Source organism: Streptomyces sp. NPDC051740 (assembly GCF_044453165.1).
Taxonomy (GTDB): domain Bacteria; phylum Actinomycetota; class Actinomycetes; order Streptomycetales; family Streptomycetaceae; genus Streptomyces; species Streptomyces atrovirens.
The window spans coordinates 4,437-62,107 of the sequence record NZ_JBITCL010000003.1; the positions used below are offsets into that span (position 1 = coordinate 4,437).

The window sequence follows — 57,671 nt, forward strand, 5'->3', positions numbered from 1 at the left end:
CCACTGCATTCCTCCCTTCGCCCCCCATCTTGTTCTCATGTCTAACCCCCCCCCCCCCCCCCCCGCCGCGCCCGCCGCGCGCCGCCCCCCCCCCCCCCGCCCCCCCCCCCCCCCCCCCCCCCCCCCCCCCCCCGCGCCCGCCTCGTGGTTCAGGGGGCCGCCCGGCTCATGCCGTGTGGATCTCCAGGGCGGCACGCACGGCGGACTCCACGGCTCCCTCGATCCACGCCGGCTTGACGGACGTGTGATCCCCGGCGAAGTGCAACGGCCCTTCGCGTACGGGGATGACGGGCAGCAGCTCCGTGTGCTGCCCGGGCAGGAGCACGGACGCCTCCCCGTAGGCGTAGGGGTCGCGCAGCCAGCTCTGCGTGCGGCCCGCTCCGGTGTAGAAGACCTCGATGCGCCGGCCGTAGACCTGCTGGAGGCCGCACAGGGCGTGCGGGTACCGTGCCTCGTCGTCCAGGGAGTCCCAGCGCAGCGCGTCGTCCGCCCAGCTGTAGGACGCCAGGACCACGCCCCCCGCGCTGCCCGGAACCGGATGGGAGGGGTGGAACATGAACCGGTTGGCGTTGTCCGACACCGATCCGCCTCCCACGACGTCGACCGCCTCCGGCTGGTCGCGCATCAGCGCTCGGTTGGCGGCGTAGTGGGTGCGCTGGCCCGCTGAGATGTGCCCGTCGGGCACCGAGGGATGGGCGCCGAGCAGGCTGCCGTCCGCGGTGGCGCGACCGGTGCGGTAGGCGTCGTACAGGCCCGGCTCGACGGCGTTCAGCTCTCGCTTCCAGTCGGCCTCGCCGAACTCCCACCAGCGGCGGCTGAACTCCAGCAGCACCTTGGTCGCGCTGTCGTAGTGCAGCTCGCAGACGGCGCGGCGCTTGCCGTACGACATGGGCGGCTCGATCTGCACGTGGCGCAGTCCGGAGAACGGCACCGTCACCACGGCGACGTCCGCGGTGAACTGCTCGCGTACGACGGGCCCGTCACGGCCCTCGGACACGGTGTCCACCCACACGTGCGGTCCCTTGCCCCGGACGTGCTCGGTGTCCGACGAGGCGCGGTCGGGGTGGTGGTACTCGATGCGCGTGACACGGCGGTCGAACCGCACCTCCTTGCGCACGCGTTCCAGCAGGGCGTCCGGCAGTACGGCCGTGCCGCCCTCCAGTTCGAAGAAGGGCGTGTCGGGGCTGATGAGGGAGGAGCCGATGAAGCTGTGGATGAAGGACAGCGGGAGGCGGGAGGTGAGGTTCTCCAGGGTGCCGATCAGGTCGATGGTCCGCTCGTCGAGGCCGGCGTGCTCGGTCAGGAAGCGGAACATCGACCAGTCGCCGAACCGCTGCACCACGCGGGCCCAGCCCTTCAACTGCTCGGGGAGCGGTTTGCCGACCCGTTTGCCGTCGCGGCCGACGTGACTGAACTCGTCGCGCACCGGGTCCAGTACGGAGCGCAGGATGGCGGCGGCGGGGGTGTCCCAGTGGGCCCGGGGGACGCCGAAGGACCGGTTTACGCGCCGGGGCGCGCGGGCGTAGTCGGCGCGCCGCACGCGGATGCCGTTGACGTGGATCCAGGTGCGGTGGGCGGGGCGTCCCTCGGTGTCGACGTCGACGTAGTGGAAGCGCCGCTTCTTCAGGTCGAACTGGTCGATCAGCTCCATCACCAGGGGATGGCTGCCGGGGATGCGCATCGCGCCCGCCTCGGCGTACTGACGGGGATCGGCGAAGGGCTGTCCGGCGTGTTCGTGGCCGCCGTTGCGGAAGGTCTTGACGCGTCCGCCCGCGCGGTTGCCGTTGGCCTCCAGCACCGTCACCCGGTGGCCGGCCTTCTTCAGCAGCCAGGCGGCCACCAGTCCGGCCGGACCGGCGCCGATGATCAGGACGTCCCTGGGGCGGGTCCGCCGGCGTGCCGGCAGTCCCTCCTGGAGGACGCGCCGGTAACGCGGGACGAGGGGGTGGTCGTCGGAGTCCAGGACGAGCAGTGCGCGGGCGACGGCGAGGCACCGGTCGAAGTCGGGGCCACGGCTGTCGTCCGGGGCGGCCGGTGCGGGCAGGGCCGCGGCGGCACCGCCGGTCAGGGCCGTCGCCACTGTGGCCGTGCCGGCCGCCACCGTGAAGCTCCTCCGGGAGAAGCCGTCGTCCGAGCGCACCACCGCGTGATCTTCAGTCATGGCGGTCTTTGTACTGGCGGTTGTGACCGGATGCCCGTCTTTCGTACCGGAGTTGACCCGAAGGAGCGAAGCGGCGACGAACCCTGACGTCACGGCGGGCCGGCCGGTGCGGACGGCTCGGGGAACCCGAAGGAATGAATGCCGGGCGACCCCGTGATGCCGTCGCGATCTTTCCCGCACACTGCCAGGTGCGTATCCACATCCGTGCTCTCCGGCGGGCTCGCGCGGCGCGTCACGTACGCGGCGTCGTCCCGGGCCCGCAGGAGTGCGGGGCGACCAAGGGGGGAAGGGTGGCGCAGCCGCGCACTCGGTTCGGCGACAGGGCCCGCTACTGGTTCGACAGCACGCTGACCCGCGGTGCCTCCGCCCTCGTAGGCTGGATGGCGCTGTTGTGTCTGGCCGTCGTCGTCCCGGCCAGCGCGGTGCTGGTGTGGACCGACCCCGACGCGCCGGCGTCCCTGACGGACCGGTTCGCGCAGGTGTGGCGCCTGACCGGGGAGACACTGCGGCTGGGCGGTTCGACGGGTACGCCGCTGCGGGTGACGTTGTCGCTGCTGCTCGCACTGGTCGCCCTGCTGTACGTCTCGACCCTCGTCGGTCTGATCACGACGGCGCTGACGGAGCGGCTCACCGCGTTGCGCCGGGGCCGTTCCACGGTGCTCGAACAGGGGCACGCCGTGGTCCTGGGGTGGTCGGAGCAGGTCTTCACGGTGGTGGGCGAGCTGGTGACCGCCAACGCCAACCAGCGGCGGGCGGCGGTGGCGGTGCTGGCCGACCGGGACAAGACCGCCATGGAGGAGGCCCTGAGCACGAAGGTGGGGCCCGGCGGCCGTACGCGGCTGATCTGCCGCAGCGGTCCCACCACCGACCCGGCCGTGATCGCTCTGACCAGCCCGGAGACGGCCGGTGTCGTGCTGGTGATGCCGCACGACGAGCCGGACGCCGACGCCGAGGTGGTCAAGACACTGCTGGCGCTCAGGGCGGCCCTGCCCGGAGAGGCCGCCCTTCCGCCCGTCGTCGCCGCCGTCCGGGACGACCGCTACCGCCTGGCCGCCGGTCTCGCCGCCGGGCCGGGCGGCGTCATCCTGGAGAGCGACACCGTCACCGCCCGGCTGATCGTCCAGGCCGCACGCCGTCCCGGGCTCTCCCTGGTCCACCAGGAACTCCTCGACTTCGCCGGCGACGAGTTCTACCTGATCGCCGAACCGGCCCTGGCCGGGCGGCCGTTCGGCGACGCGCTGCTGTCCTACCCGACGTCGAGCGTCGTCGGGATGGTGCGCTCGGGCACTCCCCTGCTCAACCCGCCGGAGCAGACGCTTCTCGCCGCGGACGACCTGCTCGTCGTCATCTCCCGTGACGACGACACGGTCCGGCTCGGCGACTGTGCGGAGCTGGTCGAGAAGGGGACGATGGTGTCCGGGCCGCCGGCACCCGCGCGAGCGGAGCGGGTTCTCCTGCTGGGCTGGAACCGCCGGGCGCCGCTCATGATCGACCAGTTGCGCCGCCGTGCCAGGCCCGGATCCGCCGTCGACGTGGTGGCGGACGCTGACGAGGCGACGGTCCGGCAGGTGGACGAGGCCGACGCGCACGGCGGCACCGGCCTGGCCCTGACACTGCACCACGGGGACGTCACCCGCCCCGAGACCCTGCGGCGTCTGGACGTCCACTCCTACGACAGCGTGATCGTGCTCGGCCGGGACCCCGCTCCCGGACAGCCGCCGGACGAACCGGACAACCGCACGCTCGTCACCCTCCTGCTGCTGCGCCGACTGGAGGAGGCCACCGGGCGCGAACTGCCGGTCGTCACCGAGCTGATCGACGACCGCAACCGGGCGCTGGCCCCCATCAGTCCCGGCGCCGACGTGATCATCAGTGGCAAGCTCATCGGCCTGCTCATGGCACAGATCTCCCAGAACCGTCACCTGGCGGCGGTGTTCGAGGAACTGTTCTCCGCCGACGGCACCGGGGTCCGCCTGCGGCCGGCCACCGACTACGTACTGCCCGGGTGTGAGACGTCCTTCGCCACGGTCGTCGCCGCGGCACGTCATCGCGGCGAGTGCGCCATCGGTTACCGGAGCCACGACGGCCCGTCGACGGGTTCCGGACACGACGTGCGGGTCAACCCGCCCAAAGCCGAACGGCGCCGGTGGACGGCCGCGGACGAGGTGGTCGTCATCGGCAAGGACTGACGGACGGTTCCGCTCGGCTGGTTCAGGGCGGGACAGGCCCGCGGGCCAGGAGCACCGGGCCGCCGGAGGGCGCGTGCAGGCCCTCCCCCTGAGCGACACCACCGGCTCCCCGCGAGCCGGTGATGCCGTGGCCGTGTGCGCCCCGGAACGCCTCCACCCGTCACTCGCCGGGGACCGGGGGCATGCGCGTCCCGACCCGCGCGGCCATGTCGCGCAGCCAGATGTGGGCGGCGTCGTGGGTGTGCACCGGGTGCCACCAGAGGGCTTCCCGCAGGGGCACGGCCTCGTACGGCGGTTCCATCAGCCGCACCGCGGCGACCGGTGTCAGCAGCCTGGCCAGGCGCGCCTGGATGAGGGCGATGCGCCGGGTGCCGACGATCATCAGGGGCAGCAGCTGGAAGCTGTCGACGGAGACCTCCACGCGCGGCTCGATGCCGAGCATGCCGAGCTGGCGCACCGCGGGGGCGTCGTACGTGCGCTGGTACGTCACCCACGGCAGCCGGGCCAGGTCCCGCCGGGTGAGCCGGTCGTCGACGTCCGGGTGGTCGGCGGCGACGAGGAGGACCCAGTGGTCGTCGTAGAGGTGGGTGGCGGGGAAGCCGCTGATGATGCCGTGCGGCATCAGGAGGCCGTCGGTGGCGCTGAGCAGGGTGGCGGTGTCGTCGACCACGGTCGGGGGCGTCTGGGTGAAGCGCAGCCGGATGCCGGGGGCCTCCTCGTGGACGACGCGGGCGAGTTCGGCGCCGAAGACGGCCACGGCGTAGTCGGAGGCCACGAGTTTGAACTCGCGGTTCTCCTTCGCCGGATCGAAGTCGGCCTGGCTGGAGAAGAGGCGTTCCAGCACGTCGTAGGCGGTGGAGGTGCGGTCGAGGAGGACCTGGCCGAGGGCGGTGAGCTCGTAGTGGCCGCCGACGCGGTCGAGGAGGGCGTCGTCGAAGTGGCGGCGCAGGCGGGCCAGGGCGGCGCTCATGGCGGGCTGGCTGAGGCCGATGCGCTGTCCGGCCCGGGTGACGTTGCGCTCCTCCAGGAGGGCGCGCAGGGCGACGACGAGGTTGAGGTCGAGGCGGGCCAGGTTCACGGTCTTCCCCTTGCGGTGCGGCGGCGAAACCAGGAGCAATAAACGCCATGGATGCCGGTTATCCACAGAATCGATTTCCCTGATCGCGGGTGGCGGGTCCAGATTAGTGGCACCGCAATCAGGAGGACATGTTCGTGAAACCTGAAGCCGCGTCCCCGCTCTTCGCGGGACCGTTCGCCCTCGCCACTCTCTCGGCCCAGGACGGGCCGGCCTTCCCCGCCCTCGTGACCCCCGACGCCCGGGCCCTCGATCTCCGGACCGCCTTCGGCGACGAGCGGCTGACCGTCCTGGGGCTGCTCGGCCGCTGGGAGACGGCACTGCCCCGGCTGCGCGCGCTGGCGGCCGACACCGGCCTCGACCGCACCCCCGTCTCGGACCTCCGCGTACACGCGCCGGTCGAGCCGCGTCAGGTGCTGCAGTCGGGGGCGAACTACCGGCAGCACGTCATCGACCTGCACGTCGCGCACCGGGCGCCCGGTGACGACCGGCCGGAGAACGAGCGGCGCGCGGAGGCGGCGGAGATCATGGACCGCCGGGCGGCGGAGGACCTGCCGTACGTCTTCATCGGCCTGCCCAGTGCGATCACCGGCCCGTACGACGACGTCGTCCTCCCCGCGTGGGCCGAGCAGCCGGACTGGGAGCTGGAGCTGGCGGTCGTGATCGGCCGGCCCGCCCACCGGGTCTCCGTGGAGGAGGCGCTGGACTGCGTGGCGGGGTACACGATCGCCAACGACCTCACCGACCGCGCCACCGTCTTCCGCCGGGACATGCCGCAGATCGGCACCGACTGGCTGCGCAGCAAGAACGCGCCCGGCTTCACCCCGCTCGGCCCGTGGATCGTGCCCGCCGAGTCGATCGCGGACCCCGGCGACCTGCGGGTCACGCTGAAGCTGAACGGCGAGACCATGCAGGACGAGTCCACCAGGGACATGATCTTCGGCGTGGCGCGCATGGTGGCGTACGCCTCGCAGACGGCGCGGCTGCTCCCCGGGGATCTGGTGCTGACCGGGAGCCCGGCCGGCAACGGCATGCACTGGGGGCGGCTGCTGCGCGACGGCGATGTCATGGAGGGCTCGGTCACCGGTCTCGGGGTCCAGCGCACCCGTTGTGTCGCGGAGGGCGCCGCGTGAACCGCCACGACCCCGAGGGCGCGATCGCCGAGGCCGCCGAGGCGTGTTCGAACTGGGGCCGTTGGGGCGAGGACGACCGGCTCGGCACCCTCAACTTCCTGGACGAGGGCAAGCGCCGCGAGGGCGCGGCGCTGGTACGGCGGGGCGTCAGCTTCTCGCTCTCCCAGCGGTTCGACATGAACGGCCCGCAGAAGGGCTGGCGGCGGCGCACCAACCCGGTGCACACCATGCTGGACACCGGCACCGACGCCGCCCTCGGGAACCAGGGCTTCCCGCACGGCATCGGCGGCGCCGACGACGTCATCGCGATGCCGCTCCAGTGCTCCACCCAGTGGGACGGGCTCGGCCACATCTTCGACCACGGCAGGGCGTGGAACGGGCGGGCGGCCGAGAAGGTCGTCACCTCCGACGGCGACCTGGTCACCGGCATCGAGCACATGGCTCCGCACGTGGCCGGACGCGGCGTACTGCTGGACGTGGGCCGGGTCGTCGGCGAGGACGGCGAACTGCCCGACGGCTTCGCGATCACCGAGGAGCACCTGGCGGCGACCGCCGCCGCCCACGGCGTGGAGGTCGGCCGCGGTGACATCGTGCTGGTGCGCACCGGTCAGCTCGCCCGCGTACGCCGGGAAGGCTGGGGCGAGTACGCCGGCGGCCCCGCACCCGGGCTGTCGTTCACCACGGCCGGCTGGCTGCACCGTACGGAGATCGCCGCGATCGCCACCGACACCTGGGGCTTCGAGGTCCGGCCGAACGAGTTCGAGCACGCCTTCCAGCCGCTGCACCAGGTGGCCATCCCGAACATCGGCCTGCTGATCGGCGAGATGTGGGACCTGGAGGCGCTCGCCGAGGACTGCGCCGAGGACGGCAGGTACGACTTCTGGCTCACCGCCGCACCCCTGCCCATCACCGGCGCGGTCGGCTCCCCCGTCAACCCGATCGCCGTCAAGTAACCAGCGGAACAAGGGAGTTCCTCAATGAGCACAGCCCGTAGAGTCCTGGTGATCGGCGGCGGCGCGGCCGGCAACGCCGTCACCGTCCGGCTGCGCCGGGCCGGCGTCGACGTGGACCTGATCGAGGCCAAGGACGACTGGAACGCCACCGCCGGCTCCGGCATCACCCTCCAGGGCAACGCCCTGCGGGTGCTGCGCGAACTCGGCGTGTGGGAGCGGGTGGAGGCGTCCGGATTCGGCTTCGGCTCGGTCGGCATCACCGCCCCCGACGGCACCGTCCTGCACGTGCAGGACGACCTGCGCACCGGCGGTGACGACCTGCCCGCCACCGTCGGCATGCAGCGCCCCCAGCTCCAGCAGATCCTGATCGACGCCGTCCGAACGAGCGGAGCCACCGTGCGGCTCGGCACGACCGCTGAAATCCTCGCCCAGGACACGGACGGGGTCTCGATACGGTTCTCCGACGGCACTGAGGGCCGGTACGACCTCGTCATCGCCGCCGATGGCCTCGGTTCCAAGACCCGCGCGGCGATCGGCATCAGTGACAAGCCCGAGCCGACCGGCATGGCCATCTGGCGCGTCGCCGCTCCGCGCCCGGCCGGCGTGGTCCGCACGGACCTGGCCTACGGCGGCCCGGCCTACATCGCCGGCTACTGCCCGACCAGCGAGACCACCCTGTACGCGTACGTCGTCGAGGCCAACCGCGACCGCGCGTCGATCCCGCCGGAGTCGTACGCCGACGAGATGCGCCGGCTGGCCTCCTCCTACGGCGGCTTCTGGCCGGAGATCACCGAGCACATCACCGACCCGGCGAAGGTCAACTACACCTGGTTCGACCGGATGCTGGTCGAGGGCTCCTGGCACCGCGGCCGGGTCGTCCTCGTCGGTGACGCCGCCCACTGCTGCCCGCCGACCCTCGCCCAGGGCGCCGCCCTGTCCCTGGAGGACGCCCTCGTCCTCGCCGAACTGCTCACCGGCGGCCGGGAGTGGGACGACGCGCTCTTCCAGGCGTACCACGAGCGTCGCGCCCCGCGGGTCCGGGCGGTGGTCGAGGCGTCCGTGCGGATCGGGCAGTGGCAGCTCGACGGCGTCCGTGACGCCGACGTGCCCGGCCTGATGGGCCGCACCATGACGATGCTGCGGGAGGCGCCGTGACGGGGCCCACCGTGGACGTGCACGCGCATGTCCTGCTGCCCGAGGTCGAGGCGCTGGTGGAGGGCCTGCCGGGCCTCGCGGAGGCGAGGGCGCTGGACGCCCGGCGCAACGGTCCCGCCGCCCTGGCCGTCAACGGCCCGATGGTGCGGGAGCGCATCGCGCGGCTGACGGACGTCACGGTGCGGCTGGCCGCCATGGACGCGCAGGGCGTGGACGTGCAGCTGGTCAGTCCCTCGCCCTCGCACTACCACTACTGGGCGGACGAGGAGACGGCCGGGAAGGTGTACCGGACCGCCAACGAGGCGACGGCGGCGCACTGTTCGGCCGCCCCGGACCGGCTGCGCGGGCTCGGCCTGGTACCGCTCCAGCACCCGGACCTGGCGGTCCGTGCCCTGGACCACGCCCTGGAGCAGGGCCTGGCCGGGGTGGAGATCTCCAGCCACGCCCCCGGCCGGGAACTGTCCGACCCCGCGTACGAGCCGTTCTGGACACGGGCCGAGGAGACCGGCGCGATCCTCTTCCTGCACCCCTTCGGCTGCACCCTGGACGAGCGGCTGGACCGGTGGTACCTGTCCAACACCGTCGGCCAGCCGGTGGAGAACGCCGTCGCGCTGTCCCATCTGATCTTCTCCGGGGTCCTCGACCGGCATCCGGGGCTGAAGGTGATCGCCGCGCACGGCGGCGGTTACCTGCCCACCCACATCGGCCGCAGCGACCACGCCTGGTCGGCCCGCTCCGACGCGGGCGCGGGCTGCGCCCACCTGCCCAGCAGCTACCTGAAGCGCCTGTACTTCGACTCCCTCGTCCACGACCCGCACGTGCTGCGGGAGCTGGTCCGGGCCGCCGGGGCGGACCGCGTCCTGCTCGGCTCCGACTTCCCCTTCGACATGGGCACCGAGGACCCGGTCGCCGCCCTGCGCGCCGCCCGTCTGCCCGAGGCCGACTTCGACGCCGTCCGCGGCGCGAACGCCGTCGCACTCCTGAGGAAGGACTGACACCATGCGTCTGCTCACCCACCTGCGCCACGTCGACCTGGCCGTGCCGGACTACGACAAGCAGCTCGACTTCTACTCTGGCGTCTGGGGCCTGACCAAGGTCGCCGAGGACTCCGGCATCTCCTTCCTGGCCGCCGAGGGCTCACCGGAGCAGTACGTCGTCCGGCTGCGCAAGGCCGACGAGAAGCGCCTCGACCTCGTCTCCTACGGCGCCGCGAGCGCGGCCGACGTCGACACCCTCGCCGAGCGACTGCTGGCCGGCGGCGTCCAGCTGATCTCGCGGCCGGGGAAGGTCGACACCCCCGGCGGCGGTTACGGCTTCCGCTTCTTCGACGTCGACGGCCGCACCATCGAGGTCTCCGCGGACGTCGAGGTCAGGCAGCACCGCAGGATCGAGGAGAAGGAGTCCATCCCGGTCAAGCTCTCCCACGTCGTGCTCAACTCCCCCGACCTGGACCGCACTCGCGAGTGGTACGAGCGTCACCTCGGCTTCGCCCTGTCGGACACGCTCAGCTCGCCGCACATGGGCGAGGTCATGCACTTCATGCGGATCAGCAACCAGCACCACTCCATGGCGCTCGCGAAGGGCCCGCACACCTCCCTGCACCACATCTCCTTCGAGATGCGCGGCATCGACGAGTACATGCGCGGCTCCGGCCGCGTCATCCGCGCCGGGTACAAGAAGATCTGGGGTCCGGGCCGGCACATGGCCGGGGACAACACCTTCACCTACTTCCTCGACCCGCACGGCAACACCGTCGAGTACACCACCGAGCTGGAACTCCTCGACGAGGACACCTGGCACCCCCACGTCTACGACTTCTCCCAGCCGGAGGTCACCGACCAGTGGGGCACCGCCAACCCCATGAACGAACTCGTCGCCAAGGAGTCCTTCAACGACCCCGACCGCGGCGTCTTCGTCGCCCCGCCGGTCTGATCCCGCCCCCGCTCCCGGGAGCGCGGAGGGCCTGTCACCTGCCCTGACTCAGCCCCGCCGCGCCCCCGGGCCCCGCTCTCCAGGAGCCTCACCATGCGTTTCGCCGCCTACGAACACCATCACCGCCGCCGCGTGGCCGTCGTGGAGGACGACGGCACCCTGCTGCCGCTGCCCGGCGTCACGTCGCTCACCGACCTGCTGCGGGAGTCGGGCGGGCTGCCCGGCCTGCTCGCCGCGGGCGCGGCGGCGCTCGACGTGCCTCCCGGCCCGAACGTGTCGCAGGTCCGCCTGCTGCCTCCGCTCCAGCCCGCATCGGTACGGGACTTCGTCACCTTCGAGGAACACGTCGAAGGCGTACGCCGCTCCGTCGACGGCTCGGCCGGCGTGCCCGAGCAGTGGTACGCGGCACCGACGTTCTACTTCACCAACCCGCACGCGGTCTTCGGCGCGCACGACGGCGTCCCCGTCCCCCCGGGAACGGCGGCGCTCGACTTCGAGCTGGAGGTCGCCGCGGTCATCGGCCGTGAGGGCCGCGACCTCACCCCCGAGCAGGCCCGCGACCACATCGTCGGCTACACCGTCTTCAACGACTGGTCCGCCCGTGATCTGCAGTCCGCCGAGATGAAGGTCGGCCTCGGCCCCTGCAAGGGCAAGGACACCGCCACCACCCTCGGCCCGTACCTGGTCACCGCCGACGAGCTGGAGCCGTACCGGGACGCCGACGGCTTCCTGCGCCTGGCGCTGACCGCCGAGGTCAACGGCGAGAAGGTCGGCGAGGACCTGCTGTCCCACATGAGCTGGACCTTCGAGGAGATGACCGCCTACGCCTCCCGCGGCACCCGGGTCGTCCCCGGTGACGTGCTGGGCTCCGGCACCTGCGGCAACGGCGGCTGCCTCGCCGAGCTGTGGGGCCGGCGGGGCGAGCAGACCCCGCCGCCCCTGAGGCCCGGCGACACCGTCACCCTCACGGTGGAGGGCATCGGCACCCTCGCCAACACCGTCGTCCCCGGCGCGGAGCCCGTCCCCCTGCCGGCCGGCCGGCGCCGGACCCGGGAGCGGCCGTGACCGACCCGCACGCCAAGAGGCTGCTCGGCAAGGTCGTCGTCGTGACCGGGGCGGCTCGCGGGCAGGGAGCCGCGGAGGCGGAGGCACTCACCCGCGAGGGTGCCCGCGTCATCGCCACCGACATCACCGACGCGCCCGGCTGCCGTCGGCTCGACGTCACCAGTGAGCAGGACTGGGCCGAACTCGCGGCCGAACTGCGGGAGTCGTACGGGCAGGTGCACGGCCTGGTCAACAACGCGGGCATCACCTGGCGCGCCCGCGTCGGCGAGGTGCGCCCCGAGGACATGGCACGCGTCCACGCGGTCAACGTCACCGGTCCGCTGCTGGGCATCCAGCACCTCGCACCGCTCATGCCGGCGGGCTCCTCCGTCGTCAACGTCGGCTCGTCCGCGGCCCTCACGGCGCACTACCCGGTCGCGTACACGACCAGCAAGTGGGCGCTGCGGGGCCTGTCGCACACCGCCGCGCTGGAACTCGGGCCGCGCGGCATCCGCGTCAACACCATCCATCCCGGCTACATCGAAACCGAGATGACCGCCTCCGCCGCCCCGGCGTTCCGTGCGGCCAACATCCGCGAGACCCCGCTCGGCCGCACCGGGACGGTCGACGAGGTCGCTCCGCTGGTGGTCTTCCTGCTGTCGGACGAGTCCTCGTTCATCACGGGCGCCGAGATCCCCGTCGACGGCGGGCTCACCGCGCACGGCGGCGTCAAGTCGGTCTCCGACGCGTTGCGCGAGGGGGCCTCGTGAAGCGGCTGGAGGGCAGGGTCGCCCTGATCTCCGGCACCGCTCGCGGTCAGGGCCGGGCCGCCGCGCTGCGGTTCGCGGCCGAGGGCGCGCTCGTGGTGGGCGGCGACCTGCTGCACGAGGAAGCCGTCGAGACCCAGCGGCTGATCGCCCGCGAGGGCGGCACCGCCCTCACCCCCGGCCCCCTCGACGTCACCGACGAGGAGTCCGTGCGCTCCTGGGCGGCGGAGGCCGTCGACGCCTTCGGTGGCGTCGACATCGTGTACGCCAACGCCGGTGCCGTGCGTTTCGGGCCGGTCGACAGCCAGCCGTACGAGGACTTCGCCCTCACGGTGCGCGCCGAGCTGGACTCGGTGTGGCTGACCGTGCGGGCGGCCTGGCCGCACCTGATCGCCGGTGGCGGCTGCGTCCTCACGGTCGGCTCCACCGCGGGGCTGACCGGTTCGCTCACCAACCGGCGCACGGCGCACTCGGCGTCGAAGGGCGGCGTGATCGCCCTGACCCGCCAACTGGCCGCCGAGGGAGCGCCGTACGGTGTCCGCGCCAACTGCGTCAGCCCCGGGATGATCGACACCGAAGGCTCCCGTGCCGACCTCCTCGCGGAGGACCATCCGATGCGCTCCATCGCCCGGCACATCCCCCTCGGCCGCACCGGCACACCCGACGACGTGGTGAACGCGGCCGTCTTCCTCGCCTCTGACGAGGCGTCGTACGTCACGGGCGCCAACCTGGTCGTCGACGGCGGCTGGTCGGCCGTCCTGCCGGGCGCCACCCCCTGAAAGGAACCCAGTGGTGAACAAGGTCCGCGGCAGCGCCGCAGAGGCCGTCGCCGACATCCCGTCCGGTGCCTCACTGGCCGTCGGCGGCTTCGGCCTCAGCGGCGTGCCCGAGGTACTGATCCGCGCCCTGTACGCGCAGGGCGCGTCCGGTCTGGAGGTCGTCTCCAACAACTGCGGCGTGGACGGCCGCGGCCTGGGCGTGCTGCTCGCCGCCGGCCGTATCGCCCGGGTCACCGGCTCCTACGTGGGCGAGAACAAGGAGTTCGCCCGGCAGTACCTCAGCGGGGAGCTGGAGGTGGAACTGACTCCGCAGGGCACACTGGCCGAACGGCTGCGGGCCGGCGGCGCGGGCATCCCCGCCTTCTACACGCCGGCCGGTGTCGGCACCCAGGTGGCGAAGGGCGGACTGCCCTGGCGGTACGCCCCGGACGGTACGGTCGCCGTCGCCTCCCCGCCCAAGGAGACCCGTGACTTCGCGGGCCGCCCGCACGTCCTGGAGCACGGCATCACCACCGACTACGCCCTCGTACGGGCCTGGCGCGGCGACCACCACGGCAACCTGGTCTTCCGCCGCGCCGCCGCCAACTTCAACCCGCTCGCCGCCATGGCGGGCCGCGTCACCGTCGCCGAGGTCGAGGAACTCGTCGAACCGGGCGAACTGGCCCCCGACGCGGTCCACCTGCCCGGCGTCTACGTGCAGCGGATCGTGGCGCTGAGCGCCGACGAGGCCGCCGACAAGCACATCGAACGCCTGACGATTTCCGCGTCTTCGACACGAGGGACCGTACGCCCATGAGCTGGACCCGCGACCAGATGGCCGCCCGTGCCGCCGCCGAGCTCGCCGACGGCTCCTACGTCAACCTCGGCATCGGCCTGCCCACCCTCGTCCCCGGCCACCTCCCGCCCGGCGTGCACGTCGTCCTGCACTCGGAGAACGGCATCCTCGGCACCGGCCCCTACCCCACCGAGGACGAGGCCGACCCCGACCTGATCAACGCCGGCAAGGAGACCGTCACCGTGCTGCCCGGCGCGAGCTTCTTCGACTCCGCGCTCTCCTTCGGCATGATCCGCGGCGGCCACATCGACACCGCCGTGCTCGGCGCCATGCAGGTCTCCGCGACCGGCGACCTGGCCAACTGGATGATCCCCGGGAAGATGGTCAAGGGCATGGGCGGTGCCATGGACCTGGTGCACGGCGCCCGCCGCGTCATCGTCCTGATGGAACACACCGCCAAGGACGGCACCCCGAAGATCCTCGAGGACTGCACCCTCCCCCTCACCGGCGAACGATGCGTCCACCGGATCATCACCGACCTCGGCGTCCTCGACGTCACCGCCGACGGCCTCACCCTCGTCGAGACCGCCCCGGGCACCAGCGTCGAGGACATCACCGCCCGCACCGCCGCACCCCTGCGCACGGACGGCGTCGCGGCGTGCCCGAGGGGCGTCCGGTCCCGGTACTCGGCGGGAGGGGACGGCCCGCGTGCGGACCGGCCGGCCGCCCATTAGCGTGGGGAGCGTCGGCGGCAGCCAGCAGCGCGTACCCGGGGAAGGTGACGCCCATGCCGGACACGGAAACAGCCATGCAGAGGGCCGTCCCGGAGCAGGCCCTGGCACACGAGCTTCGCTCCTCGCTGCACGGTGAGGTGATCGACCGTGGCCATCCGGGCTACGACGAGGCCAGAGCCGTGTGGAACGGGCTGATAGACCGGCACCCCGCAGTCGTCGCCCGGTGCTCGGGCACGGCGGACGTGGTCGAGGCGGTACGCGCGGCACGGAATTTCCGGCCCGTCGTCAGCGTCCGCGGAGGCGGGCACCAGGTGGCGGGCAGCGCGGTCTGCGACGACGGGCTGGTGATCGACCTCTCGCACATGAAGGGCGTACACGTCGACCCCGCCACGCGCACGGCTCGGGCCCAGGCGGGAGTCACCTGGGGCGAGTTCGACCGCGAGACCCAACTGCACCGTCTGGCCGCGCCGGGCGGGGAGATCTCGGCGACCGGGATCGCCGGCCTCACCCTCGGCGGCGGCTTCGGCTTCGTGATGCGGACGTTCGGTCTGAGCTGTGACAGCCTCCGCTCCCTGACGGTCGTCACCGCGGACGGCACGGTACGCACCGCGAGCCGGGAGGAGGAGCCCGAGCTGTTCTGGGCGGCGCGCGGCGGCGGCCGGGGCATCGGTGTCGTCACCTCCTTCGAGTTCGACCTCCACCCGCTCGGTCCCGAGGTGGCCGCCGTGCTGGTCCTCCACCCGTACGAGCGTGCCGAGGAAGTGCTGCGGGCCTGGCGGGACGCCGCGGCCGTCGCGCCGGACACGGTGACGCCGGAGCTGCTGCTGTGGAGCGTCCCCGCGGACCCCGCGGTCCCGGCCGAACTGCACCGGGCGAACTGCGTGATGGTCGGGGCCGTCCACGGGGGTCCGCCGGAGGACGGCGCCGCGGCGGCGCTGGCCCCACAACGTGAACTGGGCCCACCGCTGGTCGACTTGAGCGGAACCTTGCCCTATGTCGCGTTGCAGGGCGCCAACACCTGGCGGTTCCCCGACGGGGAGCGGTACTTCATGAAGTCGCACTTCATGGACGACCTCGGCGACGATGCCATCCGGACCCTGCTGGACTGGTACTCCAGGCGGCCGACTCCGGAGAGCCTGATCGTCGTCCGCACCCTGGGCGGCGCCGTGGCGCGCGTCGGTCCCGACGACAGCGCGTTCGCACACCGGTCCGCACGCTTCAACGTCAGCATCGACGCCGGCTGGCGGGACCCGGCGCTGGACGACACCGCGATCGGCTGGGCACGCTCGGCGTGGGACGCGATGAAGCCCTTCTCCAGCGGCGGGACGTACGTCAACTTCGCGGGACTCGGAGAGGACGCCGGGGAGCTGGGAGGCGCGGTGTTCGGCTCGCACGAGGAGCGGCTCGAGCACACCCGCGCCGTGTACGACCCGGAGGGCCTCTTCCGGTCGGCCGCGCACCGTCCGTGACCGTGACGTGGACCGGCCGCAGGGATGTGGCGCCGCCGTCCGGCCGCCCTCTCAGCCGGACGGCGGCGGGTGGGACTCACCGCCGAGGCTCTCGACCGTACGGGTCGTGGAGTCGTAGCTGCGCGCGCCGGTGAAAGTCGCCTCCCGGGGTTCGCGCGGCGCGGTGGGCAGAAGGTGGTCGGGCCACCACTCCTACGCGCCGCCGTCCGCCGCGCCCGTGACGAACTCGCCGCCGCCGAGAGCCGCGTCGGCGGCCCGCAGATGACTCGCGACCGGGCCGAAGGAGACCAGGCCGCTGCCGCCGCCGGCCGACTCGCCGTCGGCGGCGGCGAGTTCGTCACGGGCGCGGCGCAGGACCTCCTGGTGTCCCACGGCCGCGGCGGTGCGGGCCAGTACGCACCAGAGCGCCTCCTGGAGGAGGTCGTGGGGTGGCCGGGGAACCGTTGCGAGTGCCTGCCGGGCCCGCTCGGTGGCGCCGGAGGCGGCCTGCAGCAGGGGGACGAGCCACGGCCGGTAGGGGCCGGCGTCGAGGCCGGTGAAGTCGTCGGGGTCGGGCAGGGTGCCGTCCCGCATCGACGGGACGAGCGCGACGAGGACGGCCGCTCCCCGGGTGAGTCCGGGCATGCCGTAGCCCGCGGTCTCCGCGAGGAGCTTCGCGTACCGGGGGCGGGCCGCCGGCCATCCGTCGGTCTCGCAGGTGCGCAGGGCCCGGTACCAGGAGGTGAACACCGCGGCGAGGGGCCGTTCGTCGCGGTGCGCCAGCCGGTCGGTCTCCTCGGCCTCCGCGTCCGCCGCCGCGAGGTCGCCGAGACCGGCGAGGGCCTGGACACGGAGGAGACGGCCCAGAACCTCGTGGCCGGGCAGTTGGTGGTCGACGGCCAGCCGGGTCAGTTCGGCGCCGAGGGCGTCCCGGCGGGCGGCCGATCCGCAGGTGGCGAAGGACTGCATGAAGGCGCCGTTGAGGGCGAACGCGAGCACCGCGGGGTCACCGAGGCGGCGGGCGAGGCGGACGGCCTCCTCGGCGGCGCGTTCGGCGCGCAGCCGCCACGGTTCGGCGGCGGACGTGGCGGCCGCCCGGGGAAGCGGCGCGTCCGCGGCGGCGTCACCGCGCGACTCGACGGCGACGACCGACAGCAGCCGGGCCCGCAGCGCGGACGGTCCGTCGGGGCCGAGCCGGGCGGCGGCGCGGGCGGCGGTCCGGACGAGTTCGCCGGCGCCGGCGGGGTCGTCGGCCCGGGTCCAGACCGCCGGGACGTCGTAGGAGCCGATGATCCTCGCGGCCAGCTCCGGGTCCCCGGTCGTCTCGGCCGCGGCGACCAGCTCGCGCCGGTGCTCGCGCGCCTCCTGCAAACCGTCGGCGCCGGTCACCGCGAGGTCTCGCAGCAGGCCGGCGGTGGCGTGCAGCCGGGCCCTGGACCGGGCGGGCACCGAGCGGTCCCACGCGGCGGCCGTGCGGTCCCAGACGCCGTCCGCCGCCCCGGTCGGCTCGGTCGCGGAGCCGGAGGTGCCGCTGAGTATGCGGGCTTCGGCGCGTGCCAGAGCGGCTCCGGTGTCCGGTCCGTACGCGCTGGTGAGGGCCTGGCGGGCGTGCCGCAGGGTCTCCAGGGCCTCGCCGCGACGGCCGGACCGGTCCAGAGCGGTCGCCAGCAGTGCCCACCCGTCCTCCCGCCCCGGGTGCGCGGTGACGTGGGCCCGCAGATCGACGACGGCGTTCCGGGCGGCGCCGGTGGCCAGGAGGGCGTCGGCGCGCCGTTCGACCGCGTCGAGGCGGAGCGCCTCCAGCCGGGCCTGTTCGGCGGCGGCCCACGCGGCGGCGGGGAAGTCGGCCAGGACCGGCCCGCGCCACTGGGCGAGCGCCCGGTCCCACAGGGCGACCGCCGCGCGCGGTGGCGCCTCGGCGGCCCGCGCGGCCGCGTCCTCGAACCTCCAGGCATCCACCGCCTCGCGTCCTGCGCGCAGAACGTATCCGGGACCGTCGGTGACCAGCAGCCGCGACGGCTGCCGGGAGGGACGCCCGGGTTCCAGGGCGCGGCGCAGCGCCGCGACGAAGGTGCGGAGTGCGCCGATCGCGCCGGCCGGGGTTTCCTCCTCCCACAGGTCGGCCACGAGCCGGCCGACCGGGACCACCCGGTTGCGGGCGATCAGCAACCGTCCGAGCACCTCCCGGTGACGGGGCGCGCCGAGCGGCAGGGGCGCGCCGTCGGGGTCCCAGGCGGCGACCGGCCCCAGCAGTCCGAACTCCACACCCACGGCACGGTCCCTTCGAGGGCGGCGCCGTCCCCGGGGGGTGCCGCGTGTCCACTCATCGATCGCTGATCCGGGGCCCGCAGCCTGGGTGACGTCCCCGGACGACCCGGACCGCCGGGCCCGGGACGTCCACTCTGCCACGAGCCACAGGAGTCGCTGTGACACACCCGAGCATCCCCGGATTCACCGAGCACCGCGTACCGGTCGGCGACGGCCTCGCGCTGAACGCCGCCGTCGGCGGCAGCGGTGCCCCGGTCGTGCTGCTGCACGGTTTTCCGCAGACCCACCTGATGTGGCGGCACGTCGCCGCCGATCTCGCCGCCGACCACACCGTCATCTGCCCGGACCTGCGCGGCTACGGCGCCAGCGACAAGCCCGCGGAAAGCGGCCCGGACGTCTACTCCAAGCGCACCATGGCCCGGGACGTGGTCCGTCTCGCCGCCCGTCTGGGACACGACCGCTTCGCTCTGGCCGGCCACGACCGCGGCGCCCTCGTCGCCTTCCGCGCCGCGATGGACCACCCGGGCACCGTGTCCCGGGCGCTCTTCCTCGACGTCCTGCCGACCCTCGACATGTGGCACGCCCTGCACGGCGTGTCCGGCGCGGTCGGCTTCCACCTGTATCTGATGGCCCAGGCCCCGGGACTGCCGGAACAGCTGATCGAGGCGTCCGCCGACGCCTTCTTCGGCCACTTCCTCGACGCCTGGACCGACTCCCCGGACGCGGTCCCCGCCGGTGTCCGCGCCCACTACCTCGCGGCGTCCGCGGCGGCCGTGCCCTCCATCGTCGCCGACTACCGCGCCTCGGCCGGCGTGGACGTGGACCACGACACCGCCGACCGGGAGGCGGCCAACCGGCTGGCCATGCCGGTCACCGTCCTCCAGCAGGACTGGGGCGCGGCACTCGGCTACCACGCCCAGGGGCTGTGGAGCGCCTGGGCCGGGGACCTGCGGCACCGCACGGTCTCCTGCGGCCACTTCATGGCCGAGGAGGACCCCACCATGGTCGCCGACGAGATCCGGGCCCTCCACGACCGCTGACGACCACCGCCCCGTTCTCTTCCCCGGGCGACGTACCCGGCTTGCGTCATCGCGCCATGACCTGGCCGACGGCAGCGCGCGTAACCGGAGACCATGCCGAGGAACCGGGTGGCGGCCGGTCCGGGACCGTCCAGCACGAGCACGCCGGCTTCACGCTCGGCCCGGTGCCGGCACGTACGTGGGCTTCGGGACGGGCCCCAGGCGCCTCGGGCACGACGAAGTCCAGGACCTCGCACCGGAACCACGCCGGCACCTCGGGGTCGCGGCAACCGAGCACGAGCTCACCGATACGACATGCCCTGACGAAACCTGCTCTCGGCCTGGGCCCCGCCGGGCAGGCCGCACGCGAACCTCATGGGATCCCGCAGTGAGAACAATCCTGCGACCGTACGGACGGGGCGAGCGCGGGCGAGGTGTTCTCAGGGGCGGCCCTGTCCGGGCAGCCGGGCAGGGCCGCCGGCCGTGCGGCGGGGAAGCCGGCCTCGAGACACGACAACGCCCCGACGGTGGCCTTCAGATGTGCGGCTCGGGGGAAAGCCCGTCCAGCGCAGCTCGGTGGGCAGATGCCGCATGTCGTTGGAGAGGAGGACGGAGGCGGGCCGGCCGGGCGCGTAGCGGATGACCGTGAGTGCCGCGTTGCGGTGGTTGAGGCCGGGCCACCGCCGCTTCGGCGCGTGCATGGCGTCCCGGACGAGCCAGGCGACCAGGAAGTCGTGGGTGACGTCCAGTTCGTGCCGGTCCTCTTCACCGTCCGCCGCCCCGGTGAACAGGTCCAGCGCCCGGCGGGCCGGCTCGGGTCCGCGCTTCCACTCCTCGTCGCCGGCACCGGTGAGGAAGCGGAGAGGGAAGTCCGCGGACTCGGACGGAAGTTCGACCCTTTCCGGTAGGTAGGGCACGTAGTCACCGGCGGCTTCCGAGACGTGCGGAGGAACGCTCTCCAGCTGGTCGCCGATCAGGCGTGCGGTCTGTTCTGCCCGCGGCAGGGGCCGTGGTGAACAGCGGTGAAGGGGATGTCCCGGAGGTGCCGGCCGAGCAGGGTGGCTTGCCATGGGCCGGCCTCCGTCAAACCGCTCTCGTCCGGTGACGCCTCGCCGTGCCGGACAAGATGGAGGTAACGGGCGGCGGTGCCGGTCATCTCAAGCTCCTCTGGGCCTGCCGGCGCTCTTGCGCATCAACGGACGCTGTGCCTGCGGGCGCTGGTTCCCTTCACGCTTCGAAGAGACAGGCCCCTCCCCGGGACCACGCCGCCGTCGGCGGACCACCCGGTCGTGCGCCCCCGGCCTCGGCGCCGGTTCAACCGAGTTCGGCGACCAGGTCGCCGGCCGTCACGCGGACCAGGGTCTCCGAGGCGTCTCCGGGACCGGGGAACAGCCGGTAGAGGGTGCCCGATGCCCGCGCCGGCCCGACGCCACCATGGACCGCCGCCAGGAACACCCGCTTGCCGGAGGCGAGTTCGGCCATCGCCGTGTCGGGGTCGGGGTGCCGGCGACGCTCCTCGCTGTCCTCCGTCGAAGACACCCTGGTGGCGAACGCGGCCACGTCCTCGTCCGGACGCCGCCGGTACCGCAGCAGTACGGGCTCCGGTTCCCGGGACATCACGGCCACCTCGGCGGAGCGCGCCGCCGCCCGCCAGACCGCGAGGTCCCACAGGGTGGTCCGGCTGCCGGAGCCGAACTGCTCCCACAGGTCTCGGGCCACCGTGGCCAGCGCGCCACCGCCGTGCGAGCCGATGCTCTGGAAGCCGCCCGTCGACGGCAGATGGGTGTCCGTCCACAGCGCCCTGCGACGGCCCAGGTCCACGATCATCGGCAGGCACACCTGCGAGTCGCCCGCCAGGTCGAAGCGCTGACGGACCGTGCGCGGATCGTAGGACGCGTCCCGCGGGCCGTGTGCGGGCAGCGCCATGAAGCCCGCGAAGGCGTCCGGCAACTCCTCGAACGGCACGTTGTTGTAGCTGAAGACCAGCGGGACGGCATAGACGTCCCCCCGCTCCGCCAGCCGCTCCAGGTCCAGGTCCACGTACTCGGTGGCGCCCTGCGGCGCGGGGGCGGACGTGAGGTCGCCGGAGTGGACCGCGGCGTCCGCGCCGTACACCAGGTCGGTGTAGTCGCACAGTCCGGTGAACCGCCACTCGGCGTCGAAGAACGCGACGGAGAGGTCCAGGTCCGTACGATTGCCCCGGGGTTCGGTCCAGTGCAGGAACAGCCGCAGCACCGCGCCCTCGGGCAGGGTCTGTGTGCTGCCCCGGGGGACCGCCACCAGGGCCTTCGCTGTGGACCGCTCGGTGAACGGCACGGTGAGGTCGGCCAGGCCGGCATCCAGCACCGACAGCTCGTACGGCTCTCCGGCGGCGAACCGGCGCAGCACCTCCGCCCGCAGCAGCGCGACCGCCTCCGTCACCAGCCCGGAGGGCAGCGGAGTCCGCCGCTCCGGAACGGTCAGGGCCCGGGTGACCTCCCCGCGCGGGAAGAACACGCGGCGGCGGCCGGTGCGGTCCTCGGTACGCGTCCGCAGCGCTCCGAGCGCCGACAGCAGCGGTCCCGGGCCCACCTTCGGCAGCCCGCGCAGGAGGGCTTTCTCGAGTTCGGGTTCGAGGGTGTCGGTGGTGTGCAGGCGGAGCAGCAGGTCCAGGCGGCGGACCAGTTCGCCGGGGCGCTCCCCGGCGAGGGCCGCGGCCCTGCCCGCGTCGCCCTCGGCCACCGCCTGTTCCAGTCGCCCGGCCCAGGTGGCCGGGCGGATCCGGGTGCCGTCCACGCGGACGGCGTCCGGGTGCGCGGCGGCCGTCTCCAGCAGGGCGGCGCCGAACGTGGTACCGGGATCCACCGGGGTGCCGCGCAGGACCGCGAAGGCGAGGGCGGCGCGCGGATGCCGGGCGTGCCGCTCGAAGGGGTGCAGGATCTCCGCGGCCCGCTTCCACTCCGTGGGGTGCCGCAGCACGTCCTCCACGAGGTAAGGCGTCGGCAGGTCGTCGAGGACCGAGAGCAGTTCGCGGCGCAGCGGACGCGGCGGGCTCGTGAACCGCGACGGCGTCACCAGTGAGGCGTCACCGCCGGAGAGCACGGCGAGCAGCCGCAGCACGTCGGTGGCGGTGGTGAGCCGCTCGGCCAGCAGTCTTCGCGGTGGCAGGCCGTCCGGCGCCTCGCGCACCAGCGCGCCCAGCACCATTGCCCTGGTCTCCCGGACCGGGATGTCCTGGGGCAGCAGGCCCTGGCCGGCCGGGGTGAGGGGCAGCAGTGTCAGCAGGTCGTCGCGGTCCTGCGGGGAGAGTGGGGTCCGGCGGGCCAGCAGGGCGTCGACCACGGCGGTGGCGTCGGCGGCCCGGTCCGTGCCCAGGCGCAGCAGCCGCAGTGGGCCGGGCACCGGTGCCTTGGCGGCGCCGACGGCGCGGACCGGCCGCAGGAAGGGGTCGTCGGCGTCGATACGGCGGTGGCACACCGGGCAGCCCGCGTAGTCGGACCCGTCCCAGCACAGTCGGCACACCAGGTGCGCGCAGGGCGAGACGGGGAACACCGTGCGCGCCTCGCCGCACAGCACGCAAGGCTGTTCCGGCTGTTGCAGCAGGTAGGCGAAGACCCGGTCCACGTACAGCGCCTCGGTGTTCCGCGGCACGGTGCGCGGGAACCGGCGGAAGAGCGGGACGTGGGTGCGGTCGGAGCCGAGCAGGCCGTCGGTCAGCCCGACCAGGCGGGTGTGCGCGACCGCCAGCTCCTCGGAGGTCAGCGAGTCGAGCGCCGCGTGCAGTCGGGAGGAGAGAAGGTGGCCGCGGCCGAGCAGTTCGGCCTCCAGCCGGCGCAGTGCCGGTCCTGTTCCGCCGCCGGACGCGAACGCCCCGTCCACGTACACGGTCTGGATACGGCGCAGCAGTACGGACTCGGCAGCGAGCAACGGGGGAACCCTCCACGACGACCGGGACAGGGGAACGGGGGCGGAGAGTGGGCGCGCTGGGTCTTTTCGAGAAGGTGAGAAGGATGCGCGTCAGGGAGCCGCCCCCGTCGCACCCGATCCCATCACACGCGTGCGCGACCGCCAAACGAATAAACGGTCCCCCCTCGGTGTGAGCGCCGGGCAACCGTGCGCCGCTTCCCGTACCGGTCCTGCGGCGGTGTCGGTGGGAGCGCCCGCGGCGCCGGCCGACGAGGACGACGGTGCCCGGCAGCAGGGCTCCGGCGCCTGCCGTGACGAGGAGTGCCGTGTGGGCCGTGCCCGCGGCGGGGAGCGTGCCGTCGGACGGTGCCGTCGTGGTCGGAGCGGCTCGTGTACCGAAGGCGGAGGTGGCGCTGTCGTCGGAGGGGTCCGGGTCGTGCCGGGGGACGCCGGCCCGGCCGGGGGCGAAGGCTTCGTCGTAGGCGCAGTCGGAGAACTCGTGGTCGAAGAGCGGACCGCCCTCCGACGCACGGGGGTCCCGAAGGTCGTCCACAGGCGTGCCTGCTTCCGTGGGCGCGCCTGCGGGGGTCGTCGGCCTCTTTCCGCGGAGGTGGGCTCGGGCGTACCCGGCCCACGCCCCGGCCGGCTGGCGCGACCCGATCGCGCAAGGGCCATGGCGGACCGTCAGGCTCGGTTCCGTGACGGCTTCGGTTCGGAGGGAAGGGTCTCCTCGCGGCGGCGGAGCAGCAGCGGGGTCGCCAGCAGGAACACGCCGGCCAGTCCGATGGCCGTGCGCGGACCGAGCAGACTGCCCAGCACGCCCCACAGGGCCGTCAGAAGTGCGGTCGTGCCCTTGGTCGTCACCGCCCAGGCGGTCAGTGTGCGGGTGAGCCGGTCGGTCGCGACGCGCTGGAGGCGGTAGGTGGCGTGGACGGGGTTGAAGACCCCGCAGCAGAGGATGAGCCCGAACTCGACGCCGATCACCAGCAGCAGTCCGCCGGTGCCCGGCCCCAGGAAGGCCAGGCCGATGGGCCAGACGGCACGCAGCGCCCCGGTCGCGACCAGGACCTGGTGCTGCCCGAACCGGGTGACGAGCGGCCGGGCCAGCCGTGCTCCGAGCAGCCCGCCGATCGAGGGCGCGGCGAAGGCGAGGCCGTACTGCCACGGTGCGAACCCCAACTGTCCGAGCATCTGGACGGCCAGCAGCGGTTGGACGGCCATCACCAGGCCGTTGAACAGGGTGGTGTTGAAGAACAGCGGACGCAGGGCCGTGTCGGAGAGGATGTACCGCCAGCCGTCGAGCAGGTCCCCGGCGCGCATGCGTGTGGCCTCCCGGCGCCCGGGGCGCGGCTCGTGCCCGCCCGTCGCGCGGATGCCCAGAGCCGAGAGCAGATGGCTGACCGCGTCGGCCACCACCGTCGCCACCGGACCGAGCAGCCCGATCGCCGCACCGCCCAGCGGCGGTCCGGCGATCGTGACCGTCCAGGCCGTGGACTCGAACCGGGCGTTGGCGACGAGCAGGTCCTCGGCCGGCAGCAGGTTCTTCAGGTACGCGCCGGAGGCAGCGCGGAAGGTGATGTCGGCCGCCGCGACGACGACCGAGACCAACAGGAGCTGAAGGAAGGTGAGCGCGCCGAGCGCGAACGCGGCGGGGACCGTCAGCAGCGCCGCGAACCGCATCAGGTCCATCGCGATCAGCACCTGCCGCTTGCGGCGGAACTCCATCCACGGGCCGAGCGGCACGGCCACGGCCGCGCCCACCGCGGCCCCCACGGAGGACAGCGCGGCGACCTCGGCCGGTCCGGCGTGCAGCACCTGGACGGCGATCAGCGGGAACGCGCCGAAGGCGAGCCAGGTGCCGAGCGCGCTGGTCCCGTACGCTGCCCAGAGCCATCCGAACTGCCGCCCCAGCCGGTGTCCGCTCCTCATGCCCGGTCCCCCTGCCCTTCACCCGCACAACCGATCCGCGACCGGGAGTATCCAAGCGAGGGCTGTGGCCAGGGATCAAACAACCGGAGGAACCACGGACCACAACCACCGGTTGTGGCCTTAGGGTGTCGGCGTGGACCTCGACGCCGTACGGACCTTCGTCGCCGCCGCGGACGCGGGGCAGTTCCAGGAGGCTGCCGCCGAGCTGGCGGTCACCCAGCAGGCCGTGTCCAAGCGCATCGCCGCGCTGGAACGCGACCTCGGCGTGCGGCTGTTCACCCGCACCGCCCGCGGCGCCCGGCTCAGCATCGACGGGCAGGCGTTCCTGCCCCACGCACGCGAACTGCTGCGCGTCGCCGAGCGCGCGCGAGCATCCGTGCGCCCCGGCCGCCGTCCGCTGCGCGTCGACGTGATCGCCTCGCGCGGCGCGGCGTCGGGTCTGATGCGCGCCTTCCACCGTGCCCGTCCCGAGATCGACCTCGACGTGGTGTGGCTGTTCGACATCGAGACGGCCGTCGCCGCCCTCCGGTCCGGAACGATCGACGCGTCCTTCCGCGCCGTCGGCATGCCCGGCCGGCCCCTTCCCGAGGACATCGAGTCGGTCCGGGTGCTCGACGAGCCGCTCCAGCTCCTCACCGGCCCCGCCCACGCACTGGCGGGCGCCCGTTCGGTGACCCTCGCACAGCTCGCCGGGCACCGGATCTGGATGCCCGGTATCGTCCCCGGAACCGAGTGGGCCGCCTACTACGACGACCTCGTCGCCGAGTTCGGCCTCACCATCGAAGCCACCGGCCCCAACTTCGGCTCCGACGCGCTCCTCGACACCGTCGCCGACACCCCGGCCCTCGCCACCCTCATGAGCGAGCAGACCCGCCTCGTCTGGCCCGCCGGCCACGACCTGCGCCGCATCCCGGTCACCGACCCGACCCCCGTCTATCCGCACTCGCTCCTGTGGCACCGCGACAACCCCCACCCGGCACTGGCCGTGCTCCGCGCCCACCTCGCCGCCACATCGGCCGGCCACGACACCACCGGGACCTGGACACCCGGCTGGGTGACATCGCGCTGAACGCCGACGCGCCCTCGATCCCTGTCGTGGACGAAGGACGCGCGATGTGAAGCGGGCACGGGCGCGGCCTGCGGGGTGAGCGGCTGTTCCGGCATTCCGCTCAGGGGTGGGAGGTGGCGACCTCGACCCCGAACCCGATCAGGACGACACCTGTGACGCGGTCCACGGCACGTCGTAGGGCAGGCTTCTCGAAGAAGGCGCGGGCCTTGGCCAGGACCAGCAGGTCATCCCGAGATGCGGTGAGAGGCCGGACGGCGCGAGCGTGGGCAGGAGGCCGGTGTAGAAGACCGCGATCTTCGGGTTGAGAACGTTGCTGACCAGTCCCGTGCGCCACGGGTTGCCGAACGGTGCCGCGGCGGGGCCGGCCACCGGCGTCACCGGACGACCGCTCCGGCTCTGCAGCAGGGCCTGGACGGCTGTCCCCACCGTCGTGCTGCTGCTGACCGCGATGCCCTCCTGGTGGACGGAGACCCGGGCGGTGAACACCGCCCTGGTGCTCAACACCCTGCTGCTCGCCGGTTGGGGCGCGTGGACGGCACGCAGCGCGGGCCGCGGGTGGGCGGCTTCGCTCCGGGCCGGAATCGCCGACATGCTGATCGGCCTGGTGATCATCGGGGCGAACGCCCTGATCAAGTAGCGTTCACGACTGCCGGCGGCCGGCTCCGTCGACGCCACCGCGTCTGCGCTCCGGCTCTCCGACGAGCCGTGTTTCCAGGCGGTAGTCGACGGTGACGTCACCGTAGTCGTGGCTCGGAGCGACCTTCTCGGGAAGGTGGTCACGGTCACTGTGGCTCGTCGACTCCCGCTCCCCGGTGCCCGGGAAGCGGACGGCTGTCCGGGGTTCCTCCGCGAAGCGGAGGCGCGCGGCGTGGACCGTCGACCGGAACGAGATGTCCCACTCCGTGCTCTCCACCGCCGTTCAGGGCGGCTCTTCCCGTTCTTCGGTGGCACGGCGGCGGCCGGGCCGCGGTGGCAGTTTTCCGTCCTCGGCGCGTGTCCGGCGCTTACGGGTGCCGCTCTCGCCGCGGGCGGTCCGGTCCCGGTGCCCGTCCCCCGGCCTGCGCGCGCTCCGTGCGTCCGGCCCGGTTCGGCGTACGGTGCCGCCCGTCGTGTCCGCGGCTTCACCCACGACACCCTCGGTGATGTCGCCGGCCTCGCCGACAGCAGCCCGGCCCGCTCCACCGACGTCCTCCACCGCGCGTCCGACGTCACGGCCCACGTCCCGCACGGCCGTGCCGGCTCCTCGGCCGACGTCCTCCGCCACCGAGCCGACACCGCGGCCCACGTCCCGGACGGCGGTCCCGGCGCCCTGGCCGACGTCCTGAACAGCAGCCCCGGCGCCCTGGCCGACGTCCTGAACGGCAGCCCCGGCGCCCTGGCCGACGTCCTGAACGGCCCGTCCGGCACCCGTACCCACCTCACCCACGGCTTGACGGGCTCCACCACCGACGTCCTGTACGGCCGATCCGACCCCGCGCGTCAGGTCGCGCAGGATCTCCGGATGGCGATCGATTGTCGTGAGCACCCGATTGATGATCATGGCGACATTGTCGAGACGCACCCTGAGCCGGGCCTGTGCCTCCACACCCGAAATACCCAGGTGCACGCGGCCGAGGGTGACGTCGGCGCCCACACTCAGCTTCAGCAGATCCAGCACCTCGGCCTGCAGGGAGACGTGCGCCCGCAGGTCCTCGACGTCCAGGTCGATCTCGTCGACCTTCAGCACCGGAACGTCCAGGAAGACATCGGGGTTCGCGTCGGCGGCCACGGGGGCACCCCGGGGGGCGGCCACGTCCTCCGCCTCGTAGGAGCCCGGCTCGTCGCCGTACGGCTCCGGCTCGGTGTATTCCTCGAGGTCCTCGGCGTATTCCTCAAGGCCCTCGGCGTCGGGTTCGCCGTCGTACGGGTCACCCTCCTCGACGGGTGCCTCGTCGTTCTCGGCGTTGTCGTCCATCACCGCGCCCTCCCGGTCCGTCCTGACCGACCGCGGCCCACCTGACGCCACGACGCCCTCTGACGGACGTCGTAGCGGTCCCCCCGGTCGATCGGCAGCGCGTCGGCGGTGCTTCTCCTTCAGGACTGCGGTCGCTTCCCGTGGTTCGCCGCGTGGTTGCGGCGCGACTTCTTCTTGCGGCGCCTCTTCGAGGACATGTGCGTCTCCCTGGTGACATACAGTCGTGAGACCACGTCTCACCCGGCGGTTCCCGGACCGACGAACGGCGACGGTCCGTTCGGCCAGTGTTCCTCGCGGCGCGGGACACCGCCACTCGCACACCGGCCGGCCATGCCGGCGGCGACGGCAGGGACCACTCTCGTCGACATGGTTGTCGCCCCGCGCGCGCCGGGCGACGATGTCCCCCAGCGCATCGCCCCGCGGGAGGCCATGGTGACCGATCCCTGGGTGGCCCTGGAGCCAGGAGCCGACCCTGCCGAGCGCGTACGCGTGCTGCACCGGGCGCACGATGCCTTCACCGAGGCCGGTACGGTGCCGCGCCCGGTGCGCGGCGTGGTCGCCGAGTCGTGGCGGCGCTCGGCACGTGCCGGGGTGCACCCGGACGGCACCGCCGACATCGAACTGACGGGCGGTGACCTCGGGGCCTGCCGGGCCGAGCACCCGCTGGCGCATGTGATGCCGCTGTTCCGGGAGTTGCTGGGCACGTTCGCCTCCGACGGCCGGCACCTGCTGGCGGTGTGCGACGCGCGCGGCAGGCTGCTGTGGGTCGAGGGGCACACGTCGACGCTGCGGCAGGCACGGCGGATGAACTTCGTGCCGGGCGCGCGGTGGTCGGAGAGCGCGGTCGGGACGAACGCGCCGGGCACGGCGGTCGCCGTGGGCCGTCCGGTCCAGGTGTTCGCGGCCGAGCACTTCGTACGGCGCGTACAGCCGTGGACGTGCGCGGCGGCCCCGGTCCACGACCCCCGCACGGGGCGGCTGCTCGGTGCCGTGGACATCACCGGCGGGGACGGCCTCGCGCATCCGCACAGCCTGGGGTTCGTACAGGCCGTGGCACGCGCGGCGGAGTACCGGCTGGCGCTGCTCGCCCCGGGCGCCGGGCTGCCGGCGGGCCCGGACTGGCGGCACTGGGCCGCGACCGGGCGGTGCTGACGACGGAGGGCCGCAGGATCCGGCTCAGCCGCCGGCACAGCGAGATCCTCGTCCTGCTGGCCGGGCGTCCCGACGGCCTGACCGGTGACGAACTGCTGTGCGCCCTGTACGAGGACGAGTCGGTGACGCCGGTGACACTGCGCGCGGAGCTCGCCCGGCTGCGCCAGGTGCTCGGGCCGGAACTGCTCGCGTCGCGGCCCTACCGGCTCACGGCGCCCCTGGAGTCGGACGTCGCCGTCGTCGAACGCCGGCTGGCGGCCGGCGCGGTCACCACCGCCCTGGCCGCCCCGTTCAGGTCACCGGCCCGGGGTGGGCGGTGCCGGATCGTAGTCGGCCTTTTCGGTGAGGTCGCGCAGGCGCGTTGCGGCGGTGAGCATGTCCCGGTGGCTGGTATAGAGGGCGTTGACGCCGAAGCGGAGCAGGTCGGGCGCGCGCATGTCCGCGATGACCCCGACCTCCGCGAGGGCGACGGCCAGACCGCGGGCGTGGGCGTGGCGGAGGGTGACCTGACTGCCGCGGCGGCCGGGTTCGGCCGGGGTGACGGGGGTGAAGCCCAGAGGGGTCAGGAGTTCGTCCGCGCAGCGCAGGAAGAAGCCCGTCAGCGACAGGCTCTTGGTACGGAGCCGGGCCAGGTCGACGCCGTCGAAGGCGGTGAGGGCCGCTTCCAGGGCAAGCAGGGAGAGGATCGGCGGGGTGCCGATGCGGGCGCGGGCGATGCCGAGGGCAGGCGTGTAGGAGTCGGCCAGGGCGAAAGGATCGGCGTGGCCGGTCCAGCCCGGCAACGGGGTTTCCAGCGTGGTGTGGTGGCGTCGGGCGACGTAGAGGAAGGCGGGAGCGCCGGGGCCGCCGGAGAGGAACTTGTAGCCGCAGCCGACCGCCAGGTCCACGCCCAGGCCGTCGACGTCCAGGGGCAGGGCGCCGGCGGCGTGGCACAGATCCCACAGCGCCAGGGCCCCGGCGTCGTGCGCGGCCCGGGTCAGCGTCCGCATGTCGTACAGCTCGCCGGTGCGGTAGTCGACGGGCGAGTAGCTGACGACGGCGACCCGTTCGCCCTCGGCGGCGAGGAAGTCCGGAAGGTCCCCCGGACGCACGTGCCGTACCTCCAGGTCGCGGCGGCGGGCGACCGCGTCGGCGAGGTAGCGGTCGGTCGGGAAGTGCCCGGGGTCGGTGACCAGCAGCGGGCGGTCCGGGCGGAGGGCGGCGGCGTCGTCGAGGGCGGTGAACAGCTGCACGCTGGTGGAGTCACCCGCGATCGTCTGCCCCGGCGCCGCCCCGATGAGCCTTCCGACGGCATCGCCGACGCGCAGCGGCGCCTCCCACCAGCCGGCCGCGTTCCAGGAGCCGATGAGTCCGGTCGCCCACTGGCGCCGTACGACGTCGTCCAGGGCCGCCGGCACGGCGGCGGGCAGCGGGCCCAGGGAGTTGCCGTCGAGGTACACGACGTCCGGCGGGAGCAGGAAGCGGGCCCGGAGGTCGGCCAGGGGGTCGTCGGCGTCCAGCCGTGCGGCCTGCTCGTGCAGGGTGGCGGTTGCGGAGAGTGCGGTGGTCATCGGTGTGCGGCCTCCTCGTCCGCGCGGCCGGCGTCCGCCGGGAAGTGGGCGGCCGCCATGTCCCGGAGGGTGTCGGCGACCGCGCGGGCCCCGGGTGCCCCGGGTTCGATGAGGGTGTAGTGGCCGGTGCCGGGCAGGACGACCGTCCTGAGGTCCTGGTGCACGGCCGCGTAATCGCTGAACTGCGTGAGGGGGACCTCCTCGTCCGCGGCGCCGTGCAGGAGCACGGTGGGCACGCCCGTGGCCCCTGTGCCGCGCAGCAGGGTGAGGGGGTCGACCTCGGGCAGGCGGGCCGTGAAGTGCTCCTCGCCGCCGAGGAGTTGCAAGGCGGCGTCATCGCTGAGGCGGTCGCGGCGGGTGGCGGTGAGGTCGGTGATCGGGGCGAGGGCGAGCACACTCGTCGGCAGGGTGCGGGTGTACCAGCGAGAGGCGGGCGGCAGCAGGCCCCGGGCGGCGCACCACAGGGCCAGGTGGCCGCCGGAGCAGTGGCCTGCCAGGACGTAGGGGCGGCCTTCGGGCAGCGTGTCGACGATGCGGGCGATGTCGTCGAAGGTCTCGGGGTAGCCGCCCGCACCGCCGGACCGTCTGAAGCCCGGGAGCAGCACATTGAACCCCTGCGTGGACAGCCAGTCCGCGAAGGGGGTCAGGTGCATCCGGTCGTAGCGCCAGTAGCCGCCGTGCAGGAGAACCACCAGCGGGGCGTCCGGGTCCTCGGACGGCCAGGCGTCGTAGGACTGGTGGGGGTGGTCGCCGTAGCGGCCGTGCACCGGGGCCAGGACCGGCTTCAGGCTCAGGACCCGTCGCTCCTCCTCGGCCGCGAAGGCGGAGATCGGCCTAGACGTCACCGCGCACCTCCCACAGTTCGGGGAAGACCGGCCGGGCCGCGCGCTGTTCGAGCCAGGCGAGCCCGGCGGATCCGGCGCTGCCCGGTTTGGCTCCCATGGCGCGGCGGACCACCAGGACGTGGTCGAACCGCCAGCGGGTGACGAGTTCGGCGATGTCCGTGAGCAGTTCGCCCAGGGCGAGGTGGGGGTGGTGCCGCGGACCGGCGTAGACGTGCCTCCACGCCTCCACCACGCCGGGGTCTCCGTCGTAGGGGCGGATCACGTCCCGTTCGCGGACATGGGCCGGGACCGGCAGGCCCTGGCGGTGGAGGTAGGCCAGCACGTCGTCGTACAGGGACGGTTCGCGGTAGGTCTCGGCGAGCGCCTCGTGGACGGCCGGGTCGCCGCGGTGGGCGCGCAGCAGCCCGGCGGACTTGTCGCCGAGGAGGAACTCCATATGCCGGTACATCGCCGACTGGAAGCCCGAGGCCCGGCCGAACGCGGCCCTGAAGCCGTTGAACTGGGCAGGCGTCAGGGCGGCGATGGGCTCCCAGGCGCCACTCAGAGCGGTCAGCGCGCGGCGGCTGCGCACCAGCGCGTCCATGGCGGAGGGCAGGTCGTCCTTGGCGAAGGCGACCTTGGCGGCGCGCCACTCGTGCACGATCAGGGTGAACCACAGCTCCATCACCTGGGTGGTGACGAGGAAACCCATCTCGTCCGGGGCCTCGGTGAGCGGGTGCTGCAGCGTGTTGAGGACCGAGGCGTGCACATACGTGTCGTAGGGGCTGGCGCCCTCGAAGGGGCAGGTCAGGGTGGAGTCGGTGGCCGGTGCGTCAAGGGTGGTCGTGCGGTCGTTCATCACATCTCCCAGGAGTGCGTAGGGGTCACACACCGAGGTGGGCGCCGCCGGAGGCGTCGATCCACTGACCGGTCACCCAGCGGGCGTCGTCGCTCGCGACGAAGGAGACGACGTCCGCGATGTCCACCGGGTCGCCGAGCCGGCCGAACGTGGAGGCCTCGGAGTAGCGGCGGCGGATCTCCGGGACGGCGAGGGTGGGGTTGATCTCCGTCTCGGTGTAACCGGGTGCGACGGCGTTGACGGTGATGCCCCGCGGGCCGAGCTCCTGGGCCAGGGAGAGGGTGAGGTGGTCGAGGGCGGCCTTGGTCATGGTGTAGGAGACGATCGCCGGGAAGGCGACGCGGGTCGCGACGGAGGAGATGTTGACGATCCTGCCGCCGTCCCGCAGGCGGTCCAGTCCGCGCTGGATGATGAAGAACGGCGCCTTGGCGTTGACGGCGAAGACGCGGTCGTAGTCGGCCTCCGTCACCCGGGCGATGGGGCGGGGTACGGTGATGCCCGCGTTGTTGACGAGGATGTCCAGGTCCGCCGGGGCGTCCTGCTGCGCCAGGGCGTCGTCGAAGGCGGACCACAGGGTGTCGGCGTCGCCGGGGACGCCGAGTTCGGCGTGGACGGGGAAGGCGCGGCCGCCGTGGGCCTGGATCTCCTTTACGGTCCGCTCGGCTGCCGTCGGGTCGTGGCCGTAGTGGACCGCGACGAGGGCGCCTTCGCGGGCGAGGCGGTGACTGATGGCTCTGCCGATGCCCCGGCTGCCTCCGGTGACCAGGGCGGTCTTCCCCGTGTGGCGGGCGGTGGCGGTCATCGTGGGTCTCCTTCGCTGAGGGGTGGCGTGGCGCTGACGGATCAGGCGTCGAAGTCGAACGTGCTCGGGATGGCCGATCAGGCGTCGAAGTCGAGGGTGATCTCGGGAGTGCGGGGCCTGGCGCGGCAGACGAGCGTGTAGCCGGCGGCGCGGTCGCGTTCGTCCAGGGCGTGCTGGCCGTCCGCCGTCACCTGTCCGGATACGACCTTCGCGCGGCAGCTGCCGCAGACGCCCTCCCGGCAGGCGTAGGGCACGTCGGGGTGGCTGCGCAGCAGTGCGTCGAGCAGGACCGGGTCGTCCGGCAGGACGGTGGCGGCACGGCGGCGTCCGTCGAGCAGGGCCGTGACCCGGTACTCCCCCGCCCTCGGCGCCCGCCCGGCCGGCTCCGGCTCTGGTGGCTGCCTGTCCTCGGCGGTGAACAGCTCCCAGCGGACGAGCGAGGGATCCGCGCCGAGGCCTGCCAGCACGTGCCGGGCGGTGGCGACGAGGCCGGGCGGTCCGCACAGGGCGAACGTGGTGTCCGGGCCCGGCCGGGCGTCCACGGCGGCCAGCAGCCGGCGCACTCCGGACGCGTCCAGCCGCCGTGCGAGCGGACCGCCCCCGCTCCCCCGGTCCTCCCGCGTCAGCACGTACAGGACGGTGAAACGGTCGACGAACTCGTCCTTGACCTGCGCCAGTTCATCGGCCAGCACGGCGTCGGCGGAGGTGCGCACCGAGTGGACCAGACTGACGCGGCAGGTCGGGTCCCGGCGCAGCGCGTGGGCGGCCATCGGGGCCAGGGGGGTGATGCCGGTGCCGCCCGCGAGGAGCACATGATGGGCGCCCGGCAGCCGCGGCAGGGCGAAGGCGCCGGTGGGCGCGGAGAGTTCCAGACGCGCGCCCGGTACGAGCCGGGTGGTGGCGTACTCGCCGAAGCCGCCCGGGCCGGAGCGTTTTATCACCAGGCGGAGCACCGAGGGGGCGTGCGGTGGTGGGCAGAGCGAGTAACTGCGGCGCAGTTCGGTGCCGGAGGCCTGCCGGTGCCGGACGACGACGTGCCGGCCGGGGTGGTGGGCGAAGACATCGCGCAGGTTGGTGGGCACGTGCAGGGTGACGGCGACCGTGTCGGCGCTCAGGTGACGGACCTCGCGGACGTCCAGCGGGTGCCAGCCGAAGCGGCGGGGCGGGCCGGCCGGTGCCTCGTCGAGGAGGGCGGGCGGGGCGGGGTTCACGGTGTGCCTCACAGCGCGGTCAGGTGGGGGAAGGGCTCGCAGCACGCGGTGCACCACAGCACCGACTGACAGCGGGCCGGGCCGAAGGCGCTGTGCGGCCGGGTGGCCCTGCAGCCGCAGTGCGGGCAAGGCACGGCGCCCAGCGCGACGGGGACCGGACTGTCGGGTGCCGGGGTCACGGGTGGCGCGATGCCGTGCGCGGCGAGGGCGCGTCGCCCCTCGGGGGTGATGCGGTCCGTCGTCCAGGGGGGCGTCAGGACGTGCCGGACGCGGCCGTCCGGATGGCCGCAGGAGGTCAGGACCTCCCGCACGGCGGCGGTGATCTCGGGCAGCGCGGGGCAGCCGAGGTAGGTGGGCGTGATCTCCACCTCCAGCACGCCGTCGGCGCCGGGGGCGACACGGCCCACCACGCCGAGGTCGCCGAGGCCGATCACCGGCAGTTCCGGGTCCGGGAGCGCGGCCACCCGCTCGCGCACCTCCTGGGCCGAGCGGCGGGCTGTGACCGGTGCGGGCGTGGGTGCGTTCACCAGGTACCCCCGGGGAACTGCCGCCGCACGGACTGCAGTTCGGCGACCAGTGGCCCGAACTCCTCGGTGTGCAGGCCCGCGCGGCCGCCGGTGGCCGACCAGGTGGGAGCGGGCACGGCGAGGCCCGCCTCGGTGACGACGCCAGTGACCCGCCCGAGCCACGTGTCACGCAGGGGTGCCGGGGAGGGCACGGTGCCGGACGCGGCCAGGCGGCGCAGGAGGTCGTCCTCCTCGAAGAGTTCGCCGGTGTAGGGCCACACCCGCTCCAGGGCGTGTCGCATGCGGCGCGCGCTCTCGGCGGTGCCGCGTCCCAGCGTCTCCGTCCAGCGGTCGGCGTGCAGCCGGTGGAAGGCGACCTCCTTGGCGGCCCGGACCCCGAACGCGGCGAGCTCGGGGTCGGCGCAGTGCGCGAGGTTCTCGTAGTGGAGGACGGCGTAGTGGGTGTAGGCGAGTTGCCGGGCCACGGTCACGGCGAAGTCGCCGTTGGGCAGCTCGGTCAGCAGGGCGTTGGTGAACTCGCGCTCAGAGCGGGTGTAGGCGAAGTCGTCCTCGGTGCGGCCGGTTCCGTCGAGGCGGCCGGCGCGGGTGAGCAGCGCGCGGGCGTGGCCGATCAGGTCGAGGGCGATGTTGGACAGGGCCAGGTCCTCGTCGATGGTCGGCGCACGGGTGATCCACTGGCACAGCCGCTGCCCGAGGATGAGCGCGTCGTCGCCGAGGCGCGTCGCGTACCGGGCCAGATCGGGGTGGGCGGCGGACGGCGGCACGTCCGGCAGGGTGCCGGGGCGCACTGCCACGACGTCACTCGTCGTACTCACCTTCGGGGCCTTTCTCGGTCAGCGGCGCGTAGTGCTCGGGGTAGCGGTACGGCTTGTGGCGGGCGCCCGCGAAGTACGGGTCGCGTTCGTCCGGGGAGGCCGTGTGCACGGCGTCGGAGCGGACCACCCACAGCGACAGGGGTTCGCCCCGGCGCGTGTACAGGTCGCGGGCGGCGGCCAGTGCCGCGTCCGGGCCGGCGGCACGCACCGACCCCACGTGCTGGTGCGCCAGGCCCCTGCGGGCGCGCAGGAACACCTCCCAGGACGCCGACGCGCCCTGTCGTGCCGCGCTCATGCGGCCGCTCCCCGCGGCTCGTCCGTCCTCGCGGCGTACGCGACGGCGGCCTCCCTGACCCAGGCGCCGCCCTCGTGCGCGGCCAGGCGGCTCGCGATGCGCTGCCGCGCCCAGTGGGTGTCGTCGCCCAGGGCCGTGCGGTAGGTGTCCCAGTCGACGGGCGTGAAGTCGTAGTGCCCGCGCTCTTCGTTCCAGCGGATCGCCGGGTCGGGCAGCGTCAGGCCGAGGCGCTCGGCCTGCGGGACGCAGGTGTCGACGAAACGCTGGCGCAGCTCGTCGTTGGTGTGGCGCTTGATGCCCCAGGCCATCGCGCGGCGGGAGACCGCGGCCCCCAGCGCAGCGGTCCGCGCGTCGGCGCCGCCCGCCTCCGTGTCGGGCGGTCCGAACATCAGCGCCACCGCTGGCAGCCACCAGCGGTTCACCGCGTCCTGCGCCATCTCCTTCTGCTCCGGGGTCCCCTCGCACAGGGTGCGCATCAGGTCGTAGCCCTGACGCACGTGGAAGGCCTCCTCCTGGCAGACGCGGCGCATCGCCCGGGCATAGGGCCCGTAGGACGTACGGCACAGGGGTGCCTGGTTGATGACGGCGGCACCGTCCGTCAGCCAGGCGATGGCGCCGGTGTCCGCCCAGGTCAGCGCGGGATGGTTGAAGGTGGCCGAGGCGCGCTGCCGGCCGTGGTGCAGGGCGTCCAGCAGGTCGGCGCGGTCCACGCCGAGTGTCTCGGCCGCGGAGTACAGGTACAGGCCGTGGCCCGCCTCGTCCTGCACCTTGGCGAGCAGGACCGACTTGCGATGCAGGGACGGGGCTCGGGTGAGCCAGGCGCCCTCGGGCTGCATGCCGATGATCTCGGAGTGGGCGTGCTGGGCGATTTGACGGACCAGCATGCGGCGGTAGCCGTCGGGCATCCAGTCGCGCGGTTCGATCGTCTCGCCGTCGGCGATGAGCGCGTCGAAGTGGGCGAGCAGGTCGGCCTCGTCCGCGGTGGCGGAGGCCGTGGTGGTGGCGGTGGTCGACGCGGTCACCGGACACCGCCCGGGCGTGCGGCGACCGTCGCGGCGGTGCCGTGCTCCCGGACATCCGCGGGACGTACGGCGGCCATCGTCACGGTGCTGTGCTCCCGGTCACCGCCCGGGCGTGCGGCGACCGTCGCGGCGGTGCCGTGCAGCGGGCACCGTCGCGGGGACCGGACCCGTACCGGCTGCCTGGGCACGCACATCACTCCTTCGGTTCGACGACCGCCCGCGCGGGGTGCCGGGCGGAGCGGGTTGCTTCGTTGCGATAAGAGGCCGGGCGTGCGGCCCGGCTATCCCCGGCCCGCGAGGTTCGGGTGCGTGACAAAGCTCACGGGGCGGTCCGGGGAGTGCGGCCGGGCGCGGCGGCCTCTTGAGGAAGTGACAGTCGTAGACCGCGGCGGCCGGCACGCCGAGGCGAAAGGGGAAACCATGAGCACCATCAGGGAGTTGCTGGTCGAACTCACCGGCACCGTCGAGTACGCCGACCGGATCGGCGACGACGCCGACCTGGCCGCCAGCGGCATCGACTCCGGGGACCTGGTGCGCCTGGTCCTGCTGGTCGAGCAGCGGCTCGGGGTCGAAATCACCGCCGAGGACATGGAGGAGCTGCGCACGATCGGTGACTACGAGCGTTTCGTGGCCGAGCGCGCGGGCGCCGGCGCGAGCGGCGGTGCGTGATGTGGCTGACGCAGCTGCTGGAGCGCAACCGCCAGTGCCGGCCCGGCCGGATCGCGCTGGTGGACGACGAACGCAGCGTCACCTGGGCCGAGCTGCACGACCGTACGCGGCAACTGGCCCACGGCCTCGCGGGGTTGGGTATCGGGCGGGGTGACCGGGTGGCCGTGCTCTCCAGGGACCGGATCGAGGTCCTGGAGAGCTACTTCGCGCTGGCCCGCCTCGGCGCGCTGTTCGTGCCGCTCAATCACAGCCTGACCGAGCTCGAGGTCGTCGGGATCGTCGAGCGCGTCGGCGCGGTGGCCATCCTCGGCGAGTCCGAACTGCTCGACCGCCACACCGAACTGCCGAAGTCGGTGCGTCTCCGGGTCGCCTTCGACAAGCCCGCCTTCGCGGCGCTGGGCACCCTGGCCGAAGAGCGGGAGCTGCCGGACGTCGCCGACACCGACCCCATCGCCGTACTGCACACCTCGGCGACCACCGGGCAGGCCAAGGGGGTGACGGTCGACAGCGTGTCCTTCCGCGCGATCGCCCTCGGCTGGCTGGTGATGGCCCGCCCTACCGACGACATCGTCATGGTCAACTGCTGCCCGCTGTACCACGGCAGCATGGTCGTTTCCCTCACCTACCTGGCGGCCGGAGCGACGATCGTGCTGATGCCCGGATTCACTCCGCAGCGGACGCTGTCGGCGGTGGAGCGGCACCGCGCCACGCACATGTGGCTGGTGCCTCAGATGCTGCGCTTCATGCTCCAGGCGAAGGCGTCCGGGCACACCGACCTGTCCTCCCTGCGGGAGGTGCTGTACGGGGCCGCCCCCATGCCGCTCGACGTCTACGCCGACGCGGTCGAACGGCTCGGGTGCGGCTTCCGGCAGGTGTACGGCATGACCGAGGTGGGGGGCCCGTTCGTCACGCTCGGTCCCGACGAGCACCCCGCGCCCGGGGACGTGACCGCCCGCATCCCGTGCGGACGGGTCGTGCCGGGCATGTCCGCCCGCGCTGTCGACGAGGCAGGCCGGGAACTGCCGCCCGGCGAGATCGGCGAGATCGTGGTGCGCGGGCCGGGCGTCATGCAGGGCTACTGGAACGACCCGGAGGCCACCCGCGGGATCACCCGCGACGGCTGGATCAGGACAGGTGACCTCGGCTTCATGGACGACGAGGGCCGCATCAGCCTGGTGGACCGCACCAAGGACGTGATCATCCGCGCGGGTCAGAACGTCTACCCCTCCGAGATCGAGCGCGCCCTGATGACCCACCCGGCGGTCCGGGACGCGGCGGTCGTCGGCATGACCGACGAGGACTACGGCGAGGTGCCGCTGGCCTACGTGACCCTGGAGGCGGGCGCGGAGCCGAGCACCGCGGAGTTGCTCGCACACGTGACGGGGCTGCTCGCGCCGTACAAGCGGCCGCGACGGGTGGAGTTCATCGAACAGGTGCCGCGCAATCCCGCCGGCAAGATCATCAAGAAGCTGTTGCGGGTATGAGGGCGCGCGAGGGCGGACGGCGATGAGTGAACGCCCGACGCGCCCCGGGCCGGCCACGACGCGGACGCCGTGGCCGGCCCGAGCTGGTGCGGAGCTTGTGCCGGCGGTTCAGGGCTGCGGGAGACCCCTGTGGTGGGGCCTGGCCGAAGAGGGGCCGCACCGTGGCAAGCCGTTGCCGTGGGTGCGCGATGACCTGGCCGCGCTGCGTCCGCTCCTTCTCGCCGCCGGACTCGGGCTCGGTGTCGCGGCCGCATCCGAACCGGGTGCGGAACCGGCCGGGCCCGCCGAGGCGGCTGCCGCGGCCTCGATGCCGGAGCAGCGGGGGCGGGAGTTCCTGGCCGGCCGGCGGGCCGCCCGCCGGGCCCTGTGGGCGGTGGGGCTGGACTGCGGTGAGATCCCCCGGTCGGGGCGCCTGCCGGTGTTCCCGCCGGGCCGGGCCGCGTCGATCTCGCACAGTGCGGGGATCGCCGTCGCCGTGACGCGCGGTGCCGACGGGGAATCGCCTCTCGGCTGTGACCTGGAGCTGCGGCCCCTCCCCCGCGCAGCGGCCCGTCTGGTGCTGCGTGCGGACGAGGAGCCGCTGCTCGTGGTCTGGTCGGTGACCGCATTGTTCTCCGCCAAGGAATCCGCGTGGAAGGCCCTCGCCGTGGCGGACGGGGGCCTGCGGGACTTGCGGGTCTCGTCCTGCGGGGACGAACTGCGTGTCCGCCTTCGCGTGGATCCCGCGCGTGCCGTGCGGGTGCGGGTCGTGCACGTCGGGGCGGCGGGAGTCTTCAGCTACGTGACCGGCTGGGATGCCGTCCCCGGCTGACAGAAGCCGCCCGTCCCCGGGTGCGCCGGGGACGGGCGGGGCGACGGGTCAGCGCTCCGGCGTCGTGCCGCCGTCCCGGTAGGAACGCCGCGCCGCGCCGGCCGCCTTGTCGGTCTGGGCGTCGTACTTGTTGCCCGTGCGCTCGTCGACCCTGCGCTCGGCGCCCGAGACGCCCTTGTCCGCCTGGTCGGGGTGGCCCTTGGCCATCTCCTTGGCCTTGTTCATCATGTCGCCCAGCTTGCCCATGGGGGTACCTCCAAGAGGTGCGCGTGCGTCGTACCCCGCCGCAGGTACCCCTCAGGCCGCGGGCGAATCACCCCAGGTCGCCCACCCGGGCCGCCATGTTGCCCGCCGGGTGCCGGTTGTCGTGGATGAGCTGGTGGGCGAGGCCGATCTCGTCGAAGCCGAAGGTCTGGGACAGGCACGGATCGATGATCCCCTGGTCGATCAGCCGAGTGACCTCACGTGCTTCCCGTGCCGTGGCGACGTGCGAGCCCTGCAGCCGCTTCTGCCGCATCCACAGGAACCGCAGGTCGACGTCGCCGTTGTAGCCGGTGGTGCCGCCGCACAGCACGACCATGCCGCCGTTGTCGCACAGGTACAGGGAGGTGGGGATGGTGTCGGCGCCGGAGTGTTCCAGCACGATGCGCGGGCTGCGGCGCTCGCCCAGCACCTCCCAGAAGGCCCGTCCGAAGGCCCTGGCTCCCGACAGCCAGCGTGCCATCGCCGCTTCGTCGGAGGTGTCCGGGAGCCTCCCCCAGTGGTCGAACCTCCGCCGGTCGATGAAGCCCTCGGCGCCCAGCTTGAGGCAGAACTCGCCCCGTTCCTCGCTGGAGACGACCGCGACGGGGATGCCGCCGACGTGCCGGACGAGCTGGATGGCGATGCAGCCCAGTCCGCCCGCGCCACCCCAGATCAGTACCGGGTCGCCGGGGCGAACCGTGTGCGGCGGCCAGCCGAAGAGCTGGCGGTAGGCGGTGGCGGCGGTCGCCATGTAGCAGGCGGCCTCCGCCCAGGGCAGCCGTGCGGGCTTGGGGTGGCACATGTAGTCGTCGACGACGGCGAACTGGGCGAACGAGCCGTAGTTCTCCTCGTAGCCCCACACCCGCTGGGTGGCGGACCACGTGGGGTCGCCGCCGAGACGGATGTCCTCGGCCTTCTCGTCCCAGCGGTTGGCGAGGACGACGACCTCGTCGCCGAGCCCCACCCCGCGTACGTCCTCGCCGACCGCCCACACGATCCCGGACAGGTCGGAGCCGCCGATGTGGAAGTCCTCGGTGGCGCCCGCCTTCTGCCGTGCGGCGATCACGTCGAGCGGCGAACCGAGCGCCGCCCAGACGTTGTTGTAGTTGATGCCGGCCGCCATCACCTTCACCAGGACCTGGCCGCGCCCCACGGGCGGCACGTCGACCACCTCGGTACGGAAGGCGTCGACGGGCTGTCCGTAGCGCTCACGGCGGATGAGCGAGGCGTACATCTTCTTCGGGGCGGTGCCGATCTCGGGGGCGTCACCGAGTTCGTAGAGGTCCTGGGTCGCTTGCACGCTGGTTCTCCTCGTCGCGGGTTTCACGGGGAAGGGGGTGTGCAGGCGCGGTCGCCGAGGGCGCGCAGTGCCTTCATCACCGCTTCGCCGATGCGGGCGATGGGTTCGGGTTCGGTCATCTCGTAGTGGCCGCAGGGCACGCGGTGGTCGTGGAGGGTTCCGTCGACGTGCGGCCGCCAGCTGTCGGCCTTGCCGGGCAGCACCGCCAAATCCGCCGGGTGCTCGGTGTGCTGCTCCTCGGCGGCGCTGAAGAACAGCACGTCACCGCGGTAGGTGCCAGGGGTGAATTGGGGCGCGATGCGCAGGTTGTTGCGCATGACGGCGGCGATGGCGGCGGCCTCGGCTCCGGTGACGGGGACGCTCGCCGGGTCGGCCGCGACGCGGGCGTCGATCTGGTCCAGGATCGCCTCCACGGGGGCCTGTGCGTCGACGGGGAGGCCGGCCACCCTGGACAGCAGGGCGGCGACCTGACGTTCTGTGGCGTCGGCGTCGTGTGCCGTGCCGTGCGGCTGGGGCGCGTCGAGCATGGCGAGGAGTTCGACCTGCTCGCCGTCGCGTTGCAGGGCGCAGGCCATGGCGTGGGCGACGAATCCGCCGTAGGACCAGCCCAGCAGCCGGTAGGGTCCGCGGGGTTGCACCTGGCGTACCAGGTCGAGGTAGTGGGCGACCATGGCGGCGGCGTCCGGGGCGGGCGGCCGGGTGCCGTCGAGGCCGGCGGCCTGTATGCCGAAGACGGGCTGATCGCCGCCGAGGTGGGGCAGCAGGCCCGTGTAGCGCCAGGCGACGCCCGCGCCGGGGTGGACGCAGAACAGGGGGGCGGCGCTGCCCTCGGCACGCAGCGGCAGCAGCGGGCCGAGCGCGGAAGAGGTGATCTCCGGGGTCTGCCCGTCCGGCCGGCCGGCCGCGGCGAGGACTCCGGCCACGGTGGGCGCGGCCAGCAGGGTCGCCGCCGGGACGTGGAGGACGCCGGTCTGGCGCAGCCGTCCCGCCAGCAGCACGGCGCGCATCGAGTCGCCACCGAGGTCGAAGAAGTTGTCGTGCACCCCGATGCCGCCGATGCCGAGGGTCTCCTCCCAGAGCCGGGTGACCTCCCGTTCGCGGTCGTCGCGGGGCGGTACGTGTTCGGTCGTCAGCCGGGGCCGGGGGGCGAGGCCGGGGCCTGCCGCTGTCGTGGTGTCGTCGGAGGGGGCGGGCTCCGTCCGGGCGCCGGGCGCGTCGATCCAGTGACGGTGGCGCTCGAAGGCGTACGGGGGCAGCGGCACCCGCCGGGGCGCGCCCGGCACCGGGGGCAGCGCGCGGTCCACGCCCGCGCTCCACAGCCGTCCCAGCGCTTCGGCGAGGACGAAACCGTCGGACGCCTCGGCCTTGGCGTGGCGCATGGTGGCCACCGTCACCGGCGTCCGGTCGGTGAGGCGGCCGGCGGCGAGCTTGCTCAGGGTGTCGCCCGGCCCGATCTCCACGAGGACGGGATGCAGCCGGTCCCACAGGGCGGTGATGCCGTCGGCGAACCGCACGGTGTCGCGGGTGTGGGCGAGCCAGTGCTGGACGGAGGTGGCCTGGGCGTCGGTGACCCAGGTGCCGGTGACGTTGGTGACGTACGGGATGCGCGGCGGGCGCAGGGTGACCTGGCGCAGGTGGGTCTCGTAGGCCGGCAGGACCGGGTCCAGGACGTGCGAGTGGGCCGCGACGGGGATGCGCAAGCGGCGGAACGGGATGCCGCGCCGGGTGAGTCCGGCCTCGAAGCGGGTAACGGCGCCGAGGTGTCCGGCGACCGTGCAGGCGGTGGGGCCGTTGACAGCGGCGAGGGACAGCTCGGCGTCGAGCAGCGGCCGGATCCGTTCGGCCGGAGCGGCGACGCCGACGGTGGCTCCGCCGGCGGAGCTGATGAGCCGGATGCGTTCGGTGACCAGGGGCAGCATGTCGGCGAGGTCGATGACGCCGGCCAGGCAGGCGGCCGTGTACTCACCGAGCGAGTGGCCGATCAGCGCGTCGGGGCGCACGCCCGACTCCATGAGCGTACGGGCCAGGGCGTACTCGGTGACGACGAGCCCGAGGAAGGCGGAGGTGTCGTCGGGCCGTTGCTCCTCGAAGAGGGCGGTGCGCAGGTCGGCGTCGAGGACGGGCCGCAGGACGCGGGCGCACTCGTCGACGGTGTCGCGGTAGACGGCCTGGTCGCGGTACAGCTCCTTGCCCATGCCCGGGTACTGGGTGCCGCCGCCGGGCAGCAGGAACGCCACGCGGGCCGGGTCGTCGGCGAGCGGAGGGATGGCCGGGGTCGCGGAGCGCAGTGCGTCCAGGGCCTCCTCGCGGGTGGCCGCCGTGACGGTGAGCCGGTGGCGCAGTGCGGGCCGGTCGGTGCGCAGGGAGTGGGCCACGTCGTCCAGGCGCGGGTCGGGCCGGCGTTCGAGGTGCCGGGCGAGTGCGGTGGCCTGGCCGCGCAGGGCGCCGGCGGTGCGCGCCGACAGCGGCAGCACCAGGCGGCGGCCGTCGTGGGGCGGGCGGGGCGGGGCGGGGGGCGTGCGGGGGGCTTCCTCCAGGATGACGTGGGCGTTTGTGCCGCCGATACCGAAGGCGCTGACGGCCGCCCGGCGGGGGTGGTCGCCCTCGGGCCACTCCTCCAGCGCGGTCGGCACGCGGAAGGGGCTCGCGTCGAAGTCGATGAGCGGGTTGGGCCGGTCGAAGTGCAGGCTCGGCGGGATCTGCCGGTGCTCCAGGGCCAGGACCGCCTTGATGAGTCCGGCGATGCCGGCGGCGGCTCCGAGATGGCCGATGTTGGTCTTGACCGAGCCGAGCGCGCAGAACCCGGTGCGGTCCGTGCTGTACCGGAAGGCTTCCGTCAGGGCGGACACCTCGATGGGGTCGCCGAGTTTGGTGGCGGTGCCGTGCGCCTCGATCAGGCCGATGGTGGCGGCGTCGACCTCGGCCTGGGCCTGCGCGGCGAGGATGACCTCGGTCTGTCCGGCGGCGCTGGGCGCGCTGAAGCCCACCTTGCGCCGGCCGTCGTTGTTGACGGCGCTGCCGCGGATGACGGCGCGGATGCGGTCGCCGTCGGCGAGGGCGTCCTCGAGCCGCTTGAGTACGACGGCGCCCACACCGTCGCCGGAGGAGGTGCCGGTGGCGTCCGCGGCGAAGGCGCGGCAGTGCCCGTCGGGCGAGAAGGGCCCGTCGGGTACGTGGCGGTAGCCCAGTACTGCGGAGGGGTTGAGGGAGACGGCGGCGGCGAGCGCGGTGTCGCAGCGGTGGTCGAGCAGGTCCTGGCAGGCGGTGTGCACGGCGACCAGCGCGGTGGAGCAGGCGGTCTGCAGGGACACGCTGGGCCCGGTGAGGCCCAGTTCGTAGGAGACGCGGGTGGCGAGCGTGCCGAGGGAGTTGGCGGTGGCGGCGTGGACGAGCGCCACCGAGCCGGGCTGTCCGGCGTAGCGGGGGTGGACGTGGGCGGGGTAGTAACGGCTGTCGCCGGCCCCCGCGTACACGCCGAACGCCTCCCCCGCACGGTCGCCGCCGAGGCAGCCGGCGTCCTCCAGGGCGTGGTAGGCCGTCTCCAGCAGCAGCCGCTGCTGGGGGTCGACGACGGCGGCCTCGGCGGGGCTGTAGCCGAAGAAGCCGGAGTCGAAGCGGTCGATGCCCTCGACCACCGACGCCATGCGGATCAGGGCCGGGTCGTCGAGGTCTCGCGGGTCGCCGCCGGCGGCGAGGAACTCCTCGTCGGTGACGGGCCGTACGGACTCCCGGCCGGCCGCGAGGTTGTCCCAGAAGGCGTCGAGATCGTCGGCGCCGGGGAAGCGGCCCGCCAGGCCGATGACGGCGACGGCGGGCAGGTCGTCGCCGTGGGGTGCGGTGGTGTTGTGCACGGTCTGTGGCTCGTCCTCTCCCGGTTCGGTGGTGCACGCAGTGCGGTCGGTCCGCTCAGACATGGCCGCGGTCCTTGCCCTGGCGGGCGGAGCGGCGGGCGCGGGCCGCGCGTTGCCGGCGGGCCTGTTCCCTGGCGCGGTCCAGGCCGTCGCCGCTCTCCGGCCGGGAGGCCGCTTCGACGTCGGCCACCGGGCCCGCACTGGTGGCCGACAGGTGGCGGGCCAGGTCCCGGACTGTGGGGTGCGCGAAGAGGTCGACGACGGACAGCTCGCTGCCGATGGCGCGGTTGACGGCGCTCTGCGCGGTGACCAGGAGCAGCGAGTTGCCGCCCAGGTCGAAGAAGTTGTCGTCCAGGCCCACCCGGTCGCGGTCCAGTACCTCGCGCCACACCTGGGCCAGCCGGCCCTCCAGGCGCCGCAGGTCTTCTTCCGTCTCGGGCTCGTTCGGGCGGGCGCCGGTGCCCGCCGAGCGCAGCGTCCACGCGTCGTCGGACAGGCCGGCCGCCTGGGCGCCGGCTGCCGCGGCGCGGTACAGGGCTCCCAGGTCGGTGCCGTCCTCCAGGCCGACGCGGGCGGCCAGGCGCCGGGTCTGGCGCACGGGTGCCACGACGTGGCTGCCCACCCAGGGGGCGGTGCGGTCGGCGCCGATCAGCAGGTGCGGTTCGTCCAGGGTGCGGGCGAAGTCGAACGAGCGCAGCGCGACGGGCGGGTCGAGCAGCCGGTAGCCCCGGGCCTCGGTGAGGGCGGTGAGACCGTAGCCGCGGCTCAGGCCGCGCTCGCGCCACATGCTCCAGGCCAGCGACTGCGCGGGCAGGTCGAGGCTGCGGCGGTACTCGGCGAGGGCGTCCAGGTAGGCGTTGGCGGCGGCGTAGGCGGCGTTCATGGCGCCGCCGAAGAAGCCGTTGACCGTGGAGAAGGTGACGAACGAGACGTGCGGGTGGTCGGCGGTGAGCCGGTGCAGCGTCCACGCGCCGCGCACCTTCGCCTCCAGCGCCCGGCGCCAGGTGGTGGTGTCCAGGTCGCCCACGGGGCGTTCCACGAGCGTGCCCGCCAGATGCAGCACTGACGTCAAGGGCACGCCCCAGGTCTCGGCGGCGGTCTCGACGGCGGCCCGCACCTGGTGTTCGTCGGTGACGTCGGCGCGGGCGTAGCGGACCTCTCCCCGCTCACGCAGCCCCGGCAGGGCGCGGGCCTCGTCTTCGGGGGTGCGGCCGAGGACGAGCAGCCGGGTGCCGGGGGTGCGCAGCAGGTGGGCGGCGATCTCGGCCCCGACACCACCGAGGCCGCCGGTGATCAGGGTGAAGCCACCGTGCGCGGGGGGTTCGGCGCGGGAGGGGGTTTCGGGCAGGGGGGCGAGGCGGCGTACGTAGCGGTGTCCGTCGCGGTGGGCGACGTCCGCGCCGTCGTCGGTGTGCGCCGCCTCGGCCGCGAGGACGGTCAACGGGTCCGCGGTGTCGTCGGCGGGCAGGTCGAGGTGGCGGGCCCGCAGCGCGGCGGACTCCTCGGCCAGCGACTTCAGCAGGGCCGCGGCCATGGCGTGCGCCGGTGAGGGCCGGTCACCGGGGCGCACGGCCTGGGCGCCCGCCGAGACGTACACCAGGTCCACGGGACGCTGCGGGCCGGGCCGGCCGGCGAGGGCCCGGGCGAACGCCAGCAGCCGCTCCACGCCCGTCGTGTCGTCCGGCGCCACCGGCGGCTCTCCCGTGCCGCGGAGCCCGTCGAGGTACAGGACGGCGTCGACGGGCCGCTCGTCGTCCGCCAACCGGCCCAGCAATGCGGCGTAGTCGGCGGTCTCCAAGGGCCGGACCCGGTAATGGGCGGCGTCCACCCGCTCGTACGCGGCCGCCTCCTCGACCACCGTGCACAGGCCGCCCGCCGAGCGCAGCGCGTCGGCGAGCCGCTTGGCGAGTGCGCCGACCCGAGGGTCGCCGCCCGCCAGGACGAGGGTGTGCCGGCCCGGCGCCACGGCGGGGGCGTCGGGGCGTTGCGTCCGCTGCCACACCGGGCGCAGGAACCAGTCGGGGACGGTGGCCGCGGTGCCCAGCAGCACCTGGGTGCGGCGCACCTCGTCGTCGAAGTCGCCCGCCTCGAAGCTCTTGCGCAGCTTGGTGCGCTGGATCTTGCCGATCTCCGTCTTGGGGACGGCGTCCCGCGCCACCGGGATGAGGAAGGCCGGGCTGACGCCGATCTCCCGGGTGACCTTGCCGGCGATCTCACGCAGGGCGCGGGCCGGGTCGGCGCCGGCCTCGGGGGTGAGGTGCAGGAACAGGGCGAGTTCGTCGGTGGGCGAGGCGGGGGCGGTGCGTACCGCGACCGCGGCGGTGAAACTCCGCTCCGCGTACGGGAGTTCTTCTACGCAGGCTTCGATCTCGTGGCTGTAGTGGTTGACGCCGTTGACGATGATGACGTCCTTGGCGCGGCCGGTGATGTAGAGCTCGCCGTCACGCAGGAACGCCAGGTCGCCGGTGTCGAACCAGCCGTCGTCGGTGAACGCCTCCGCGTTTGCGGCCGGATTGTCGTGGTAGCCGCCGGTCACCGAGGTGCCGCGGACCTGGAAGCGGCCCGCCTCGCCCTCGGGCAGGACGGTGCCCTGTTCGTCGACGACCCGCATGGCGAAGCCCGGGTAGGGGCGGCCGCAGCTCACGAACATGCCCTCGCCCGGGACCGGTTCGGCGGGCAGGACGGCGTCGGTGACCACCGAGCAGGTCTCGGACATGCCCCAGCCGGGGTGCATCACGTCCTGCGGCAGGCCGAAGGGCCTCAGCGCGTGCAGGAAGCCTCGGGCCGCGGACGCGACGACGACCTCGCCCGCGTTCATCACCAGCCGCATCGGCGACAGGTCCCAGTCACGGCCGGTGAAGCGGTGGGACCGTTCGGCCAGGAGCCCGAAGGCGAAGTTGGGCGCCCAGGTGACGGTGACCCCGTGCCGGTCGGCGAGGTCCATCCAGCGCAGCGGGTCCTGCAGGATCCAGGGGGTGGGGGCGTGGATCTGGCGGCAGCCCAGGTACACGTCGCGCAGGTGGAACATGACGACGCCGGTGACGTGGTCGAGCGGGATCCAGTTCAGGGAGACGTCGTCGGCGCCGAGGCCGTTGAGCTGCTCGGTGGCGGCCGAGCGGGTCAGCACGTTGCGGTGGGTGAGCCGTACCGCCTTGGGCAGGCCGGTGCTGCCGGACGTCATCAGCATCAGCATCAGGTCGTCGGGCCGGGCGGGGTACCAGTCGTGGTCCTCGGGCGCGGCGCGCAGGGCGTCGGCCGTGGTGACGCGCGGCCCGGGCCCGTCCTGCCGGGCGGCGACCGCACGCAGCCCGGCCTCGCGCCCGGTGGAGCAGACGATCCAGGGCCGGCCGAGCATCCGCCAGATGCCCTCCAGCTTGGTCAGCGCCGCGGAGGGGGTCTCGTAGGAGGCGGGGACGGTCAGCGGGACGGCGACGAAGCCGCCGAGGACGCAGCCCCACAGCACGGCGAGGAAGTCCTCGGTGACGTCGCACTGGAGGATGACCCGGTCGCCCGGGCGCAGGCCGGCCCGGCGGAGCCCGGCCAGGACGCGGGATGCCTCGGGGATCAGGGATGCGTAGGTGCGCCGGTGCTCGCTGCCGTCGTCGTGGACGTGGACGATGTCGCCCTTCTCGCGTGCGGCGGCGCGGCGCAGGGCCTCGGCCCAGCTCGGCACGGACGGTTCGGTCAGGGCGGGGCCCTCGCTGACGGCGGGGACGGCGCGGGCCGGCTCGGGGCGGGTGGTGGGGGCGGCCTGGGCGGGGCGGTCGGGCAGGCCGGTGTGGCGGCGTTCCAGTTCCTCGGGGGCGTTCTCCACCGCCACGTCGACGGCTGTGACGCCGGGCAGCTCGGCCAGCCGCTGCCGCCAGGTCCTGGCCGCGGTCGTGTCGACGGCGGGCAGGGCCCGCAGTGCCGCGCTGTCGACGCCGCCGTCCTCGGTTCGGGGCAGGGCGTTCACCGCCGTGACACGGACCGTGCCGTTGCCCGCGCGGGCCAGGAGCTCCTCGACGCGTTCGGCGGCGTCGGTCCGCCCGGGCACCACGTACAGGCGGGCCGGGGCGTCGCCGTGGCCGGGCAGCACGTGGGCCTCGCGGATGCCGGGCACGGACCGGGCCGCGTCCGCGAGCTCGGCCGTGTCGATCGTGGCCGGGACGGCGGTGCGCCCGGGAAGCGCGGGCAGCTGCCCGAGGTGGACGGCGGGGTCGGTGCTCACCGTGCGCAGGACGTCGTGCAGGGCGCGGGCGAACGCCTCGGCGGTCCGGGCGTCGTAGAGGTCGGTAGCATACTCGACTTGCAGGGTCAGGCCGTCGGGGGCGCCCGCGGCATCGTGGCGCTGAAGGACGTCGACGAACAGGTCGAACTTGGCGGTGCCGGTGGCGGTGGGCCGCAACCGGGTGCGGGTGCCGTCGAGTTCGAGAACGGCGGGTGCGTTGTTCTGCAGGGCCAGCATCACCTGGAACAGGGGGTGCCGGCCGGGCGTGCGGGGCGGGTTGAGGTCCTCCACCAGCCGGTCGAAGGGCAGGTCCTGGTGGTCCAGGGCGGCCAGGTCGGCGGTGCGCAGCCGGGCGAGGAGGTCGAGGAAGGCGGGGTCGCCGGAGGTGTCGGCGCGCAGTACGAGGGTGTTGGCGATCAGGCCGATCAGGGGGTCGAGGCCGGGTTCGGTGCGACCGGCGACGGGGGTGCCGAGGACGATGTCCTCGCCGGCGCCGCAGCGGGTGAGCAGGGCGCTGACGGCGGCGTGCAGCACCATGAACAGGCTGGCGTCCTCGCGGTCGGCCAGACGCAGCAGCGCACGGTGCAGGTCGGCGTCGACGGCGACTTCGACGTGCGCGCCCGCGCCCCGCGCGGCGGTGGGCCGGGGCCGGTCGCCGAGCAGGGTGCACTCCTCGGGCAGACCGTCCAGCGCGCCGCGCCAGTGGGTGGTGAGCCGCTCCAGGCGGCCGGGGCTGTCTGGACCGGGCGCGAGCAGGGCGCGCTGCCACAGCGCGTAGTCGGCGTACTGCACCGTCAGCGGGGGCCACTCCGGTGCCCGGCCCGCCCGGCGGGCGGCGTAGGCGACGGACAGGTCGCCGGCGAAGGGGGCGAGCGACCAGCCATCGGCGGCGCTGTGGTGCAGTACGAACAGCAGGACCCGGTCGCTGCCGGTGCCCAACAGCCAGGCGGCCAGCGGGCTTTCCGCCGTCAGGTCGAAGGGGCGGCGCGAGGCGGCGTGGACGTGGGCGGCGATCTCCGCGGCGGGGCAGTCGACGCGCCGCAGCACCGTGCGCGGCTCTCCGGGCGCCAGGATGCGCTGGAAGGCCGTCCCGTCCTGTTCGGCGATCACCGTGCGCAGGCTCTCGTGCCGGTCGGCCAGGTCCCCGAGCGCGGCCTGGAGCGCCCCGGTGTCCAGGCCGGATCCGACGGGAACCAGGAGCGGGATGTGGTAGGTGGCCGCACCCTCGTCGAGCCGGTTCAGGAACCACATGCGTTCCTGGGCGAAGGACAGCGGCACCCGCTGCGGGCGAACGGCGGCGCCGAGGACGGGCCGGGGCAGGGCGCCCTGCGTGCCCGCGGCGAGCCGTTCGGCGAGCGCCGCCGGGGTCGGCGCCTCGAACAGGGCGGTGATGGGGATCTCCGCACCGGTCCGCTGCCGCAGCCGGGCCAGCAGCCGGGTGGCGAGCAGGGAGTCGCCGCCCAGGTCGAAGAAGCGGGCGTCCACGCCCACGGACTCACGTGGCAGGTCCAGCACGTCCTCGAACAGGGCGCACACCAGGCGCTGGTGCGCAGTCGCCGGCCGGGGGCCGGACGCGACGGCGGTGAAGTCGGGATCGGGCAGGGTCCGCACGTCGAGTTTGCCGTTCGCGGTCAGCGGCAGGGCGTCCACGGGGACGCAGGCGGCCGGGACCATGTGCTCGGGCAGGTGCGTGGCCGCGTGGGTGCGCAGGTCGGCGGGGTCCGCAGGGGTGTCACCGGAGGGGACGGTGTAGGCGACGAGGTGCAGGGCGCCGTTGCTGGTGCGGCGGGGCACGACGGCGGCGCGGGCGACGCCCGGGTGGGCGGTGAGGACGGCCTCGATCTCGCCGGGCTCGACGCGGAAGCCGCGCAGCTGTATCTGGGCGTCGGCGCGGCCGATGTAGTCGAGGGTGCCGTCGGGGTGGCGCCGGGCCAGGTCGCCCGAGCGGTACATGCGGGTGCCGGGCGGGCCGTAGGGGTCGTCGAGGAAACGTTCCGCGGTCTGCTCGGGGCGGTTGAGGTAGCCGGGGGCGACGCCGGCGCCGGAGACGTACATCTCCCCTGTCGCGCCGGGCGGTACCGGCCGTCCCTCGGGGTCCAGCAGGTACACCCGCAGGTCGGCGAGCGGTCGGCCGATGACGCTGGCGCGGCGCGGGTCGTCCAGGTCGGCTTCGGTGAGGCGGTGGTGGGTGACGTGCACGGTGGTCTCGGTGATGCCGTACATGTTCACCAGCGTCGGTCGGTCGAGGCCGTGCCGGTCGGCCCAGGGGCGCAGCCGCGCCGGGCGCAGGGCCTCCCCGCCGAAGATGACATAGCGCAACGCCCCACTACCGCGGCCGTGTTCGAGGTCGGCGTCGATGAGCTGCTCGAACGCGGACGGTGTCTGGTTGAGGACGGTCACGCCCTCGCGGTGCAGCAGGTCGAGGAAGTCGCGCGGCGAGCGGCTGACGGCGTAGGGCACGACGACGATCCGGCCGCCGTGCAGCAGGGCGCCCCAGATCTCCCACACGGAGAAGTCGAAGGCGTAGGAGTGGAACAGCGTCCACACGTCGTCGGCCCGGAAGTCGAAGTGCTCGGCCGCGGCGGCGAAGAGACGTACGACGTTGGCGTGCGGCACGGGTACGCCCTTGGGGCGGCCGGTGGAGCCGGAGGTGTGGATGATGTACGCGGTGTCGGACGGGCTGAGCGGGCCGTGCCGTTCGGTGTCGGTCAGGTCGGTGCCGGAGCGGTGGGCGAGATCCGCGGCCACCTGGGGGTCGTCCAGCAGCAGGGTGGGGACGGCGTCCTGGGCTAGGTGGGCGTGGGCGTGTTCGGTGACGAGGACGACGGGGGCCGCGTCCTCGACGACCAGCCGCAGCCGCCCGGCCGGCTGACCCGGGTCCAGGGGCAGGTAGGCGGCGCCGGTCTTCAGGACGGCCAGCAGGGCGGGCAGCAGCCGGATGCCGCGCTCAAGGGCGAGCGCCACGACCCGGCCGGGGCCCGCGCCGTGCTCGGTCAGCAGCCGGGCGATCCGGTTTGCCTCGGCGTTGAGACCGGCGTAGGTGAGCCGCTCGTCCCCGTGGCTGACGGCCGTGCGCTCGGGCCCGGCCGCGGCCCGCTCCTCGAACAGCTGCGTCAGGGTCCGCCCGGCCGGATACGTGCGCGCGGGTGTGTCGCGGGGGTGTTCGCCCGGCAGCAGGATGTCCAGATCACCCAGCGGCGTCGCCGGGTCAGCCTCGGCCAGCAGGCGCAGCAGCGTGCGGAACCGGTCGCGGTGCAGGGCGAGTTCGTCCTCGCCGTACAGGGCGGGGTTGGCGTCGAGGGCCAGCCACAGTCCGCCGCCGCGCTGTCCGGGACGCACCGAGATCTGCAAGTCGTCGACGGCTCCGCCGGACAGGTGGTGCCAGGTGGTGGGGTGACCGCCGAAGACCGGGGACTCGTCGAACGGGACGATGTTCAGCACCGGCCCGTACAGTCGACGTCCGGTGCCCAGCAGGCCCAGGTCGCGGCGGAGGAACTCGCCGCGGTAGCGCTGGTGGCGGCGCAGGGCCTGCAGTTCGTCGGCGACCGCCCGGGCCAGCTCCGCGACGCTCGTCGCGGGGGCGGCGGCCACGCGCAGCGGCAGGACGTCCGAGGCGGTGCCGGGGGTGCGCAGGGCGGCGCTGCCCAGCCGACTCATCGTGGCCATGCCCAGCACCAGGTCGTGGGCGCCGGTCATCCGGTGCAGGTAGACGGCGGTCGCGGCGGTCAGCAGGTCGGTGCGCCGGACACCGAGGCGGGCGGCCGCGGTGTCCAGGGCATCGGTCTCGGCGGGCGTCAGTTCGGCGGTGCGGCGCAGGAAGGGCGCGGTGGGCGGCGCCGTGCGGGCAGTGAGCCGGGCGGGCTCGGGCAGGCCGGCCAGACGCTGCGCCCAGTGGTCACGGTCGCGGGCAAAGCGCTCGGAGGCGAGGTAGGCCGCCTCCTCCTCCTGGAGCCGGCGCACCGGCGCGAAGGCGCACGGCTCCGGTTCGCGGCCCTCGGCCAGCGCGTTGTACGTCTCGGCCAGGCGGCGCCCGAGGAGCTTGTAGCTGTAGCCGTCCAGGAGCAGGTGATGGGCCCTCAGCAGCCACAGGTGCCGGTCCTCGGCGAGGGTGAGCAGGGTGTGCGCGAACAGGGGGCCCTTCTCCGGGTCCACCGGGGTCGCGAGGTCGGCGCGGACGTACTCCCATGCGGTGGCCTCCGGATCGACGGCGCCGCTGACGTCGGTCCGGTTCAGACTCCAGTCGTCCGCGTCCGGAGCCGGGTGGCAGCGCGGACCCTCGTCGGTGTCGGCGAACCGCAGGGCGAAGGTGTCGGCCTCGGCCACGACGCGCCGCAACGCGGTCTCGAACAGGGCGCTTTCGAGGGGTCCGTGGATCTCCACGGCCTCCGCGGTGTTGTACGCGGCGCTGTCCGGTGCGAGCCGTCCGGCGTACCAGAGGCCCTCCTGGGCTCCGGACAGCGGTCGACGTGCGTCGTCCTGGAGTGACATAGCGCAAACCTCACGTGGCAAACCGAAGATGTCCCGGACGGCGAGGCCCGGCCGGATCGGACGGGTGCGGCCACCCCCGTGCCGCCCACGCGCGGCGTACGGCCGCACACCGGGCGCGGCCCACAGGGGGATACAAAGGCCGCACACCGGGGTCAGGGCGATCACGCCGTCTGCCCCGGTTTCACGTCACAGCACGTTGAGGCACCCGCACAGGCCGGGTCAAGGCGAACCTGCCCGCCGGCCGGCGATTCAGGGATTTCCCTGAAATCCGCCGGACCAGGGAGTGCGGACCGCTGCTCAACTTCTAGGGAAATCACGCGACTTCGCCGCCCGGGGGCCTCTGGGCTGGATTCCGCCGTGCACCGCCGTGCACCCTCGAAAAGCCCCCGACCTCCCCGCGGACCACCGCGGTGGCAGACCCGTCCCGGGGCCGTGGACTTCCGGAACGAACGACGGAAAGAAGGCTGACGGCATGCACCGTGCGCTGTGTCCGGTCGAGACGCTCTACGTGGGCCAGAGAAGCAGGGCCGTGCTGTCCTGCGCCCTGCGTGGACCGGTGGACGTCGCGGCACTGTCGGCCGCCTTCGACGCCACGACCGAGGCGAACGCGCCACTGCGCTCCCGTATCGAACAGGACGGGGCGGGGCACCTGTTGCGCGTCCTCGATGCCGACGAGCGGCCCCGGCTGATCACCCGGACCGGCGACGAGGCCGAGGCCTACGCGGAGGAGCTGAACAGGCCACTGCCGCTCGGAGGTCCCCTCAGCCGCGCCGTCCTGGTCAGCGCACCGGGCGGGGACCGCCACCTCTTCGTGCTGGTGATCGACCACACCATCACCGACGGCCACAGCAGCATCGCGCTGCACAACGCCCTGTGGGACCGCTACCGGCAGTTGGTCGAGGGGGGCACCGGCGAGAGCGCCGATCCGGAGGGCCCCCGCTGGCCGGAGCCGGTGAGCCGGCTGCTGCCAGCCGTCGACGACGCCGACACGGCGAAGTACCTGGACGGCCGCCTGGAGGAGATACGGCGCCACCCGGTCGAACTGGTCCCCTACGACGCCGCCCCCGGCGAGAGGACCGACGCCGGCGGGCACATCGAGGTCCGCAGGACGACCCTGGACGCGGACCTCACCTCACGGCTGCGCCGGACGGCGCGCGCCTCGGGCGTCTCGGTGCACGCTCTGATCTCCGCGACCCTTCTGGTGACGGCGAGACGGCGGCTGCCGGGGGACGACGGAGCCCGCACGCTCGGCTGTCTCTCCCCCGTCGACCTGCGCGCGCGGCTGTCCCCGCCGCTGCCCGCCTCCGCCCCGGTCCCCGCGGTCACCACCCACCTGCAGACCCTTCAGGTGTCCACAAGCTCCGAGCCGTTGGAGGTGGCCCGTGCCGTGCACGCCCGTCTCAGCGACTTCCTCTCCCGAGGCGACCACGTGCACGAGATGCGCATCACGCCGGAGATCCGCCGCAACCCCGCCCTGCAACTGGCCACGGTGATCGCCACCAACATGGGCGTGGTCCCGGGCCCGCGCCTGCCCGGCGGGCTGCGGGCCGTCGACGTACGGCTGGTCCCGGGCCGCGAGCACTACTTCCCGCAGGCCGGTCGCAGCCCCGTCATGGCCTGCGTCGTCTCCTTCGAGGGCCGGCTCAGCATCGAGTTCCCGCACTCCACCGCCTGCTACAGCCCTGACTTCATGAGGGCATTCCGCGACGACGTGCGCGCCGGGCTCCTGGCCTTCACGGATGCGGCCGAGCCCGGGCACACCCTGGCCGCCACCGGCTGAGTACGTCCGCCCGTTCGTCCCTTCCGCCCCCGCCCGCCCGGCCGTAAGGAACCTCTGTCCGTCATGACGACCGTCAGCGAACTCCCCTCCCCCCTCACGCTGCTTCCCCGGGCCCAGGCGGGCGAAGAGCACGCGATGAACCACCTGCTGACCGCCATCACGCCCTACGTGGCGCGTATCTGCCGCTCCATCACCCATGACGACGGCGCCGACGCCACGCAGGAGGCACTGCTCGCCGTCTACCGCGGCCTGGGATCCCTGCGCGAACCGGCGGCGTTCTACGGCTGGGTGCGCTCGGTGTCGGTCCGGGAGGCCGTCCGCACCGCCAAGCGCTACGGCACGGAGAGCTGCTGCTCCGAGGTGGAGGCTCAGCAGGAGACCAATCCCATGGACGCGGTGTACATCAGCGACGTGCTGGAACGCCTGTCGCAGGCGCACCGGCAGGTCCTCACCCTGCGTGCCTACGGGCTCAACGAGGAGGAGATGGCCGAGGTGCTCGCCCTGCCCGTGGGCACCGTCCGTTCCCGTCTCTTCCGTGCCCGCCGCCGGTTCCAGGAAGCCTGGCAGCCCTCGGCAGCGTGAGGCCGGTCCGGCCCCTGCGGGGGCCGGACCGTTACGACGGCGGCCGTGGCGGTGTTTCCGCCACGGCCGCCGTGCGGGGCCCGGCAGGCCCCGTTCCGCACTATCGCACGCATTCCGGGAGGACACGCGGGAGCCACTGCCCCGCGGCGAACATCCCGAGGGCGTGTGCCCGCGCCACGAGGGCGGGCCGGTCGGGCGCGTCGAAACGACGCAGCGTCTGTCCGACGCGGTACTCGATGCCCTGGCGGCTCAGATACGGACGGGAGGCCAACCGCACCGTGGAATCGCCACTCGCCACACCCTCCAGAACCTGCGCGTCGAGGGCGCTGAGCACGGGCCCGCCGGTGACCGCTTCCGCCGTCCGGCGCAGGAGGACGACGACACCGACCATCTCACCCGAGGGCTGCCTGACGGCGATGGCGGTGATATCGGCATGGAAACTGCGGCCGTCGCCGTCCCGGCCCGTCACCTTCTGCTTGAATCTCCGGCTACGCCCCGAGGGAAGCACGGCACATTGTTCCCGCAAATGGCCCGGGGTCGGGGAACGGAGCAGTTCGAGGAGTCCGCGTCCGCAGATCTCTTCGGCACTCAGGCCGAATGGGCGGGCGAATTCGGGTTCCGCGGCCGTGACCGCGAGGTCCCGCGGGGAGAGGTGGGCCGTACAGGTGGCCGCCGGGGTCACGTGGTCCTGTGCGGCGATCAGGCCGCGGCGGGCGGGAACAGCCGTGGCTGCGGTCTTCTTCTTGCTGGGCGAGGCGTCGGGGAAACCCGTGGTGGCCACGGACGTACCGTCCTTCTTCCTGCACGCGAGGGCTGGGAGGGGTGTCACGGACACGGAGCGGACCGATGCGCTGTACCTGGGTGTCGACGAGCGCCCGGTGACGGCACGCGCCCTGACCGCATGGGCCCGGCTGCGGACCGCCGCCG

The 57,671-nt window shown here is 73.7% G+C and carries 43 protein-coding genes and 3 pseudogenes; 21 read left to right on the plus strand and 25 right to left on the minus strand.

Annotated elements, in window-relative coordinates:
- Positions 1-166: 166 nt before the first annotated feature.
- The gene (locus ACIA6T_RS05810) at positions 167-2,161 is read right to left on the minus strand and encodes a flavin monoamine oxidase family protein (protein ID WP_399445318.1); all 1,995 of its coding nucleotides are present in this window, start codon (positions 2,159-2,161) and stop codon (positions 167-169) included.
- 290 nt (positions 2,162-2,451) lie between these two features.
- Between ACIA6T_RS05810 and ACIA6T_RS05815 the strand changes: the two genes are divergently transcribed.
- Entirely contained in the window at positions 2,452-4,350 is a 1,899-nt protein-coding gene (locus tag ACIA6T_RS05815; RefSeq protein WP_399445319.1) for an NAD-binding lipoprotein, read from the plus strand.
- Positions 4,351-4,510: 160 nt separating this feature from the next.
- Here ACIA6T_RS05815 and ACIA6T_RS05820 read toward each other — a convergent pair whose 3' ends face one another.
- Complete coding sequence (locus tag ACIA6T_RS05820; RefSeq protein ID WP_399445320.1) at positions 4,511-5,428, minus strand: LysR family transcriptional regulator; 918 nt, start codon at positions 5,426-5,428, stop codon at positions 4,511-4,513.
- A 128-nt stretch (positions 5,429-5,556) separates the two neighbouring features.
- Here ACIA6T_RS05820 and ACIA6T_RS05825 point away from each other — a divergent pair, with 128 nt between their 5' ends.
- The 11 genes from ACIA6T_RS05825 to ACIA6T_RS05875 all read left to right on the plus strand — a co-directional run bounded on the left by ACIA6T_RS05825 (position 5,557) and on the right by ACIA6T_RS05875 (position 16,166).
- On the plus strand, positions 5,557-6,558 hold the full coding sequence (locus ACIA6T_RS05825; protein ID WP_399445321.1) for a fumarylacetoacetate hydrolase family protein: 1,002 nt from the start codon (positions 5,557-5,559) through the stop codon (positions 6,556-6,558).
- The gene (locus tag ACIA6T_RS05830) at positions 6,555-7,511 is read left to right on the plus strand and encodes a cyclase family protein (RefSeq protein WP_399445322.1); all 957 of its coding nucleotides are present in this window, start codon (positions 6,555-6,557) and stop codon (positions 7,509-7,511) included. Before ACIA6T_RS05825 ends, ACIA6T_RS05830 begins: the two co-directional genes overlap by 4 nt.
- Positions 7,512-7,535: 24 nt before the next feature.
- Positions 7,536-8,666: an FAD-dependent oxidoreductase gene (locus ACIA6T_RS05835; RefSeq protein WP_399445323.1), complete on the plus strand. Its 1,131-nt coding sequence runs from the start codon at positions 7,536-7,538 to the stop codon at positions 8,664-8,666.
- Positions 8,663-9,661 carry an amidohydrolase family protein gene (locus ACIA6T_RS05840; RefSeq protein WP_399445324.1) on the plus strand — a complete coding sequence of 333 codons (999 nt, stop codon included), beginning with the start codon at positions 8,663-8,665 and terminating at the stop codon, positions 9,659-9,661. Before ACIA6T_RS05835 ends, ACIA6T_RS05840 begins: the two co-directional genes overlap by 4 nt.
- A gap of 4 nt (positions 9,662-9,665) precedes the next feature.
- Complete coding sequence (locus ACIA6T_RS05845) at positions 9,666-10,598, plus strand: VOC family protein (RefSeq protein WP_399445325.1); 933 nt, start codon at positions 9,666-9,668, stop codon at positions 10,596-10,598.
- A 93-nt stretch (positions 10,599-10,691) separates the two neighbouring features.
- Entirely contained in the window at positions 10,692-11,663 is a 972-nt protein-coding gene (locus ACIA6T_RS05850; protein ID WP_399445326.1) for a fumarylacetoacetate hydrolase family protein, read from the plus strand.
- Positions 11,660-12,412: an SDR family NAD(P)-dependent oxidoreductase gene (locus ACIA6T_RS05855; RefSeq protein WP_399445327.1), complete on the plus strand. Its 753-nt coding sequence runs from the start codon at positions 11,660-11,662 to the stop codon at positions 12,410-12,412. Before ACIA6T_RS05850 ends, ACIA6T_RS05855 begins: the two co-directional genes overlap by 4 nt.
- Positions 12,409-13,188, plus strand: coding sequence for an SDR family NAD(P)-dependent oxidoreductase (locus tag ACIA6T_RS05860; protein ID WP_399445328.1), 780 nt, complete (start codon positions 12,409-12,411; stop codon positions 13,186-13,188). Before ACIA6T_RS05855 ends, ACIA6T_RS05860 begins: the two co-directional genes overlap by 4 nt.
- A gap of 13 nt (positions 13,189-13,201) precedes the next feature.
- Positions 13,202-13,984, plus strand: coding sequence for a CoA transferase subunit A (locus ACIA6T_RS05865; RefSeq protein WP_399445329.1), 783 nt, complete (start codon positions 13,202-13,204; stop codon positions 13,982-13,984).
- On the plus strand, positions 13,981-14,697 hold the full coding sequence (locus ACIA6T_RS05870) for a CoA transferase subunit B (RefSeq protein WP_399445330.1): 717 nt from the start codon (positions 13,981-13,983) through the stop codon (positions 14,695-14,697). The genes ACIA6T_RS05865 and ACIA6T_RS05870 overlap by 4 nt, the downstream gene beginning before the upstream one ends.
- A gap of 53 nt (positions 14,698-14,750) precedes the next feature.
- Positions 14,751-16,166, plus strand: coding sequence for an FAD-binding oxidoreductase (locus ACIA6T_RS05875; RefSeq protein WP_399445331.1), 1,416 nt, complete (start codon positions 14,751-14,753; stop codon positions 16,164-16,166).
- Positions 16,167-16,358: 192 nt separating this feature from the next.
- Here the strand turns inward: ACIA6T_RS05875 and ACIA6T_RS05880 are convergent, their stop codons facing one another.
- Complete coding sequence (locus tag ACIA6T_RS05880) at positions 16,359-18,416, minus strand: BTAD domain-containing putative transcriptional regulator (RefSeq protein ID WP_399445332.1); 2,058 nt, start codon at positions 18,414-18,416, stop codon at positions 16,359-16,361.
- A gap of 155 nt (positions 18,417-18,571) precedes the next feature.
- Here ACIA6T_RS05880 and ACIA6T_RS05885 point away from each other — a divergent pair, with 155 nt between their 5' ends.
- On the plus strand, positions 18,572-19,453 hold the full coding sequence (locus tag ACIA6T_RS05885) for an alpha/beta fold hydrolase (RefSeq protein WP_399445333.1): 882 nt from the start codon (positions 18,572-18,574) through the stop codon (positions 19,451-19,453).
- Positions 19,454-19,649: 196 nt separating this feature from the next.
- Here the strand turns inward: ACIA6T_RS05885 and ACIA6T_RS05890 are convergent.
- From ACIA6T_RS05890 to ACIA6T_RS05905, 4 genes and pseudogenes are all read right to left on the minus strand, one after another.
- Positions 19,650-19,742 (minus strand): annotated as a pseudogene (locus ACIA6T_RS05890) (VOC family protein); the annotation flags it as partial.
- A 238-nt stretch (positions 19,743-19,980) separates the two neighbouring features.
- Positions 19,981-20,588, minus strand: a pseudogene (locus ACIA6T_RS05895) (histidine phosphatase family protein); the annotation flags it as partial.
- 158 nt (positions 20,589-20,746) lie between these two features.
- On the minus strand, positions 20,747-23,338 hold the full coding sequence (locus tag ACIA6T_RS05900; RefSeq protein WP_399445334.1) for an MXAN_6230/SCO0854 family RING domain-containing protein: 2,592 nt from the start codon (positions 23,336-23,338) through the stop codon (positions 20,747-20,749).
- A 663-nt stretch (positions 23,339-24,001) separates the two neighbouring features.
- Positions 24,002-25,246, minus strand: coding sequence for an MFS transporter (locus ACIA6T_RS05905; protein ID WP_399445335.1), 1,245 nt, complete (start codon positions 25,244-25,246; stop codon positions 24,002-24,004).
- A 133-nt stretch (positions 25,247-25,379) separates the two neighbouring features.
- On the opposite strand from ACIA6T_RS05905, the gene ACIA6T_RS05910 reads away from it, so the two are divergent.
- Positions 25,380-26,315 carry a LysR family transcriptional regulator gene (locus ACIA6T_RS05910; RefSeq protein ID WP_399445336.1) on the plus strand — a complete coding sequence of 312 codons (936 nt, stop codon included), beginning with the start codon at positions 25,380-25,382 and terminating at the stop codon, positions 26,313-26,315.
- A gap of 138 nt (positions 26,316-26,453) precedes the next feature.
- On the opposite strand, the gene ACIA6T_RS05915 is transcribed toward ACIA6T_RS05910, so the two are convergent.
- Positions 26,454-26,801 (minus strand): hypothetical protein, encoded by a 348-nt coding sequence (locus tag ACIA6T_RS05915; RefSeq protein ID WP_399445337.1) that lies wholly within the window; start codon positions 26,799-26,801, stop codon positions 26,454-26,456.
- Between ACIA6T_RS05915 and ACIA6T_RS05920 the strand changes: the two genes are divergently transcribed.
- Positions 26,794-26,952 carry a hypothetical protein gene (locus ACIA6T_RS05920; RefSeq protein ID WP_399445338.1) on the plus strand — a complete coding sequence of 53 codons (159 nt, stop codon included), beginning with the start codon at positions 26,794-26,796 and terminating at the stop codon, positions 26,950-26,952. The two genes, ACIA6T_RS05915 and ACIA6T_RS05920, sit on opposite strands and share 8 nt — an antisense overlap.
- A gap of 3 nt (positions 26,953-26,955) precedes the next feature.
- Here ACIA6T_RS05920 and ACIA6T_RS05925 read toward each other — a convergent pair whose 3' ends face one another.
- The gene (locus tag ACIA6T_RS05925; protein WP_399445339.1) at positions 26,956-27,228 is read right to left on the minus strand and encodes a hypothetical protein; all 273 of its coding nucleotides are present in this window, start codon (positions 27,226-27,228) and stop codon (positions 26,956-26,958) included.
- A 6-nt stretch (positions 27,229-27,234) separates the two neighbouring features.
- Complete coding sequence (locus ACIA6T_RS05930; RefSeq protein ID WP_399445340.1) at positions 27,235-28,269, minus strand: hypothetical protein; 1,035 nt, start codon at positions 28,267-28,269, stop codon at positions 27,235-27,237.
- 432 nt (positions 28,270-28,701) lie between these two features.
- Here ACIA6T_RS05930 and ACIA6T_RS05935 point away from each other — a divergent pair.
- Positions 28,702-29,708 (plus strand): annotated as a pseudogene (locus tag ACIA6T_RS05935) (GAF domain-containing protein); the annotation flags it as partial.
- A gap of 9 nt (positions 29,709-29,717) precedes the next feature.
- On the opposite strand, the gene ACIA6T_RS05940 reads toward ACIA6T_RS05935, so the two are convergent.
- The 10 genes from ACIA6T_RS05940 to ACIA6T_RS05985 form a co-directional block, all read right to left on the minus strand.
- On the minus strand, positions 29,718-30,971 hold the full coding sequence (locus ACIA6T_RS05940) for a kynureninase (protein WP_399445341.1): 1,254 nt from the start codon (positions 30,969-30,971) through the stop codon (positions 29,718-29,720).
- On the minus strand, positions 30,968-31,816 hold the full coding sequence (locus tag ACIA6T_RS05945) for an alpha/beta hydrolase (protein ID WP_399445342.1): 849 nt from the start codon (positions 31,814-31,816) through the stop codon (positions 30,968-30,970). The genes ACIA6T_RS05940 and ACIA6T_RS05945 overlap by 4 nt, the downstream gene beginning before the upstream one ends.
- Positions 31,806-32,654, minus strand: coding sequence for a tryptophan 2,3-dioxygenase (locus ACIA6T_RS05950; protein ID WP_399445343.1), 849 nt, complete (start codon positions 32,652-32,654; stop codon positions 31,806-31,808). Before ACIA6T_RS05950 ends, ACIA6T_RS05945 begins: the two co-directional genes overlap by 11 nt.
- 25 nt (positions 32,655-32,679) lie before the next feature.
- Complete coding sequence (locus ACIA6T_RS05955; protein ID WP_399445344.1) at positions 32,680-33,456, minus strand: SDR family oxidoreductase; 777 nt, start codon at positions 33,454-33,456, stop codon at positions 32,680-32,682.
- A 77-nt stretch (positions 33,457-33,533) separates the two neighbouring features.
- Positions 33,534-34,667, minus strand: a complete 1,134-nt coding sequence (locus tag ACIA6T_RS05960; RefSeq protein ID WP_399445345.1) for a 2Fe-2S iron-sulfur cluster-binding protein — start codon at positions 34,665-34,667, stop codon at positions 33,534-33,536.
- 8 nt (positions 34,668-34,675) lie between these two features.
- A complete protein-coding gene (gene paaD, locus ACIA6T_RS05965; protein WP_399445696.1) occupies positions 34,676-35,197 on the minus strand; it encodes a 1,2-phenylacetyl-CoA epoxidase subunit PaaD in 522 nt (173 codons plus the stop codon).
- Positions 35,191-35,982, minus strand: coding sequence for a 1,2-phenylacetyl-CoA epoxidase subunit PaaC (gene paaC / locus ACIA6T_RS05970; protein ID WP_399445697.1), 792 nt, complete (start codon positions 35,980-35,982; stop codon positions 35,191-35,193). Before paaC ends, paaD begins: the two co-directional genes overlap by 7 nt.
- 10 nt (positions 35,983-35,992) lie before the next feature.
- Positions 35,993-36,304, minus strand: a complete 312-nt coding sequence (gene paaB / locus ACIA6T_RS05975) for a 1,2-phenylacetyl-CoA epoxidase subunit PaaB (protein WP_399445346.1) — start codon at positions 36,302-36,304, stop codon at positions 35,993-35,995.
- Positions 36,301-37,269 (minus strand): 1,2-phenylacetyl-CoA epoxidase subunit PaaA, encoded by a 969-nt coding sequence (paaA, locus tag ACIA6T_RS05980; protein WP_399445698.1) that lies wholly within the window; start codon positions 37,267-37,269, stop codon positions 36,301-36,303. Before paaA ends, paaB begins: the two co-directional genes overlap by 4 nt.
- A gap of 53 nt (positions 37,270-37,322) precedes the next feature.
- Positions 37,323-37,514 (minus strand): hypothetical protein, encoded by a 192-nt coding sequence (locus ACIA6T_RS05985; RefSeq protein WP_399445347.1) that lies wholly within the window; start codon positions 37,512-37,514, stop codon positions 37,323-37,325.
- Positions 37,515-37,746: 232 nt separating this feature from the next.
- Here ACIA6T_RS05985 and ACIA6T_RS05990 point away from each other — a divergent pair, with 232 nt between their 5' ends.
- The 3 genes from ACIA6T_RS05990 to ACIA6T_RS06000 all read left to right on the plus strand — a co-directional run bounded on the left by ACIA6T_RS05990 (position 37,747) and on the right by ACIA6T_RS06000 (position 40,290).
- A complete protein-coding gene (locus ACIA6T_RS05990) occupies positions 37,747-37,995 on the plus strand; it encodes an acyl carrier protein (RefSeq protein WP_077799511.1) in 249 nt (82 codons plus the stop codon).
- A complete protein-coding gene (locus tag ACIA6T_RS05995) occupies positions 37,995-39,479 on the plus strand; it encodes a class I adenylate-forming enzyme family protein (protein WP_399445348.1) in 1,485 nt (494 codons plus the stop codon). The genes ACIA6T_RS05990 and ACIA6T_RS05995 overlap by 1 nt, the downstream gene beginning before the upstream one ends.
- 181 nt (positions 39,480-39,660) lie before the next feature.
- The gene (locus tag ACIA6T_RS06000) at positions 39,661-40,290 is read left to right on the plus strand and encodes an enterobactin synthetase (protein WP_399445349.1); all 630 of its coding nucleotides are present in this window, start codon (positions 39,661-39,663) and stop codon (positions 40,288-40,290) included.
- Positions 40,291-40,338: 48 nt separating this feature from the next.
- On the opposite strand, the gene ACIA6T_RS06005 is transcribed toward ACIA6T_RS06000, so the two are convergent.
- The 4 genes from ACIA6T_RS06005 to ACIA6T_RS06020 form a co-directional block, all read right to left on the minus strand.
- On the minus strand, positions 40,339-40,536 hold the full coding sequence (locus ACIA6T_RS06005) for an antitoxin (protein WP_399445350.1): 198 nt from the start codon (positions 40,534-40,536) through the stop codon (positions 40,339-40,341).
- Between the two features lie 67 nt (positions 40,537-40,603).
- On the minus strand, positions 40,604-41,833 hold the full coding sequence (gene ccrA, locus ACIA6T_RS06010) for a crotonyl-CoA carboxylase/reductase (RefSeq protein WP_399445351.1): 1,230 nt from the start codon (positions 41,831-41,833) through the stop codon (positions 40,604-40,606).
- Between the two features lie 23 nt (positions 41,834-41,856).
- A complete protein-coding gene (locus ACIA6T_RS06015) occupies positions 41,857-45,747 on the minus strand; it encodes a type I polyketide synthase (protein ID WP_399445352.1) in 3,891 nt (1,296 codons plus the stop codon).
- Entirely contained in the window at positions 45,740-54,382 is an 8,643-nt protein-coding gene (locus tag ACIA6T_RS06020) for an amino acid adenylation domain-containing protein (protein WP_399445353.1), read from the minus strand. The genes ACIA6T_RS06015 and ACIA6T_RS06020 overlap by 8 nt, the downstream gene beginning before the upstream one ends.
- Before the next feature lie 472 nt (positions 54,383-54,854).
- Here ACIA6T_RS06020 and ACIA6T_RS06025 point away from each other — a divergent pair, with 472 nt between their 5' ends.
- A complete protein-coding gene (locus ACIA6T_RS06025; protein ID WP_399445354.1) occupies positions 54,855-56,162 on the plus strand; it encodes a condensation domain-containing protein in 1,308 nt (435 codons plus the stop codon).
- Between the two features lie 63 nt (positions 56,163-56,225).
- Positions 56,226-56,744: an RNA polymerase sigma factor gene (locus ACIA6T_RS06030; RefSeq protein WP_399445355.1), complete on the plus strand. Its 519-nt coding sequence runs from the start codon at positions 56,226-56,228 to the stop codon at positions 56,742-56,744.
- 100 nt (positions 56,745-56,844) lie between these two features.
- On the opposite strand, the gene ACIA6T_RS06035 is transcribed toward ACIA6T_RS06030, so the two are convergent.
- Positions 56,845-57,525, minus strand: coding sequence for a PAS domain-containing protein (locus tag ACIA6T_RS06035; RefSeq protein WP_399445356.1), 681 nt, complete (start codon positions 57,523-57,525; stop codon positions 56,845-56,847).
- Positions 57,526-57,671: the final 146 nt, after the last annotated feature.

Excerpts from the sequence above, each read along its gene's own strand:
- ACIA6T_RS05810 (WP_399445318.1), bottom strand. The coding sequence starts at position 2,161 with ATGACTGAAGATCACGCGGTGGTGCGCTCGGACGACGGCTTCTCCCGG.
- ACIA6T_RS05825 (WP_399445321.1), top strand. The coding sequence starts at position 5,557 with ATGTTCGTGAAACCTGAAGCCGCGTCCCCGCTCTTCGCGGGACCGTTC.
- ACIA6T_RS05835 (WP_399445323.1), top strand. The coding sequence starts at position 7,536 with ATGAGCACAGCCCGTAGAGTCCTGGTGATCGGCGGCGGCGCGGCCGGC.
- ACIA6T_RS05845 (WP_399445325.1), top strand. The coding sequence starts at position 9,666 with ATGCGTCTGCTCACCCACCTGCGCCACGTCGACCTGGCCGTGCCGGAC.
- ACIA6T_RS05850 (WP_399445326.1), top strand. The coding sequence starts at position 10,692 with ATGCGTTTCGCCGCCTACGAACACCATCACCGCCGCCGCGTGGCCGTC.
- ACIA6T_RS05870 (WP_399445330.1), top strand. The coding sequence starts at position 13,981 with ATGAGCTGGACCCGCGACCAGATGGCCGCCCGTGCCGCCGCCGAGCTC.
- ACIA6T_RS05875 (WP_399445331.1), top strand. The coding sequence starts at position 14,751 with ATGCCGGACACGGAAACAGCCATGCAGAGGGCCGTCCCGGAGCAGGCC.
- ACIA6T_RS05905 (WP_399445335.1), bottom strand. The coding sequence starts at position 25,246 with ATGAGGAGCGGACACCGGCTGGGGCGGCAGTTCGGATGGCTCTGGGCA.
- ACIA6T_RS05930 (WP_399445340.1), bottom strand. The coding sequence starts at position 28,269 with ATGGACGACAACGCCGAGAACGACGAGGCACCCGTCGAGGAGGGTGAC.
- ACIA6T_RS05940 (WP_399445341.1), bottom strand. The coding sequence starts at position 30,971 with ATGACCACCGCACTCTCCGCAACCGCCACCCTGCACGAGCAGGCCGCA.
- ACIA6T_RS05950 (WP_399445343.1), bottom strand. The coding sequence starts at position 32,654 with ATGAACGACCGCACGACCACCCTTGACGCACCGGCCACCGACTCCACC.
- ACIA6T_RS05955 (WP_399445344.1), bottom strand. The coding sequence starts at position 33,456 with ATGACCGCCACCGCCCGCCACACGGGGAAGACCGCCCTGGTCACCGGA.
- paaB (WP_399445346.1), bottom strand. The coding sequence starts at position 36,304 with ATGAGCGCGGCACGACAGGGCGCGTCGGCGTCCTGGGAGGTGTTCCTG.
- ACIA6T_RS05990 (WP_077799511.1), top strand. The coding sequence starts at position 37,747 with ATGAGCACCATCAGGGAGTTGCTGGTCGAACTCACCGGCACCGTCGAG.
- ACIA6T_RS05995 (WP_399445348.1), top strand. The coding sequence starts at position 37,995 with ATGTGGCTGACGCAGCTGCTGGAGCGCAACCGCCAGTGCCGGCCCGGC.
- ACIA6T_RS06005 (WP_399445350.1), bottom strand. The coding sequence starts at position 40,536 with ATGGGCAAGCTGGGCGACATGATGAACAAGGCCAAGGAGATGGCCAAG.
- ACIA6T_RS06015 (WP_399445352.1), bottom strand. The coding sequence starts at position 45,747 with ATGTCTGAGCGGACCGACCGCACTGCGTGCACCACCGAACCGGGAGAG.
- ACIA6T_RS06020 (WP_399445353.1), bottom strand. The coding sequence starts at position 54,382 with ATGTCACTCCAGGACGACGCACGTCGACCGCTGTCCGGAGCCCAGGAG.
- ACIA6T_RS06025 (WP_399445354.1), top strand. The coding sequence starts at position 54,855 with ATGCACCGTGCGCTGTGTCCGGTCGAGACGCTCTACGTGGGCCAGAGA.
- ACIA6T_RS06030 (WP_399445355.1), top strand. The coding sequence starts at position 56,226 with ATGACGACCGTCAGCGAACTCCCCTCCCCCCTCACGCTGCTTCCCCGG.